Origin of the sequence: Rhodopila sp. (assembly GCF_965277825.1) — a bacterium.
GTDB lineage: Bacteria > Pseudomonadota > Alphaproteobacteria > Acetobacterales > Acetobacteraceae > Rhodopila.
Genome location: NZ_OZ255846.1, coordinates 1355530 through 1413200 on the forward strand (window position 1 = coordinate 1355530; position 57671 = coordinate 1413200).

At 65.8% G+C, this 57671-nt stretch carries 47 protein-coding genes and 1 tRNA gene (2 of these 48 only partly in view); 36 read left to right on the plus strand and 12 right to left on the minus strand.

Annotation, left to right across the window (positions count from 1 at the left end; translation table 11 throughout):
- From ACQY4T_RS06910 to ACQY4T_RS06920, 3 genes are all read right to left on the minus strand, one after another.
- Positions 1-1346 carry the 5' portion of a hypothetical protein gene (locus tag ACQY4T_RS06910; RefSeq protein WP_428539249.1) on the minus strand. Its footprint begins 622 nt before the window's first position, so only the first 1346 of its 1968 coding nucleotides appear in the window; its start codon is at positions 1344-1346; its stop codon lies beyond the left edge, outside the window.
- A gap of 112 nt (positions 1347-1458) precedes the next feature.
- Complete coding sequence (locus tag ACQY4T_RS06915) at positions 1459-2748, minus strand: adenylosuccinate synthase (RefSeq protein ID WP_428539252.1); 1290 nt, start codon at positions 2746-2748, stop codon at positions 1459-1461.
- A gap of 5 nt (positions 2749-2753) precedes the next feature.
- Complete coding sequence (locus tag ACQY4T_RS06920; protein WP_428539255.1) at positions 2754-3908, minus strand: ATP phosphoribosyltransferase regulatory subunit; 1155 nt, start codon at positions 3906-3908, stop codon at positions 2754-2756.
- A gap of 195 nt (positions 3909-4103) precedes the next feature.
- Here ACQY4T_RS06920 and ACQY4T_RS06925 point away from each other — a divergent pair, with 195 nt between their 5' ends.
- The 11 genes from ACQY4T_RS06925 to ACQY4T_RS06975 all read left to right on the plus strand — a co-directional run bounded on the left by ACQY4T_RS06925 (position 4104) and on the right by ACQY4T_RS06975 (position 16062).
- Positions 4104-4415 carry a helix-turn-helix domain-containing protein gene (locus tag ACQY4T_RS06925; protein WP_428539258.1) on the plus strand — a complete coding sequence of 104 codons (312 nt, stop codon included), beginning with the start codon at positions 4104-4106 and terminating at the stop codon, positions 4413-4415.
- 456 nt (positions 4416-4871) lie between these two features.
- The gene (tnpA, locus tag ACQY4T_RS06930; RefSeq protein WP_428531908.1) at positions 4872-5267 is read left to right on the plus strand and encodes an IS66-like element accessory protein TnpA; all 396 of its coding nucleotides are present in this window, start codon (positions 4872-4874) and stop codon (positions 5265-5267) included.
- On the plus strand, positions 5264-5611 hold the full coding sequence (tnpB, locus tag ACQY4T_RS06935; protein ID WP_428531905.1) for an IS66 family insertion sequence element accessory protein TnpB: 348 nt from the start codon (positions 5264-5266) through the stop codon (positions 5609-5611). The genes tnpA and tnpB overlap by 4 nt, the downstream gene beginning before the upstream one ends.
- Before the next feature lie 71 nt (positions 5612-5682).
- Positions 5683-7335: an IS66 family transposase gene (gene tnpC, locus ACQY4T_RS06940; RefSeq protein ID WP_428542708.1), complete on the plus strand. Its 1653-nt coding sequence runs from the start codon at positions 5683-5685 to the stop codon at positions 7333-7335.
- Positions 7287-7586: a hypothetical protein gene (locus ACQY4T_RS06945; protein ID WP_428531902.1), complete on the plus strand. Its 300-nt coding sequence runs from the start codon at positions 7287-7289 to the stop codon at positions 7584-7586. Before tnpC ends, ACQY4T_RS06945 begins: the two co-directional genes overlap by 49 nt.
- A gap of 62 nt (positions 7587-7648) precedes the next feature.
- Positions 7649-9136 carry an MBOAT family O-acyltransferase gene (locus tag ACQY4T_RS06950; RefSeq protein WP_428539261.1) on the plus strand — a complete coding sequence of 496 codons (1488 nt, stop codon included), beginning with the start codon at positions 7649-7651 and terminating at the stop codon, positions 9134-9136.
- On the plus strand, positions 9136-10098 hold the full coding sequence (locus ACQY4T_RS06955) for a hypothetical protein (RefSeq protein WP_428539264.1): 963 nt from the start codon (positions 9136-9138) through the stop codon (positions 10096-10098). The genes ACQY4T_RS06950 and ACQY4T_RS06955 overlap by 1 nt, the downstream gene beginning before the upstream one ends.
- Before the next feature lie 807 nt (positions 10099-10905).
- Complete coding sequence (htpG, locus tag ACQY4T_RS06960; protein WP_428539267.1) at positions 10906-12726, plus strand: molecular chaperone HtpG; 1821 nt, start codon at positions 10906-10908, stop codon at positions 12724-12726.
- Positions 12727-12826: 100 nt separating this feature from the next.
- On the plus strand, positions 12827-14206 hold the full coding sequence (locus tag ACQY4T_RS06965) for a leucyl aminopeptidase family protein (RefSeq protein WP_428539270.1): 1380 nt from the start codon (positions 12827-12829) through the stop codon (positions 14204-14206).
- A 141-nt stretch (positions 14207-14347) separates the two neighbouring features.
- Positions 14348-14725 (plus strand): MarR family transcriptional regulator, encoded by a 378-nt coding sequence (locus ACQY4T_RS06970; RefSeq protein ID WP_428539273.1) that lies wholly within the window; start codon positions 14348-14350, stop codon positions 14723-14725.
- Between the two features lie 167 nt (positions 14726-14892).
- The gene (locus ACQY4T_RS06975) at positions 14893-16062 is read left to right on the plus strand and encodes a M20 family metallopeptidase (RefSeq protein ID WP_428539276.1); all 1170 of its coding nucleotides are present in this window, start codon (positions 14893-14895) and stop codon (positions 16060-16062) included.
- 203 nt (positions 16063-16265) lie between these two features.
- Here the strand turns inward: ACQY4T_RS06975 and ACQY4T_RS06980 are convergent.
- Positions 16266-17335, minus strand: a protein-coding gene (locus ACQY4T_RS06980) for an IS630 family transposase (protein ID WP_428531896.1) whose coding sequence is annotated in 2 segments (ribosomal slippage) — positions 16266-16846 and positions 16846-17335 — 1071 coding nt in all. Because the reading frame shifts where the segments join, the coding sequence is not laid out codon by codon here.
- A 213-nt stretch (positions 17336-17548) separates the two neighbouring features.
- On the opposite strand from ACQY4T_RS06980, the gene ACQY4T_RS06985 reads away from it, so the two are divergent.
- Positions 17549-19678, plus strand: coding sequence for a DUF6600 domain-containing protein (locus ACQY4T_RS06985; RefSeq protein WP_428539279.1), 2130 nt, complete (start codon positions 17549-17551; stop codon positions 19676-19678).
- Positions 19679-19756: 78 nt separating this feature from the next.
- Here ACQY4T_RS06985 and ACQY4T_RS06990 read toward each other — a convergent pair whose 3' ends face one another.
- Positions 19757-20908, minus strand: a complete 1152-nt coding sequence (locus ACQY4T_RS06990) for an Mrp/NBP35 family ATP-binding protein (protein ID WP_428539282.1) — start codon at positions 20906-20908, stop codon at positions 19757-19759.
- A gap of 170 nt (positions 20909-21078) precedes the next feature.
- Between ACQY4T_RS06990 and hflK the strand changes: the two genes are divergently transcribed.
- The 4 genes from hflK (at position 21079) to tam (ending at position 25956) form a co-directional block, all read left to right on the plus strand.
- On the plus strand, positions 21079-22428 hold the full coding sequence (gene hflK / locus ACQY4T_RS06995; RefSeq protein ID WP_428539285.1) for an FtsH protease activity modulator HflK: 1350 nt from the start codon (positions 21079-21081) through the stop codon (positions 22426-22428).
- Positions 22425-23303 carry a protease modulator HflC gene (gene hflC, locus ACQY4T_RS07000; RefSeq protein ID WP_428539288.1) on the plus strand — a complete coding sequence of 293 codons (879 nt, stop codon included), beginning with the start codon at positions 22425-22427 and terminating at the stop codon, positions 23301-23303. Before hflK ends, hflC begins: the two co-directional genes overlap by 4 nt.
- Before the next feature lie 338 nt (positions 23304-23641).
- Entirely contained in the window at positions 23642-25180 is a 1539-nt protein-coding gene (locus tag ACQY4T_RS07005; RefSeq protein WP_428539291.1) for a DegQ family serine endoprotease, read from the plus strand.
- Between the two features lie 5 nt (positions 25181-25185).
- Positions 25186-25956 carry a trans-aconitate 2-methyltransferase gene (gene tam / locus ACQY4T_RS07010; RefSeq protein ID WP_428539294.1) on the plus strand — a complete coding sequence of 257 codons (771 nt, stop codon included), beginning with the start codon at positions 25186-25188 and terminating at the stop codon, positions 25954-25956.
- Between the two features lie 204 nt (positions 25957-26160).
- Here tam and serB read toward each other — a convergent pair whose 3' ends face one another.
- Positions 26161-27054, minus strand: coding sequence for a phosphoserine phosphatase SerB (gene serB / locus ACQY4T_RS07015; RefSeq protein WP_428539297.1), 894 nt, complete (start codon positions 27052-27054; stop codon positions 26161-26163).
- Between the two features lie 59 nt (positions 27055-27113).
- Here serB and miaA point away from each other — a divergent pair, with 59 nt between their 5' ends.
- From miaA to ACQY4T_RS07040, 5 genes are all read left to right on the plus strand, one after another.
- The gene (gene miaA, locus ACQY4T_RS07020) at positions 27114-28073 is read left to right on the plus strand and encodes a tRNA (adenosine(37)-N6)-dimethylallyltransferase MiaA (protein ID WP_428539300.1); all 960 of its coding nucleotides are present in this window, start codon (positions 27114-27116) and stop codon (positions 28071-28073) included.
- A gap of 55 nt (positions 28074-28128) precedes the next feature.
- The gene (locus tag ACQY4T_RS07025; protein WP_428539303.1) at positions 28129-29907 is read left to right on the plus strand and encodes an acetolactate synthase 3 large subunit; all 1779 of its coding nucleotides are present in this window, start codon (positions 28129-28131) and stop codon (positions 29905-29907) included.
- Between the two features lie 86 nt (positions 29908-29993).
- Complete coding sequence (gene ilvN / locus ACQY4T_RS07030; RefSeq protein ID WP_428539306.1) at positions 29994-30512, plus strand: acetolactate synthase small subunit; 519 nt, start codon at positions 29994-29996, stop codon at positions 30510-30512.
- A gap of 61 nt (positions 30513-30573) precedes the next feature.
- Positions 30574-31803, plus strand: a complete 1230-nt coding sequence (locus tag ACQY4T_RS07035) for an AAA family ATPase (RefSeq protein WP_428539309.1) — start codon at positions 30574-30576, stop codon at positions 31801-31803.
- A 2-nt stretch (positions 31804-31805) separates the two neighbouring features.
- The gene (locus ACQY4T_RS07040; RefSeq protein ID WP_428539312.1) at positions 31806-32477 is read left to right on the plus strand and encodes a hypothetical protein; all 672 of its coding nucleotides are present in this window, start codon (positions 31806-31808) and stop codon (positions 32475-32477) included.
- A gap of 166 nt (positions 32478-32643) precedes the next feature.
- On the opposite strand, the gene ACQY4T_RS07045 is transcribed toward ACQY4T_RS07040, so the two are convergent.
- Positions 32644-34128: a hypothetical protein gene (locus tag ACQY4T_RS07045; protein WP_428539315.1), complete on the minus strand. Its 1485-nt coding sequence runs from the start codon at positions 34126-34128 to the stop codon at positions 32644-32646.
- A 233-nt stretch (positions 34129-34361) separates the two neighbouring features.
- Between ACQY4T_RS07045 and ACQY4T_RS07050 the strand changes: the two genes are divergently transcribed.
- Positions 34362-34598: a FitA-like ribbon-helix-helix domain-containing protein gene (locus tag ACQY4T_RS07050; RefSeq protein WP_428539318.1), complete on the plus strand. Its 237-nt coding sequence runs from the start codon at positions 34362-34364 to the stop codon at positions 34596-34598.
- Positions 34585-34968 (plus strand): type II toxin-antitoxin system VapC family toxin, encoded by a 384-nt coding sequence (locus tag ACQY4T_RS07055; RefSeq protein ID WP_428539321.1) that lies wholly within the window; start codon positions 34585-34587, stop codon positions 34966-34968. The genes ACQY4T_RS07050 and ACQY4T_RS07055 overlap by 14 nt, the downstream gene beginning before the upstream one ends.
- An 85-nt stretch (positions 34969-35053) precedes the next feature.
- Here ACQY4T_RS07055 and rutA read toward each other — a convergent pair whose 3' ends face one another.
- Positions 35054-36115, minus strand: coding sequence for a pyrimidine utilization protein A (gene rutA, locus ACQY4T_RS07060; RefSeq protein WP_428539324.1), 1062 nt, complete (start codon positions 36113-36115; stop codon positions 35054-35056).
- Between the two features lie 223 nt (positions 36116-36338).
- Between rutA and ACQY4T_RS07065 the strand changes: the two genes are divergently transcribed.
- Together ACQY4T_RS07065 and ACQY4T_RS07070 are read left to right on the plus strand one after the other, a co-directional pair.
- Positions 36339-38048: a GMC family oxidoreductase gene (locus ACQY4T_RS07065; protein WP_428539327.1), complete on the plus strand. Its 1710-nt coding sequence runs from the start codon at positions 36339-36341 to the stop codon at positions 38046-38048.
- A gap of 78 nt (positions 38049-38126) precedes the next feature.
- Positions 38127-38202: transfer RNA gene (locus ACQY4T_RS07070), tRNA-Lys, on the plus strand.
- A gap of 44 nt (positions 38203-38246) precedes the next feature.
- Here ACQY4T_RS07070 and ACQY4T_RS07075 read toward each other — a convergent pair.
- Positions 38247-38993, minus strand: coding sequence for a sulfite exporter TauE/SafE family protein (locus ACQY4T_RS07075; protein ID WP_428539330.1), 747 nt, complete (start codon positions 38991-38993; stop codon positions 38247-38249).
- Between the two features lie 5 nt (positions 38994-38998).
- Positions 38999-41038 (minus strand): NAD(+) synthase, encoded by a 2040-nt coding sequence (locus ACQY4T_RS07080; RefSeq protein WP_428539333.1) that lies wholly within the window; start codon positions 41036-41038, stop codon positions 38999-39001.
- A 257-nt stretch (positions 41039-41295) separates the two neighbouring features.
- Between ACQY4T_RS07080 and ACQY4T_RS07085 the strand changes: the two genes are divergently transcribed.
- From ACQY4T_RS07085 to ACQY4T_RS07115, 7 genes are all read left to right on the plus strand, one after another.
- Positions 41296-42996, plus strand: coding sequence for a hypothetical protein (locus ACQY4T_RS07085; protein WP_428539336.1), 1701 nt, complete (start codon positions 41296-41298; stop codon positions 42994-42996).
- Positions 42997-43122: 126 nt separating this feature from the next.
- The gene (gene hrpB / locus ACQY4T_RS07090; RefSeq protein WP_428539339.1) at positions 43123-45555 is read left to right on the plus strand and encodes an ATP-dependent helicase HrpB; all 2433 of its coding nucleotides are present in this window, start codon (positions 43123-43125) and stop codon (positions 45553-45555) included.
- A 95-nt stretch (positions 45556-45650) separates the two neighbouring features.
- Positions 45651-46766 carry a trypsin-like peptidase domain-containing protein gene (locus tag ACQY4T_RS07095; RefSeq protein ID WP_428539342.1) on the plus strand — a complete coding sequence of 372 codons (1116 nt, stop codon included), beginning with the start codon at positions 45651-45653 and terminating at the stop codon, positions 46764-46766.
- 76 nt (positions 46767-46842) lie between these two features.
- Positions 46843-47526: a response regulator transcription factor gene (locus tag ACQY4T_RS07100; RefSeq protein ID WP_428539345.1), complete on the plus strand. Its 684-nt coding sequence runs from the start codon at positions 46843-46845 to the stop codon at positions 47524-47526.
- A 23-nt stretch (positions 47527-47549) separates the two neighbouring features.
- Positions 47550-47690: a hypothetical protein gene (locus ACQY4T_RS07105; protein WP_428539348.1), complete on the plus strand. Its 141-nt coding sequence runs from the start codon at positions 47550-47552 to the stop codon at positions 47688-47690.
- Complete coding sequence (locus ACQY4T_RS07110) at positions 47690-49099, plus strand: sensor histidine kinase (protein ID WP_428539351.1); 1410 nt, start codon at positions 47690-47692, stop codon at positions 49097-49099. The genes ACQY4T_RS07105 and ACQY4T_RS07110 overlap by 1 nt, the downstream gene beginning before the upstream one ends.
- A gap of 344 nt (positions 49100-49443) precedes the next feature.
- A complete protein-coding gene (locus ACQY4T_RS07115) occupies positions 49444-51609 on the plus strand; it encodes a malate synthase G (RefSeq protein ID WP_428539354.1) in 2166 nt (721 codons plus the stop codon).
- Positions 51610-51686: 77 nt separating this feature from the next.
- On the opposite strand, the gene ACQY4T_RS07120 is transcribed toward ACQY4T_RS07115, so the two are convergent.
- Entirely contained in the window at positions 51687-52247 is a 561-nt protein-coding gene (locus ACQY4T_RS07120) for a DUF4142 domain-containing protein (protein ID WP_428539357.1), read from the minus strand.
- A 562-nt stretch (positions 52248-52809) separates the two neighbouring features.
- Here ACQY4T_RS07120 and ACQY4T_RS07125 point away from each other — a divergent pair.
- The 3 genes from ACQY4T_RS07125 to ACQY4T_RS07135 are packed head-to-tail and all read left to right on the plus strand — an operon-like array spanning position 52810 to position 55927.
- Positions 52810-53466 (plus strand): 3-oxoacid CoA-transferase subunit A, encoded by a 657-nt coding sequence (locus ACQY4T_RS07125; protein ID WP_428539360.1) that lies wholly within the window; start codon positions 52810-52812, stop codon positions 53464-53466.
- Between the two features lie 11 nt (positions 53467-53477).
- Positions 53478-54125: a 3-oxoacid CoA-transferase subunit B gene (locus tag ACQY4T_RS07130; protein WP_428539363.1), complete on the plus strand. Its 648-nt coding sequence runs from the start codon at positions 53478-53480 to the stop codon at positions 54123-54125.
- Positions 54122-55927, plus strand: a complete 1806-nt coding sequence (locus ACQY4T_RS07135; RefSeq protein WP_428539366.1) for an alpha/beta hydrolase domain-containing protein — start codon at positions 54122-54124, stop codon at positions 55925-55927. Before ACQY4T_RS07130 ends, ACQY4T_RS07135 begins: the two co-directional genes overlap by 4 nt.
- Before the next feature lie 106 nt (positions 55928-56033).
- Here the strand turns inward: ACQY4T_RS07135 and ACQY4T_RS07140 are convergent, their stop codons facing one another.
- Positions 56034-57233: a mandelate racemase/muconate lactonizing enzyme family protein gene (locus ACQY4T_RS07140; RefSeq protein ID WP_428539369.1), complete on the minus strand. Its 1200-nt coding sequence runs from the start codon at positions 57231-57233 to the stop codon at positions 56034-56036.
- Between the two features lie 115 nt (positions 57234-57348).
- Here ACQY4T_RS07140 and ACQY4T_RS07145 point away from each other — a divergent pair, with 115 nt between their 5' ends.
- Positions 57349-57671, plus strand: the start of a protein-coding gene (locus tag ACQY4T_RS07145; protein WP_428539372.1) for an RluA family pseudouridine synthase. 361 nt of this gene lie beyond the right edge of the window; 323 of the gene's 684 nt are visible here — the first part of the coding sequence; it begins with the start codon at positions 57349-57351; the stop codon falls past the right edge of the window.

Consider the following 57671-nt stretch of genomic DNA (forward strand, 5'->3'; position numbering starts at 1 on the left):
AACAGGCGCAGCAATCCGGCCGCGCCGCCGGCGTGCAAAATCTGCCGCTGCGACGCTAGGTCGGGCGGGTCGGGACGGCCGGATCGGGCATCGTCCTGGCTCCAGGATGCGAACACGTCGGCGGTAATCAACTCCTCGACCGCGGCCAGCAGATCCGCCTTCGATGCGATCCCATCGGCCAGCATGGCCGGCAATGCATCGGGCCACATCGCGATACCGCGCCAGCACAGCGGCATGCGGAAATTGAGCGCGTCGATGGTGTGCAACACCAGGAACGAGTCGCTGCAGGGCCCAGATTTTGTTTCAGCGACGCGGCCGCGAACCAGCTCCTCGATCTGGGTCGCCGAACCGGCATCGCCCAGGCCGCGGCGCAGCCACTGGGTGACCAACCCGTTGCGCAGGAACTGAATGGCCTTCTTCTCGTCGCGGAACAGCCCGTAAGCCAGCGTGTGGGCGTCGTAGACCGCGATGTCCTGCAGCATCAGCGAATTCTGGCTGCGCCGAGCCGGACGCGCGGCGACCCTCCGGCCACGCGTGGTCGCCAGATCCATCAACTGGTTCGGCAGGGGCCGGTGCTCCGGATCCTCGGCGAGCATCAGGCGCAGCAGATCGGGAAGCATTCCGGACAGCGAGAAATCCCGGGTGAGGGCGGCGAAGCTGCCCAGATCCAGCTTCCAGCGAACCCGCGTTGCGTCGTCCATGTTCGCCATCGGGATTTTGCCTCCCGACAAGGTCAGCAACAGCACACCCAGGGCGTAGACATCATCCCCGATTGAACCGTCGCCACGGCAGGCCGGGGGGCACATCGCGCTGTATGGCGATTCGAACACCGCCGGCTGATGCATGGCCGGGGGCGCCCCCCACGCCGCGCCCAAGGTCACCGGCTGGCCGGGCGCGGCCTGGAACACGTTGTTCGGGCGAATCGCCCGATGCGTCAGCCTGCGGGTGTGCAGGATATCCAGCACTCCGGCGATCGGCCGCAGCACCAGGTCGATCAGTGCCTTTTCGGGCCAGGTATTCAAGGCCGCCGACACCGGCGCCCCGGGCGGAGGGGTGCAGATGATGAAGTAGCCTTCGCCCTTACCGCCGAGGTTCGGCGCGACACCATGGCCGAGCGGGGCCATCAGGTAGTCGATCGGCTGGTCCAGAGCTTTAAGATGGCGGGCACGCGGTGAGGCATCCCGGGAAACCGCCAAAGCGACCCGCCGAGCGTCGCCTGCCGAACGGTCGCGGGCCAGATAGGCCGTCAGGCCGCCGCCGGCATCCGGCAGAACCTGGGAGGTATCGACGGCGAAGCGTCCGCCGATCAAAGTATTGGGAACTGCGACGAGAGAACCATCAGCCATGCGGACGAACCATTTTGGTCGGGCCGCCGCAGCTTAGCGGGCGAAAGGTTGACCAACCGTTAACGCCGCATGCCCACCAGGTCGGGTTGCGGATGGACAGCGCGGGGCGATGCTATCCCTCGAACGGGTCCTTCACCATGATCGTATCGTCACGCTCCGGACTGGTGGACAGCAAGGTGACGGGGGCTTCGACCAGTTCCTCGATCCGACGCACGTATTTGACCGCCTGGGCCGGCAGGTCGGCCCAGGATCGCGCGCCGCGGGAGGAGCCGGACCACCCCGCCATGGTCTCGTATTCCGGAACCGCCGCCGCCTGGGCGCCGGGCGCGGCCGGCAGGCGGCGTGAATACTGGCCGTTGACCCGGTAGCCGGTGCAGATCTTCAACTCCTCCAGCCCGTCGAGCACATCCAGCTTGGTCAGCGCGAGGCCCTGGATGCCGCCGACCTTGATCGCCTGGCGCACCAGCGCCGCATCGAACCAGCCGCAGCGCCGGCGCCGGCCGGTCACCACGCCGAATTCTTGGCCGCGGTCACCCAGCAGTTGGCCGATATCGTCGCGCAACTCGGTCGGGAATGGCCCCGAACCAACCCGGGTCGAATACGCCTTGGCGATCCCCAGCACGAAGCCCACAGACCCGGGACCGACGCCGCTGCCGGATGCCGCCGTCGCGGCGACGGTGTTTGACGAGGTGACGAACGGGTAGGTGCCGTGATCGACATCCAGCATGACCGCCTGGGCGCCCTCGAACAGGATGCGCTTGCCGCCGCGGCGCAGCTCGTCTAGCCGCTCCCACACCGGTTCGGCGAACGGCAGGATTTGTGGCGCTAGCTTCAGCAGCGCGTCCATCAGTGTGTCCTTGGCGAACGGCGCGACACCCAGGCCTTGCAGCAGGGCGTTGTAGTGCAACAGCAGCTCGTCCAGCTTGGCCGACAGCGTATCGGGTTCGGCCAGGTCGGCGATCCGGATGGCGCGGCGGGCGACCTTGTCCTCGTAGGCCGGGCCGATGCCGCGTCCGGTGGTGCCGATCTTGCGGCCGCCGCGAGCTTCCTCACGCGCCTTGTCGATCGCGGGATGCAGCGGCAGGATCAGCACCGCGTTCTCGGCGATGCGCAGCGTGTCCGGCGTGACGGTCAGGCCTTGTGCCCGCACCCGGGCGATCTCGCCCAGCAGGGCGTCGGGGTCGACCACGACGCCATTGCCGATGATGCCCAGCTTGCCGCGCACCAGCCCCGACGGCAGGAGCGACAGCTTGTAGGTCTCATTGCCGACGACCAGCGTATGTCCGGCGTTGTGGCCGCCCTGGAACCGCACCACCACGTCGGCTCGGCTGGCCAGCCAGTCGACCACCTTTCCCTTGCCCTCGTCGCCCCATTGGGCGCCGATCACGGCGACATTGGCCATTGTGCTCAGCCCTTGGAGTGCAGCAGCGCGGCCATTCCGGCTCGCAGGATGTGGGAGCAACCCAGCCGGGTCGCCTCGGCGGTATCATCGGCAACCGGCGCCAGCGACGCAACGGTGGCGAACCCATCGCCGCGCAGAGCGGCCAGGACCCGGCGATCGGCTCCGAATGGCACGAACACCCGAGGCCGCGCCTGACGCGAGGGGGCCACACGCAGGATCGCATCGGGATACAGCGTTAGGCCGGTGGCCGGTTCGGCGTCACCGCAGACATAGCGTCCGCCGCGGCCGAGCTCTTCATGGCGTCCCGGGGCGTAGACCGTCACCGACACGCCGGTCTCGTAGCGGAAGCCGCGAAACTCCACCGGATCGACCGTCAGGCGGAGCGTCGGCGCGCCCGCCCGGATCGCCGCGACCGTTTCCGCCGCCCGCTCCGCCAGGTTTCCCGCGAGGTTCGCCAGTTTGGCGTCGGCCAGCGCGGCCAGCGCGCGGTCGGCCGGTCCGGCCGCCAGCAGCAGATCGGTCAGCACCGGGGCGAGCCGGCCGCCGTGGCGCGTCACCGCCGCGGCGTCCTTGCGGTCCAGTGCCTTGGACAGGGCCACGCGGTCGGCGCCGGCCAGCCCGGCATCGTCCAGTAACGAGGGCACCAGCATCGGCAAAGTCAGGTCGAAGCTGACCCGGGTCAGCCCCACCGCCGCCAGCGCCTCTGCAGCGACCAGCACCGTTTCGGCGTCGGCCTGCGGGCTGTCGTGCCCAATGAGTTCCACCCCGGCCTGCGCCATCTGCCGCTCCGGTGCAAGCTGATAGCCGCGCACCCGCAGGCATTGCCCGGCGTAGGACAGCCTTAGCGGCCGCGGCGCGGCGGCGAGCCTGGTGGTGGCGATGCGTCCGACCTGCGGCGTGGTATCCGCCCGCAGCCCCATCATGCGATGGCTGTCGGGGTCCATCAGCCGAAACGTCTGATCCGCCACCGCGACGCCCGACCCGGCGAACAGGCTGTCTTCGAACTCCAGCAGCGGCGGCTTGACCCGCTGATAGCCGTGCGCGGCGAACACCGTCATCAACGCCTCGACCGCCGAGGCCTCGGTTTCGGCATCGGGCGGCAGCAGATCGCGCAGGCCAGCCGGCAGCAGCGCCGGGTTGGGAGGAAGAGCGTCGCTCATGTCCGGGATCAGCTAGCAGCAAACGGCGGAACGGGGAACCGCGGCCAACGCTGTCAGATCGTTATTAACCTTTCGTTTTCGATTCCGCGGTAGAACACGCTCTCGGTTAACCCAGCGTAGCGACAGCGGGCCTTGAAACGCCCAGCAAGGCCGGGACTTAACCAGCGAAATGCGACACGGACGAGAGTAGGCAAAATGACTGTGATCACCAAGCCATACCTTGGTCGTGCCGGACAGGTCCGGGCCAAGGGAAACGACATAGACGCTCCGAACCGCGATATCGGTCACGAGGAACGCCGCAAGATCGGGCGATACATCTCCGACCTCCGGGAAGCCAAGGGGATGACGCAGTTGGAATTGGGGGACCAATTGGGCGTGCGTAACACTTACATTTCGGCCATCGAACTCGGACGGACAAGCATTAGTCCGGAACGATATGGCCAGTTGGCAGACGCGCTGGGAGTAAAGCAGCAAGGAGTTCGGCGAGCGCGTGCTTCGTCACTATAACCCGTGGCTCTACGCAATGCTCTATGACTCAGAGATCGTAAAGGACACGCTTTCCAGCCTCCCGGAGAGACTACAAGACCTCAGAAAAAAAGCTGAAGGAGCTGGAAGCTAAACCTGAAGAGCTGAAGGACTTATGTACAAGAACAACACTGTTCGGGCAACCGTTTAACGAGAGGCCTGGTAGCCCGCCCATCGTAAAGCGGTTTCATGCTAAAATAGGTGCCGGTTTGTCATTGCTGACAGCGATAGCGACGTGGCAATCATCTGCAAGAGACCGTGGTTGGGAAGAGTGCCGGCCTCTCTACACAACCGGCACTGACAAAGGATGGACGCTGGTTCTTCAGGACGTTGGTTTCCCGGTTAGTATCCCTCCGCTGGCGGCCGCCTGGCTCTGAGGGTCTTGCCTCCTTAAGTCGCTGGTTAACTGTGTGGTAAAGGTGGGCGATGGATGGGGTGGTGGAGATCATCACGGGGCGGGAACGCCGGCGTCGATGGGGCATCGAGGAGAAGCTTCGGATCCTGGCCGAGACGACTGAGCCCGACGCGGTGGTGCGGGCGGTGGCGGCGCGGAACGGTATTTGTGAGAGTCTCCTTTACGCGTGGCGCCGACAGCAGCGCGACGGGACCTTACGCGAGAGCGGGACACCGGCGTTCGTTCCGGTAAGGGTATTCGGGACACCGATGAACCCGATGTCGTCGACGAGCCAACCGGAACGTACATCGTCGTCCACTCGTTCGCAGACACGGTCAGACCTGATCGAAATTGAAATGGGCGACGGACGACAGGTGCGTGTTGGTCGTGACGTGAACCTCGCTGCCTTGCGTCGTGTGTTGACGGCGCTGCGATCTTGATTCCCGTTCCAACAGCTGGCCGGGTCTGGATAGCGACCGGTCACACGGACATGCGCCGTGGCATGCGGGGATTGGCCTTACAGATTCAAGAGGGTCTCAGACGTGATCCGCACGGCGGAGATCTTTTCATTTTTCGGGGACGCCGTGGGGACCTTGCCAAGATTCTCTGGCATGACGGTGTTGGACTTTCGCTTTATGCCAAACGTCTCGATCGTGGAAGGTTCGTCTGGCCTTCTGCCTCGGATGGCGCGGTAGCAATTTCACCCGCTCAGATGGCCTATATGCTTGAAGGGATTGATTGGAGAAATCCTCAACTCACATGGCGGCCGACGAGCGCTGGCTGAAACGAAAAAATATCCGCTCTCATGCATTTTGGGGTATCGCAAATCGAGCGGCTTATGATTCTCTCAGCTCCATGGATGAAGTTCGCGACGGTCTTCCGGACGACATTGACGCGCTGAAAGCGGTGTTGATCATTGAGCGCGCGAAGGCCCTGGAAGTCGCCGCAGAACTGGCCATCGCGCGTGCCAAAGCCTCACAGGACATGGCGCTGATCGCCCATCAGAAATTGCGGATCGCCAGGCTGGAACGCCAACTGTATGGGCAACGTTCCGAACGCTCGGTGCGGTTGATCGACCAATTGGCGCTCGTGTTCGAAGAGCTGCAAGCCGAAGCCACGGAAGACGAACTCGCCGCGGAAGCCGCGATCGCCAGAACGACCAGCGTGACCGGGTTCACGCGTCAGCGCCCTGAGCGCAACACATTCCCCGAACACCTGCCGCGCGAGCGGGTGGTGATGGATCCGCCAAGGACGTGCGACTGTTGTGGTGGCAACCGTCTGCGCAAACTCGGCGAGGACGTGACGTGCACGCTGGAATCTCAGCCGCGTCGATGGAAGGTGATTGAGACGGTGCGCGAGAAATTCACCTGCCGTGACTGTGAGAAGATCACGCAGGCGCCGGCGCCGTTCCATGTCGTGCCCAGGGGGTGGGCCGGCCCAAGCCTTCTCGCGATGATCATGTTCGAGAAGTTCGGGCAACACCAGCCACTGAACCGCCAGGCCGAACGTTACGCCCTGGAAGGCGTGCCGATCGCGCTGTCGACGATGGCCGACGCCGTAGGATCCGTCTGCCGCGTGCTCGATCCCCTCTGGCGCCTGATCGAGGCTCATGTCATGGCGGCTGAGCGTCTGCACACGGACGATACGACGGTTCCGGTTCTGGCCTCCGGAAAAACCGATATCGCGCGTTGCTGGATTTATCTTCGCGATGACAAACCTTTTGGCGGAACGGGGCCGCCAGCGGCGATATTGCATTACTCGCGCGATCGGAAAGGCGAGCACCCCCAGGCACATGTGGCCGGGTACGCCGGCATCCTCCAGGCGGACGCCTATGACGGATATAGAAAGCTTTATGAGCCAGGGCGAACGGCCGGGCCCATCGTGGAGGCGGCGTGTTGGGTGCATGCCCGGCGCCCATTCTTTGCCATGGCTGATATCGAGGAGAACGCCCGGCGCAAGGCGGCCGGCAAGAAGGAGATCCCGCTGTCACCAATCGCGATCGAGGTTGTGCGCCGTATCGACGCGCTCTTCGAGATCGAGCGATCGATCAACGGGACAAGCGCGAACGAACGACTGGCGGTTCGCCGGGACAAAAGCCGGCCTCTGGTCGAGGAACTGGAGCTTTACCTGTGCGCGCAACTGGATCGGCTGTCCCGCGGGCATGATCTTGCCAAGGCGATCAATTACATTCTCAAACGACCCGCTGCCTTCAGGCTGTTCCTCGAAGATGGCCGCGTGTGCCTTTCGAATAATGCCGCCGAGCGCGGGCTGCGTGGTGTGGCTCTCGGAAGACGCGCGTGGCTATTCTGTGGGTCCGATCGCGGCGGGCAGCGTGCGGCGATGATGTACAGTCTCATCGTCACAGCAAAAATGAATGGCGTTGATCCACAGGCGTGGCTCGCGGACGTGCTCTCACGCATCGCGGCCCATCCCGTGCATCGACTGGATGAACTGTTGCCGTGGAACTGGCCGTCCCGATTATCTCTCGATCCAGCTCTGGCGGCCTGATCGTGCACGTCAACAAGGTTCATTCCGTCAAAACGATCAACCGCGTCGCGAAGGAACTCGGCGAGAGCGTGGACTGGCTCCATGATGTCGCCGACGAGATGGACACCGAAGACGGCGTCATCTGGGTCTACGGGGACACTGACGATGGGGTAATGGCATTCACGGACTTCGGGATCGAAACCCTCACTGACCTCGTCGAAATGCACAAGCAAGATCCCACAATCCTGCAGCGTCGGAACAATCAGAAATAGACGTCCTGCGGCCCACGCCGAATGGTTACCCCGGTTAGCTCGAATCTGAGCGACCTCGCACCATGATGTTCCACACCACCCCATTCATTCTTGGTTTCCTGCCGGTCTGCGTGACGGGTTTCTTCGCTCTGGGCCGTCTCCGCGGCACGGGCTGGGCGCTCTACTGGCTGGTAGCGTGCAGCCTCTTCTTCTACGCCTGGTGGAACCCCGAACACCTGGTGCTGCTGGCCGGGTCGGTGGCGCTGAATTATTCCATTGCGTGGAAGTTGCGGCACGGCACCGCGCCGCGCGCCTGGCTGACCGCCGGCATCGCGCTGAACCTGGCGTTGCTTGGGTGGTTCAAATACGCCGACTTCCTGCTGCATATCGTTGCTCCGGACGCCCCGGCGCTTCACATCACCCTGCCGCTGGCGATCAGCTTCTTCACCTTCCAGCAGATCATGTTCCTGGTGGATACCGCCGGGCCTAGTCTAGCCGCCCTAGCCAGCCGACCGCCTCGGGATCGAGCCGACAGTCTACCGGGCCTGCTGCACTACAGCGCCTTCGTCACTTTCTTCCCGCATCTGATCGCCGGCCCCATCGTCCGGCCATCGGAGATCATTCCGCAACTTGGCGCCCCCGGCCTGGGGCGTCCCCGCATCGACAACATCGCCGACGGCCTGCTGATCTTCCTGTTGGGGCTGGGCAAGAAACTGGTGCTGGCCGACATGTTCGGCGGTTTCGCCGATATCGGATTCAACGCCGCGGCGCATGGCGCGACGCTGACATTCTTCGAGGCGTGGTACGCCACCCTGTCCTACGCGCTGCAGATCTACTTCGATTTCTCGGGTTACTCCGATATGGCCATCGGCTTGGCCCGGATGCTAAACATCCGCTTCCCGCTGAACTTCGACAGTCCTTACCAGGCCAGCAACATCGCCGATTTCTGGCGCCGCTGGCACATCACCCTGGGCGGCTTCCTGCGCGATTACCTGTATATCCCGCTCGGCGGCAGCCGCGCCGGAGCGTTGCGCCGCTGCGGCAACCTGATGACCACCATGCTGCTCTGCGGCCTGTGGCACGGAGCGGCGTGGAATTTCGTCATCTGGGGCGGGCTGCACGGGATCTACCTTGTCGCCCACGCCCAGTACCGCCGGATGTTCCGCCCGCTGCCCGCCATGCTCGGCCAGGCTGTTACGCTGTTCGTGGTGATCCTCGCGTGGGTGCCGTTTCGCGCCGGGTCCCTGCACGACACCTGGGTGGTGCTGCGCGGCATGGCGGGCCTCGACGGCGTTACCCTGCCCCGGATGATCGTCTCGGCGCTGCCGCCGCTGGCGAAATTGGCTGATCCGGTCAGCGTGATGCCATTCCTCGGCGACGCCCGCACCCTGAGTTTCCCGGAACTCTCCGCCTGCCTGCTGCTGGGCTGGTTGATCGTGCTGGCGCTGCCGAACCTGCACCGCATGACCGGCCGCGCCCGCCATTGGTGCCTGACCAGCAGCTTCGCCTTGTCGGTGCAGGCGCTGTTTTTCGCGCCCCATGTCGCCCCGTTCCTGTATTTCCAATTCTGATGGGGCGCCTGCTGCTCGCCTGCGCCGCCTCGCTGGCGCTTTATTTCAGCGCCTTCACCTGGCTGCTAGACCGGCCGCTTACGCTGGGCGCGCTGCGCGCCCGCATCGAGGCCAACATCGCCCTGGGCGAGGCCGTCCAGCAACCCAAACTGGTCATCCTGGCCGGATCGAACGGGCCATATTCCCACCGTTGCGAGACCATCGGACCGATCATCGGACGCCCTTGCATCAACGCCGGTGTCGCGGTCGGCGTCGGGCTGGATTATCTCTTCACCCGGTGGGAGAAGCTGCTGCACCCCGGCGACATGGTCTACCTGCCGCTCGAGGAGGCGCAGTACGTTCGCCCGCGCGCCGCCACCGATCTGGGTCCGGACGCCAGCATCATGCTGCGTCACGACCGCGCCACGTTGGCGACATTGCCGCCGCGCCGGCAGATCGCCGCGCTGTTTACCGGCGACCTGCGCGGGGTGATCATGAGCCTGATCGAAGCCGCGCTCACCGAAGACGGCTTCCATGACCCGCGTGTCGCGGCCGAGGGCGGCACCAACGCCTGGGGTGATCACGTCGGCCATACCGTCGCGCTGGCCGCGCTGAACCGGACCGCGCTGGCGGCGATCACCCCGGTTCACCCGACCGCCGCCGAGATCCGCGCCGGCTACGGCAGCGAACTGGTCGCCGGCTTCCTCGACTGGGCCGACCGCAACGGCGTGCGCGCGATCGGCGGCCTGCCCACTGGCTTCGCCGACTCGCCGATCGCGGACGACAGCCTGGCGGCGATCCGCGCGATCTACCGCGACCACGGCGCCAGTTTCGTGGAACTGCCGAACCATAGCCGCTACCCGCGGTCGGCGTTTTTCGACACCCAGGACCACCTCAACGAGGCGGCCCAGATCCGCCATTCGTTCGCCATCGCCAAAGCCCTGTCGCGCCTGACCGAGCAGCAACAGGCGCGCTCGCGGTAGCCGACTCGGCTTAGAAGACTCGCATTTTAACCGATCGGCACCATGAATCTTGCTCCATAAACGTCTAATTATGGGACAAGCTCTCGAAGCGGACGACCAGCCTCCCGCCGTCACCCAGCCAGTTATACAGCCAACGCCAGCCAAAGGCTGATTCACAAGGATTATGGAACACAGCACATGCCGGTCCGGTATGAATTCAACATCTTCGAGCGGCGCGCCAGGGAACTGATCGCCGCCGACGGGCCAAGTGACGCAGTGGCCATTTATCTGTTCATGGCGGATGGTGATCCATCGTTGGACGCTGGGTATCGCCGAACGCATCGGCCACTGCTACGAACTGTGGGGCGAACTCCACGCGGCTCGGTGGTGGTTTGGACGCGCAGTGGAAGAGAATCCCGGAATTGCCCGTTACGCGGAAGCACGACTACGCTTCGAGCACCCTTCGATCGCCGACCTCTTCTCGAGAGAAGACTTGGAGCAAGCAAATCGAAGCTGACCGAAGTGATCAGATATCGCTCAAAGAACCCGATCGGACGATGCTCAGGGTGACAGCGCCGCGTGCCGATCCGGACTAAGACATGATCGCGGCGCCGGCGGAACGTTCAAGGCGCGTAAATCATGCAAACAAGCAAAGAGCTGGACCATTTTTCGGCATGCACAGTCATGCTGAAAGTGGCCCAGCCTGCTACCTGCCGGGACCGCCGCCGAACCTTCGGCAGACACCCGCCGGCGAACCGGACTAAGATGCGCCGACGCATTGAAACCGTTGGACAGCGACCGCATATCGCGCCCGCAAGGAGGATACGCATGGACGACACCGTTGTAGAGCAACACGCATTTGGCGCCGAGGTCGGGCGACTGCTCGACCTGGTGGTGCATTCGCTCTATTCCGAGCGCGAAATATTTTTGCGGGAGCTGGTGGCCAACGCGGCCGACGCGGTGGACCGCCGGCGTTTCGAGGCGCTGACCGACCCAAACCTGGCACCGCCGCCCGATGCCAAGATCCGCGTGGTGCCCGACAAGCAGGGCAGCACGCTGCTGATCTCGGACGACGGCATCGGCATGACCCGCCAGGAGATGATCGACAACCTGGGCACTATCGCTCGTTCCGGCACCCGCGCGTTCGCGCAGAACCTGGCGGCGACCGAACCGGAAGATCGTCCCAACCTGATCGGCCAGTTCGGTGTCGGCTTCTATTCCGCCTTCATGGTGGCCGACCGCGTCGAGGTCACCTCGCGCAAGGCCGGCAGCGAGGACGCCTTCACCTGGGCATCCGAGGGCGCCGGCCAGTTCACCCTGACCCCGGCCAGCCGCGAGCAGCCCGGGACCGATATCGTGCTGCACCTGAAGTCCGACGCGTCGGAGTATCTTGAACCGGTGCGGCTGGAGACGGTGATCCGCAAATGGGCCGATCACATCACCCTGCCGATCACCGTGGCGCAGGACGGCAAGGACCAGCCGGCCAACGAGGGCACCGCGCTGTGGCGCAAGGCCAAGTCCGAAACGACCGAGCAGTCCTATAAGGAATTCTACCGCCACCTCGGGCATTTCTTCGACGACCCCTGGGCCACGCTGCATTGGCGGGCGGAAGGCACGTTGGAGTATTTCTGCCTGCTGTTCATCCCCGGCGCCAAACCGTTCGATCCGGTGGACAACGACCGAGACGCGCATGTGCGGCTGCACGTCCGGCGCATGTTCATCACCGACAAGGCCGAACTGCTGCCGCATTGGCTGCGCTTCGTCAGCGGCGTGGTCGATACCGAGGACCTGCCGCTGAACGTTTCGCGGGAGATGCTGCAGACCACGCCGGTGCTGGCGCGCATCCGCAAGGCGCTGATCGGCCGGGTGGTGGCGGAACTGAAGACCCGCACCAAGGACGCCGACGATTACAACAAGTTTTGGGAGAATTTCGGCCCGATCCTGAAGGAAGGTGTCTGGGAGGACGCCGAACACCGGCCCGAGATCGCACCGCTGCTGCGCTTCAAGTCCTCGACCCAGGACGGCTGGACTTCGCTGCCGGACTATATATCGCGCATGCAGGACGGCCAGGACACGATCTACTACCTGTCCGGCGAACATGCCGACGCGCTGAAGACCTCGCCACAACTCGAGGGCGTCCGCGCCAAGGGCATCGAAGTGCTGCTGATGGCTGATTCGATCGACTCGTTCTGGCCCGAACGGCTCGACAGCTTCGAGGGCAAGAAGCTGCGCAGCGTCACCCAGGCCGCGGAGGACCTGGGCAAGGGCGACGACCAGCCGGACATTTCGCCGCTGCTGGCGGCGATCAAGTCGGCGCTCGACAGCAAGGTATCCGATGTCCGTTCCACCGCCCGCCTGACCGACAGCGCCGTCGTGCTGGCATCCGACGGCCGCGGCCCGGACCTGGCGATGCAGCGGCTGATGCGGCGGGCCGGACGCGCGATGATGCCGTCGAAGCCGGTGCTGGAGATCAATCCCCGGCACAAGCTGATCGAGGCGTTGTCGGCGAGGCTGGACAATACCGCGCTGATCGCCGAGGCATCGGAGACGCTGCTGGATCTGGCGCAGGTGCAAGAAGGCGATCTTCCGGCCGACGCCAGCGCATTCGCCAGGCGGGTCACCACGCTGCTGGCCGGCAGCCTGGGGTAGTTCACGATCGCCGCGCGACGTAATCCTCGTTACAGGTCGACCGGTCGGGTGACAGCACCGGCCGGTTACCTATCTGACCTGATATCGAGGAGCATCGTCCATGCTTGACCAGAAGCTTGATTTCGTCATCGATACACCTGATGGCGCGCGGCCGGTTCATGTCGTGCGGCCCGACGGGCTCGCCGGGTTTCTCGAAACGCTACCGCCGGCGCAGGCCGGATTCCTGCGCGAAAGCGGGTTCGCCGCCAAGCCGGACGAACTCCGGTTGTTGCCTGGTCACGATGGCGTGGCCGGTGCGGCACTTGGGATCGGCAACGATGCGTCATTATTGGTCTATGGCGGCCTGTCGATGCAGTTGCCGGAAACCATTGCCTGGCGCCTGGAACCAGGTGATTACGATCAGGCGACGGCGATCCTTGGCTATTGTCTGGGCGCGTATAGTTACAGCGGCTTTCGCTCGCCGCGGCGCAAGCCGGCATCGCTGTTTGTTCCGCGTGGGCACGAAACGAGTCTGTCGCAGGCATCCGCGACCTGGATGGTCCGCGACCTGATCAACACGCCGGCCAATGTTCTGGGGCCGGTCGAACTGGCCGAATTTACCGTATCGATGGCGGAACGCCACGGTGCCGAGTGCGAGCTGTCGGCCGGCGTCGCCCTGGAGCAGGCCTATCCGACAATCGCCGCCGTCGGGCGCGGATCGGAGCGACCGCCTCGAGTGGTCAGCTTCCGCTGGCGCGGCAGCGCCGCCGGAGACAACGCGCCATTGCTGTCGCTCTGTGGCAAGGGTGTTTGTTTCGACACCGGCGGCTACGACCTGAAGCCGTCGGCCGGCATGTTGCGGATGAAGAAGGACATGGGGGGCGCCGCGACCGTTCTGGGCCTGGCGCGCCTGATCATGGAGGCGGATCTGCCGCTTCGGCTGGCGGTGCGGATCGGCTGCGTGGAAAATTCCGTCTCCGGAACAGCGATGCGGCCATCCGACGTGGTGCGGACGCGGTCCGGGCTGACGGTCGAGATCGGCAACACCGATGCCGAGGGCCGGCTGGTGCTGTGCGACCTGCTGGATGAAGCATCCGACGAGAACCCATCCCTGCTGGTGGATTGCGCAACCTTGACCGGCGCTGCGCGCACCGCCCTGGGTCCCGACCTGCCGGCAATGTTCAGCAACGACGACGCAACCGCAGAGGCGCTGTCGCGACTGGCCGGAGCGGTGCACGATCCGCTCTGGCGACTGCCGTTATGGCCGGGATACGATGATTGGCTGAAGAGCTCCGTTGCCGATGTGAACAATGTGTCATCGAAGCCGATGGCTGGATCCATAGTCGCGGCACTATATCTGCAACGCTTCGTGAAACCTGGGGTGCCGTGGCTGCATCTCGATCTCTACGCATGGAACGATCAATCACGACCCGGACGTCCGGAAGGCGGCGAGGCAATGGGGATGCGAGCCTTGTTTGCTTTGGCCAAGCAAAAAGGTTGACTGCACCCGGCACGAGACATTGTTTTCACACCGTTGTGATTTGGTGCTGAGATCGCAAACTGTAATAAGGTTGACACCGAACCATTTGTCAGCGTAACGAGTGATATTCGGTTTGCTCCCCGCCCCAGAAAGGATACTGACGTGGCATCTCCTCCCAACCCGGTTTCGGATGCGCAAGTGGGCCTGCTGCGCGATACGGTGGTCGCACTGGTGCGTCGCGACGGCGCCGATTTGTCGGCTCGCCAACTGGGTGTGTTCCTGACCTGCTATCTGAACGAAGGCGGCCACACGGTTCGCGGCCTTGCCTCGGCGCTCAAGGTGTCGAAGCCGGCGATCACGCGCGCCCTTGATCGCCTGGGCGAACTGGACTTTGCCCGCCGCAAGGTGGATCCGCTGGATCGCCGCAGCGTGCTGGTGCAGCGCACGACCAAGGGGTCTGCCTTTCTGCGTGATCTGCGCAACATCATGGCGCACGCATCGGGGGACGCCAAAAAGTCGTCAAGAAAGGTCGCGGCCTGACTGTCTGATCCGGGCTCGACCCAACGACATCCGATCGCAGGCCGGAACGTCCTTTCAAAGTCACTGTCTGAGACCGGCCATGTTGGACTGGTCCTCTCCGGACTCCCCTTGTGCCGGTCGATCACATAAGAGACGCTGTCGCTTTACCGCGATGGAGGTCAGGGGCGATGTCCGAGTCCGAAATCACCGCCTGGCTCAGCACTCAGCAAGATGCCATGGTCGCGCTGCTCGGCAACATGGTCGCGATCGACAGCGGCAGCTATAATAAAGCAGGCATCGACGCGGTCGGGGCGGTGATCTGCCGGTTTCTCGAAAACCATGGACTGAAGGTCGAAACCCTGACGCAAAGCCGCCACGGCGACTGCTTGCGCGCCACGCTGCCGGGCCACGCCGGCGAAGGCAATGCCGGGCGCAATATCGTGCTGATGGGCCATCGCGACACGGTGTTTCCCGACGGCGAAACGACCCGCCGACCGTTCACCATCCGCGACGGCGTGGCCTATGGTCCGGGCGTCGCCGACATGAAGGCCGGGCTGACGATGAACTGCTTCATCCTCGCCGCCTTTGCCCGCTTCGGCGGCGCCCCCGCCCCGCTGGTCGGCCTGTTCACCGGCGACGAGGAGATCGGATCCCCGGAAGGCCGCCCGGTCATCGAGGCCGAAGCCCGCCGCGCCAGGGTGGTTTTCAACAGCGAACCAGGCCGCGTTTCGGGCAATGTCGTCACCGGCCGCAAGGGCGGCGTGTTCATGGCATTCCGCATCAGCGGCAAGGCGGCGCACTCGGGCGGCAACTTCGCCGCCGGGATCAGTGCGATCGAGGAACTGGCCCACAAGATCCAGGCGATCCACGCACTGACCGACGCGGATCGCGGCATCACCCTGAATGTCGGCCTGGTCAGCGGTGGCCAGAGCGTCAACACCGTCGCCCCCTGGGCCGAGGGGCAGATCGACCTGCGCTACGTCGACCCGACCGACAAGGACGACATCATGGCGCGCATCGGGGCAATCATTGACCGCAGCTTCGTTCCCGGCACCCGAACCAAATTAACGGTGCGGGGTGAATTCCTGCCGCTGACCCAAAGTGCATCCGCCGGCCGCCTGTTCGAGCTCTACGTCGAAGCGGCCGCGGCGTCGGGCTTCCGCACCGACGGCGAGTTCACCGGCGGATGCGCCGATTCGGGCTTCACCGCGGCGGTCGGCGCGCCGACGATCTGTGCCGTTGGCCCGGTCGGCGGCGAGGCCCACAGCCCCGACGAGTTCCTGCGGATCGACAGCCTGGTGCCGCGGGCACAAGCCTGCGCCCGGGCGATTCTGCGGCTGGACCGGGCCGGACTCTGAACTCGGGGCCGCTCGCGGCCAGCGTCCAGGTCTAGCCACCGGGCGTGGGCGTAGCCATCGTCGTCAGGATCGGACGGCTAAAACCGGGGGCCCGGGCGCGAACAATTGTAGCGCGGGCAAGACCCCCATCCAGCCGAATGGTATCGTATGGCACGATATTCCAGGCTGGCCATGGTTACACTCCCGGTGTTATACCAGCCGCCCTAGACACTGACTGTTGCCCACTCCCTGGTGCCAATGGATCGAATTCGATCTGGATCATCGACCAGCCAGTTCCAGGCCTCTGCGCAAGCCTCGAGGATCTCGTCGTAGCTGTCCCATACGCAGGCGGAGAGTTTGTTGGCGCGAAGGTAATCCCAGACATTCTCCATCGGGTTAAGTTCCGGGGCGTAGGGCGGCAGCGGCAACAGCACGATGTTGTCGGGCAGCTTGATGTCGCCGCCGCGCTGATGCCACCCGGCGCCGTCACAGATAATCGCCGCGATCGAGCCGGGCGCGACCTGCGTGCTGATCTCGGCGAGGTGCAGGTTCATGCATTCCATGTTGGCGGCTGGCGCGATGATCGCCGCGCCGACACCGCGTGCCGGACAGATCGCGCCAAAGATGTAGGCGGTGTCGTGGCGGTTGTCGCGCAGCATCGGCGGACGCGAACCGACCGGCGCCCAGACATAACTGAGCGAGCCTTTCTGCCCGACCCTGGCCTCATCCTGGAACCAGATCTCCACCGGCGTGGCCGCGGTGCAGCCGTTCAGGGCTTGCTTCAGGCTGGCACCGAAGTTTTTTTAAAAGCCTCCTGCGCCGCCGCATCCTTCCTGGGATGATACGGCCGCGGCTGCAGCTGGGTGAGCTTCAGTTTGTGCAGCCACTTGCCGATCGTGCGTTCGGGTACGGTGACCGAGAACCGCCTTGTCACCTCGGCGCGCAGATCGACACAGCGCCAGCGGATGACCTTATGGATGTTCGGATCAGGCCCGGCGATCACCAGCTCGCGCAGTTCCGCCATCTGCGCCTCGCTCAGTTTGGCGCGCGCCCCCGGTGGCTTGCGCGACACCAGGCCGTCAAGGCCGGCATGGTTATAACGATGCACCCAGTCGCGCAGGGTCTGACGGTCCATGCCCGCCTGGCGCGCGGCATCAAGCCGCGAGACCCCGTCGTGGATCATCGCGATTGCCAACAGCCGCCGGGCCTGGCCGGCGTCGTCGCTCTTCGCCGCCAGGGCACGCAGTTCCGCCGGCGCGTGGTCGATGCGAGTAATTTTGATCGCTGCGCTCATCGCGTCCTCCAATGCAGCGAATCGATGCTGCAGCGAGAGCGAATCGTACTTTCGCGGTCTTGAGAATCGGGGGGCCGAGAAATCTAGCGAGAGTCGTCTTCAGTGGCGGCTGGTATTATCGCTCGGCCCGTCATCAGCGCCGCAAATCGGACGTCGTTTTGCCATCGTTTCCGGCAAAACTCGGTTCAGTTCAAAGTGATCGGATTCGATACGATGCAACAAAATGGCCGCTTGTTCCGCCTGACCGCGACCACCGCGCTGACCGCGCTGCTGTGGGATGCCACGCTGCCATCGCGCGCGGTGGCCCAGCCGGCACCCCCGGCGCTGCCGGCACCGGGTCAGGGCCGCCCCGATCTCAACCAGGCCGACCCACCCGAACGGGTCGGTCGGATCGCCGTCATGACCGGTCCGGTCTCGTTTCATAACCCCGGCGACACGCAGTGGAGCGCGGCGACCCAGAACTATCCGGTCAGCAGCGGCAATTCGTTCTGGACCGAGGCATCATCCGAGGCGCAACTGGAAGTCTCTGCCAGCCGCATCGCCATGGCCGGGGCGACCGAGTTCGACGTGGCCGCGCTGGACGCCGCCGGGTTGCAAGGCGTCGCCACCCAGGGCGAGGTCTATCTTCACCTGCGCGAACTGGCGCCCAACGAGGTGTGGTCAATCCAGACTCCGCGCGGACAGGTCCGGCTGGGTAGCAACGGACGTTACGACATCATCGTCGGCACTACCGACCAGCCGACGTTGATTACCGTGCTGGATGGGTCCGCCCAGATCGACGGGCCCGGCGTGTCGCTGCAGGTGGCCGCCAACCAGAGCGCCACGATCTCCGGGACGGACAGTTTCCAGGGCAGCGTCGGTCCGGCGCAGCGCGACGCGTTCCTGACCGAACGCCTGAACGCGGAACGACCGCCCCCGGCGCCGGCATCGGCTATCCCGGCCCAGGTCGTTGCGATGCCCGGTGGCAGCGATCTGATCGGCACCGGAAGCTGGAGCCAGGCGCCGGACTACGGTGAGGTCTGGTACCCGCCGGTGTCGGCGAACTGGGTGCCATACCGCGAGGGCCATTGGGCCTATGTCGCACCGTGGGGCTGGACCTGGGTCGACGATGCTTCCTGGGGTTTCGCACCATTCCATTATGGACGCTGGCTGCGGATCGGCGACCGCTGGGCCTGGACACCGGGTGCGGTCGCCATCGCCAGGCCGCCGGTCTATGCGCCGGCGCTGGTAAGCTTCATCGGCATCGGCGCCGGCGTGGCATTGGGCGCGGCACTGGCCTCGGGTTCGATCGGCTGGGTACCGCTGGGCCCGCGGGAGGAATTTCACCCTTGGTATCATGCATCGAACAACTACGTTCGGCAGGTCAATGTATCTCACGTCACCAATCTGACCAACATCCGGAACAACAGCGTTACGATCAATAATTATGTCAACCGAGCGGCGGCGACATCCATCCCGGGCGCTGCGATGACCGCCTCGCGCCCGGTGCAGGCGGTGGCTCGGCCGGTGACAGCGCAACAATTCGCCGCCGCGCGTCCGATCTTCGGGCAGCAACCGCTGCGGCCGATCGCGACGACGGCCGGGGTCACGCCTGTGGTCGCGCGTCAGCTGAATCTGGCCCCGGCCGCGATGGCGCACCCGGCGCCGGGTCCCACTGTTCGCGCCCAAGCCCCCGGCCGCCCCGGCTTCGCCCGGCCGGCCCTGGTGCCCGCCGCCGGCAGACCAGGCGAGCAAGGGCGTCCGACTGGCGTTCGTCCGGAGGACGTCACCGCTCCGGCGCCCGGCCATCCTGCCGGGGTCGCACCGACCGAGCCGCGCCTTGGACAGCCGAACGTGGTCAGGCCTGGCACGATCCCAGGCGCGCTGCGTCCAGTGGGTCCTAATGTGCCGGGGGCGCCGAACGTCGCGCCTCGGACCGAGCCGTACCCCGCGCCGCAGCCACGTCCGGGAACGTCGGCTGCCGCCGTGCCGCGGGTTGTGACCCCAGGACAGCCGCCGCGCCAAGCCGCGCCCGCCGTCGCCCATCCCGAGCCGCCGCGTCCCGCACAGACCGCGCCGCGGCCGGAGCCAGCGCGCCCGGTTCCAGCCGTAGTGCGCCCGGAGCCGCAGCACGTCGCGCCCATTGCGCCTCACGCCGAGCCGCCGCGGCCCGCGCCGCCGGTGCCGCGTGTCGAACTTCCGCGGCCCGCGCCCCCGGTGCCGCGTGTCGAACTTCCGCGGCCCGCGCCCCCGGTGCCGCATGTCGAACCGCCGCGCCCGGCACCGGCCATGGTTCGGCCGGAGCCGCCGCATGCCGCCCCACCCGCGCCACGCCCCCAGCCTCGGCCAGGCCAGCAACCGTAGCGCCTTCAGCCAGCTCAGCCAGTCAAAGCCCGGCCAATCACAGCCCGGCCAGTCAAAGCCCGGCCAGTCAAAGCCCGGTCAGTCGATGACGATCCGGGGCCCGCTGCCGCGCGCGGCCGTGGCGCCAGACAATTTCTGCCAAACCCGTGCGGCCAGGGTGGCGTAAGCCTTGGCCGCCTCGCTTTCAGGTGCCGACGCGGCGATCGGAGTGCCGGCGTCAGAGGCGGTGCGAATGTCCAAGAGCAACGGAATCTCGCCGAGAAATTCCGTACCCAGCCGGGCCGCCTCGACCTTCGCCCCGCCATGCCCGAAGATCTCGGCGCGATGGCCGCAATTCGGGCAGCAGTAAAAGCTCATGTTTTCCACCAGGCCGAGCACCGGCACCTTGGTCTTCTCGAACATGCGCACACCGCGGCGGGCGTCGATCAGGGCGATGTCCTGCGGCGTCGAGACGATCACCGCACCGGTCAGCGCGACCCGCTGGGCCATGGTCAATTGCGCGTCCCCGGTGCCGGGCGGCATGTCCACCACGATGACGTCGAGCGGCCCCCATTCGACCTGCCCCATCATCTGTTCCAGCGCGCCCATTACCATCGGGCCGCGCCAGATCATCGGAGTTTCCTCATCCACCAGGAAGCCGATCGACATGCAGGACAATCCCCACGCCTGCAGCGGGATCATCTTGTCGCCGCGCACCTGCGGCTTGCGGTTGAGCCCGACCATGCGCGGCAGGCTGGGGCCGTAGATATCGGCGTCCAGCAGGCCGACCTTGTGGCCCTGCCGTGCCAACGACACCGCCAGATTGACCGCGACGGTGGATTTGCCGACGCCACCCTTGCCCGATGCGACGGCGACGATCGCCTTCACCTCCGGCAGCAGCAGCGCCGGCTTGCCGCCGGGCGCCCGGTGCGCATGCCCCGGTCCCGCCCCAGGGGCCGCTCCAGAGGCAGTTGGGCGGCCCGCCGCGGCGGCAGTTGGCGGCTTGTGCGCGGTCAGGATCGCGGTGGCATTGGTCACACCTGGCTGGCGCAGCAGCAGCGCTTCGGCCTCTCGCCGCACCGGCTCCATTGCCGCGGCATGGGCGCGATCGGTCAGCAACGTCGTCTGCACCAGACCGCCGCGAACCTCGATCGCCTCAACCAGGCCGGCGGTGACGATGTCCTGCCCCGAGGCTGGGTCCTTGATCGCCCGCAGCGCGGTGCGCAGAGCCTCCACGGAAGTCTCGGCCATGGACTTGTGAACCCTCATCTTGCAAACCTGGGACGGCCGGCGGATAAGCACCGCGCCGCATGCGCCTGTCCACAACGATATGGCGCAGCATACCGTTTCCGCCAACGGCTCGCGCACTAGGCAATTCCATTGGGCGATTCCATTGGGCGATTCGACAGGAGCCACTCCGGATGTCTTGGAAAAACGGCGGTCCCGGTCCATGGGGCAATCCGCCCGGCTCGTCTGGTCCCGGCTCGTCGGGCGGAGACGGCGACAAGAAACCGACGCAAGGCCCTTGGGGAAGTAAAGGCGGGAATGACGGCGGCGATCGCGCCGACCCGGATCGCGGACCGGGCCGTGGCGCTGAGGGCAAGTCATCAGGGCCGCCGCCACGCGGCCCGCGCCCCGGCGGCCCGTTCGGCAGCGGGGGAGGTCCGTTCGGCGGCGGCGCCCCCGACCTCGACCGCATCATCGCCCAGGTGCAGGGCTTCATCCGCGCCCTGATGGGCGGCGGGTCCGGCGGACGGTCCAGCGGCGGCCCGTTCGGCAGCTTCGGCAACGGCCGCGGCGTGGTGTTTCTGCTGCTGCTCGTGGTCGTTGTCTGGTTCGCCAGCGGATTTTACCGCGTGCAGCCCGACGAACAGGGGGTCGTAATGCGGTTCGGCGCCTACGCGTATTGGACACCGCCCGGCCTGCACTGGCATCTGCCCTGGCCGGTCGAGTCGGTCGAGCTTCCCACCGTCACCCGGATCAACCGCACCGAAATTGGCTACCGTTCGACCCCCAGCGGCAACATCGAGGCCGGCCAGGAGGCCCCCAGCCGCCAAGTCCTGGCCGAAAGCCTCATGCTGACTGGCGATGAGAACATCATCGACATCGACGTCGCGGTGTTCTGGCGGATCAGCGACGCGGCGGCCTTCCTGTTCAATACCGCCAACCCGGAAACCCTGGTGCGCGCCGTGGCCGAAAGCTCGATGCGGGAGGTGATCGGCCGCTCGCCGATCCAGCCCGTGCTGGGTCCGTTGCGCGGCCAGATCGAGGCTGACGTGTTGAAGCAGACCCAGGAAATCCTCGACCGCTACAAGGCCGGGGTGGAAATCACCCAGGTCCAGTTGCAGAAGGTCGATCCGCCGGCGGCGGTCATCGAAAGTTTCCGCGATGTCCAGCGCGCCAACACCGACGCCGAGAGGATGCGCAACGAGGCTGAATCCTACCGCAACGACATCGTGCCCCGCGCGCGTGGCGAGGCGGCCCGCATCGTCGCCGAAGGCCAGGGCGCCAAGGCCGCCTCGGTGGCTCAGGCGAACGGTCAGGCGCAGCAGTTCGACAGCGTGCTGAAAGCTTACGAAAAGGCCAAGGACGTTACCGTACGCCGGATGTATCTGGACACCATGGAGGACGTGCTGGCGCACGCCCAACCGCTGGTCGTTGACGACAAGCTGAAGGGGCTGGTGCCGTTCCTGCCGCTAAACGTGCCACCGCCGACACCGGCGAAACCCGCCGCCCCGGCCTCGTCCGCCTCGGTGGGACCGGGCCGATGAACCGCATCGGCATCGCCGCCATCGCGTTGCTGGTTGTGCTGGGCGTCATCCTCAGCGGCAGCCTGTTCATCGTCACCCAGACCGAGCAGGCATTGGTGCTGCAATTCGGCAAGGTGGTGCGCCCGATCGAGGACCCCGGCCTGCATGCCAAATGGCCGATCGCGCAGAACGTCATCAGCTTCGATAACCGCCTGCTGTCGGTGGAACTGCCGGGCGAGGAAGTCATTCTCGGCGACCAGCGCCGTCTGATCATCGACACCTTCACCGTGTTTCGCATTACCAATCCGCTGCGCTTCTACCAGGCCATCGGGCCGATCGCGGACAATATCCGCGGCCGGTTGAATTCGGTGGTCACCGGGAGCCTGCGGCGGGTGCTGGGCAACAACAAGCTGCTCGATGTGCTGTCGGCGGACCGCGAGCACATCATGTCGACCATCCGCGGCCAGGTGAACACCGAGATGGCGAACTTTGGCGTCACCATCGTCGACGTCCGTATCCGGCGCGCTGACCTGCCGAAGGAAAACACCGATGCGATCCTGTCGCGGATGCAATCCGAACGCCAGCGCGTCGCCGCCCAGGCCAGAGCCGAGGGCGCCGAGGCCTCGCAAAAGATCAAGGCCGACGCCGAACGCGAGCGCACTGTCTTGGTGGCTGACGCCAAGGCTACCGCCGACAACCTGCGCGGTGAAGGCGAGGGCCAGGCGACCGCGGTCTATGCCAAGGCGTTCGGCCAGGACCCGGCGTTCTTCTCGTTCTGGCGCACCTTGCAGGGCTATCACGATATTTTCGAAAGCGGCAAGGCTCGGCTGGTGATCAGCCCGGACAACGATTATCTGCGCCTGCTGCAGGCGCCCCCGGCTAGTCCGTCGCCATAGTGCAGATCCCGTCCGGAGTTGCTTCCCTGACCGGGTGACAATGCGCGAAAATAATATCCTGGAGCTTTTCCGATGAGCCGCGGAAACGGAAAAAGCGCTAGCCGAACGCCTCACGATGCGGATTGGGCGGAACTCCGCGTGTGTTTCGCTGGATAAGTTGCTAGTGTCCTGCCCTGAAGTCCGCCGCCGCACGTGGTGAACTCGGACAATAAGCAGGCCACTGAGAACAAGCGCTGGTGGCGGGAGGTTGGCTTAGCCTGCTATGGCGAACCTTGCCCTCAGGATACTAGTATCTGAATTCCGGATCATATGCGGCTAATTCGCCAGGGAAACCTATCATGCGCCTACTCCGCTCCACCGTTGCCCGCGCCGTCCTGCTGGGTGCATCCTTCGCGCTGGCGACCCCGGCCCTGTCGCCGGAACAATCGGCACTTGCGCGCCCCGCGCCTGACAGTTTCGCCGATCTGGCGGCGAAACTGCTGCCCGCCGTGGTCAACGTGTCCTCCAGCCAGACGATCACCGCGAAGAACGGCGGCCCCGGTGCCGGTCCGGAGATGCCGATGTTCCCGCCGGGTTCGCCGTTCGAGCAGTTCTTCAAGGACTTCCTCAATCGCAATCGTCCAGGCCAAGGGGGCAATGGCGGCGACAATCCGCCGCCGCCACGCCGGGCGCAGAGCCTCGGTTCGGGATTCATCGTCGATTCGTCGGGCTACGTGGTGACCAATAACCACGTGATCGAGGGCGCCGACGAGGTGTCAGTCACGCTGCAGGACAATACCACCTTGAAGGCCGATATTGTCGGACGCGACGAAAGCGGCGATATCGCGTTGCTGAAGGTGAAGTCCGACAAGCCGCTGCCGACGGTCGATTTCGGTGACTCCAGCCAGTCCCGCGTCGGCGACTGGGTGCTGGCGATCGGCAACCCGTTCGGCCTGGGTGGCACCGTCACCGCGGGCATCGTCTCGGCTCGCGGGCGTGATATCCATCAGGGCCAATACGACGACTTCATCCAGACCGACGCCGCGATCAACCGCGGCAACTCGGGCGGCCCGCTGTTCAACATGAATGGCCAGGTGATCGGCATCAACACGGCGATCTTCTCACCGTCCGGCGGTTCGATCGGGATCGGCTTCTCGATCCCGTCCAACATGGCGAAGAACACCGTCGCCCAGTTGAAGCAGTATGGTCATGCGCGGCGCGGCTGGCTAGGCGTGAAGATCCAGCAAGTGACCCCCGATATCGCCGAGAGCCTTGGACTGAAGGACGCCTCCGGCGCCATGGTGGCCGGCATCACCGACGGCGGCCCGGCCGAAAAGGCGAAGATCCACAGTGGCGACGTCATCCTGAAATTCGACGGCCAGGACGTGAAGGAGATGCACAACCTGCCGCGCATCGTGGCCGACGCCGTGGTCGGCAAGGACGTGCCGGTGGTGTTGTGGCGCGACGGCAAGGAAATGACGGTACAGACGGTCCTGGCGGAGCGCCCGGCCGACGACCAGCTTGCCTCGGCTGATGCGACCAAGCCGGCCGACGCCACCAAGCCGACGGCGATTTCAGGGCTGGGGCTCAAGATCGCGCCGGTCAGTCAGGATCTGAAGGACAAGTTCCAACTGCAGGACACTCAAAAGGGCGTGGTCATAACCGACGTTTCGCCCAACACGCCGGCGGCCGAACGTGGACTGAAGCCGGGCGATGTCATCATGGAGGTGCAGCAGGGCGAGGTCACCTCACCCGACGATGTCCGCAAGCAGGTGGACGCGGCCCGCAAGGCCGACCGCAAGTTCGTGCTGATGCTGATCCAGCGCGAGGGCGGCGTGCAGTATGTGCCGCTGTCGCTTTCCAAGGCCCCGGCCGGCAAGGACAAGCAGCCCGGATAGAGGCGATGTCCTGGTCGGCCTCGCAGTACGCCAGCTTCGAACAGGAGCGCACCCGCCCGGTGCGCGATCTGGTCGGCGCCATCCCGGCAGCCCAGATGCGCCATGCGGTCGATCTCGGATGCGGGCCGGGAAACTCCACCGAGGTCCTGGCCGCACGGTTTCCGGCCGCCGAGATCCTGGGTTTGGACAGTTCCCCCGACATGATCGAGGCCGCCAGGCAACGGCTGCCGAAACTGCGGTTCGACTTGGCCGATATCGCTGCCTGGGATGCGCCCGACCGGTTCGACGTGATCCTGGCCAATGCGTCGCTGCAGTGGCTGCCGAACCACGCGGCGCTGATGCCCCGGCTGGTCGCAAAGCTGGCAACCGGTGGAAGTCTGGCGGTTCAGATTCCGGACAACCTGGATGAGCCGGCGCACCGGCTGATGCGCGAGGTGGCGGCGGACGGCCGCTGGTCGGGCAAGTTGTCCGGCGCCGCCGACAGCCGGGCACCGCGTTTGCCGGCCGAACGCTACTACGCTCTGCTGCGGCCGCACGCGGCGCGGGTCGATGTGTGGCGCACCACCTATCACCACGTGCTGGCGGGCGGAACCGACGCGGTGATCGAATGGTTCAAGGGCAGCGGATTGCGGCCCTTCCTGGCACCGCTCGATGAAGCCGAGACCACGGGGTTTCTGTCGGCTTACAAGGCAGCGCTCATTGGTGCCTACCCGACCTTGCCGGACGGGTCCGTGCTGCTGCCGTTTCCCCGAATGTTCTTTATTGCGACACGGTAACAGGCCGCGTCACCCCGGTTTGTCGATCGCCGCTGACCGCTCGAGCAGCGCGGCGAGGCCTGACAGGATACGAAGCGATGCGCCGATCTTCAAACGGGGCGTCAGCCCGCAAAGCCTGGGTTTCAGAACTGTGCTGAGCACTTCGGAGCGAAGCGCTGACGGGCATCGGGACCGGAGCCCAACCGTCTCCGCGCCGGCGCCGGTTTACGGGCGCCGATCGCATCGCGAAACCACGAACGCCGAGGCCGGGTAACCTTGGGCGAATAGCAACGCGCGCAAATCGGCGTGCTCAACCCTGGTTCGGGCCTGGTTCGCCACCACCGGCTTGGCATGAAACGCCACGCCGAGCCCGGCGGCGGCGATCATATCGAGGTCGTTCGCCCCATCGCCGACGGCCAGCGTGGCATGCAGCCGGACCCCGCGCTGGCCGGCAAGATCGTGCAACGCCGCCAGCTTGCTGTCGCGGTCGAGGATCGGCTCCGCCACCTGCCCGGTCAGGCTCGCGCCATCGTCCAGCAGCCGGTTCGACCGATGCACATCGAAGCCAAGCTTGGCTGCTACCCGGGCGGTAAAGAAGCTGAACCCGCCGGACACCAGCGCGGTCAGCGCGCCGTGGGCCCGCATCGTCGCCACCAGCTCAGCCGCCCCAGGCGTCAGCCGGATCTGCTGCCAGGTGGTCTCCAGCGCCGCCAGATCCAGACCCTTGAGCATCGCCACGCGCTCACGCAGCGCGGCCTTGAAATCGAGCTCCCCGTTCATCGCCCGCCGCGTGATCGCCGCGATCCGCTCGCCGATCCCGGCGTGGCCGGCGAGTTCATCGAGTGTTTCGCCGGTTATGATTGTGCTATCCATATCGGCGATCAAAAGCGCCTTCCGCCGGCCGCGACTTTTGGTCACGATCGCATCGATTGGCTTGTCCCCGACCGCCTGATGCAGCGCGAGCGCATCCAGCGGCACCGACAGCGGAATGTCCGCTGCTTCGCCGGCCGACAGCACGACCGGGGGGGCGCCGCGAACCGCGTTGCGGATTTGGTTTAGCAAAGCCGGTGTCAGGCTGGTCGCCTCGCGCTGCGCCACCACGGTGAGTATATCGGTCATGTCGGCCGGACCCTGGCAGCGCGCCCGGCGCCGTGCAAGCGAACGACAAAGGACGCTCGATGACCAACCTGCCGCCCGCGCTGATCGTTGCCGGCCCGACCGCCAGCGGGAAATCCGCCCTGGCGCTGGCCATCGCCGACCGCCTGGGCGGCACCATCATCAATACCGACTCGATGCAGGTGTATCGCGAGCTCCGCGTGCTGACCGCGCGCCCGACCCCGGAACAGGAGGCGCGGGTTCCGCATCGGCTATACGGTGTCCGCCCGTCGGCCGAGGCCGGCAGCGTCGCCTGGTGGCGGACCCAGGCACTGTCCGCGATGGACGAGGCGCACGCCGCCGGCCGGTTGCCGATCCTGACCGGCGGTTCGGGGATGTATTTCGCCGCGCTGACCGATGGGCTGGCCGACATTCCCGACCCCGGGCCAGCGGCCCGAGCCGAGGCTCGTCGGCTGCTCAACGAACAAGGCGCCGCCGCGCTGCACGCCGGCCTGGCCAACGTGGATCCGGCCACCGCCGCTCGGCTGAACCCCGAGGACAGCCAGCGGATCGCACGCGCCTGGGAGGTCTGGCGCGGTACTGGCCGCGGCCTCGCGGCTTGGCAGGCCCATCGCGGGCCGGCCGCACCGTGGCGCTTCAAAGCCATCCTGCTGGATCCGCCGCGCGATGCACTGCGCGCGGCGATCGCCGACCGCTTCGAGGCGATGCTGAATGACGGCGCGCTGCGCGAGGTGCGGGCGTTGCTGGCGCTACAGCTCGATCCCCAGCTGCCGGCGATGCGCGCCCACGGCGTGCCGGAACTGGCGGCCCATCTGCATGGCGAGCTGTCGCTACAGCAGGCCGGACGCCGCACCGAATTGGTCACCGGTCAATACACCAGGCGGCAGGCGACATGGTTCCGGCATCATCCGCTCGCCGCCGCGACCCACGTTAGCACAATAAATGCTAGATTTTCAGATTTTACGCAATTATCGGAAAGTGCGCAAGCCGATTTGTTCACGTTTATTCAACTCCTGGCTTGACCCGCGCATCCAGGAGGCTTATCCGTCCGGGTGTTCAACAACAGGAGCCGAACGAATGTCGGCGGAATTGGCCCGGTCAGGAGCAGAAATCCTTCTACGCGCGCTCAAGGATCAGGGCGTAGAGGTTATTTTCGGCTATCCTGGTGGTGCCGTGCTGCCGATCTATGATGCTCTGTTCCAGCAGAACGCGATCCGCCATGTACTGGTGCGCCAGGAAGGCGGCGCGGTGCATGCCGCCGAGGGCTATGCCCGCTCCACCGGGCGCGTCGGGGTCGTGCTGGTCACCTCCGGTCCGGGTGCCACCAATGCGGTGACCGGCCTGGTCGATGCGCTGATGGACAGCATTCCGGTCGTCTGCCTGACCGGACAGGTGGCGACGCATTTGATCGGCAACGACGCCTTCCAGGAGGCGGATACCACCGGCATCACCCGCCCGGCCACCAAGCACAACTACCTGGTGAAGCGGGCCGAGGACCTCGCCCGCGTCGTGCATGAGGCGTTCTATGTCGCCCGCAGCGGCCGGCCCGGCCCGGTGGTGGTCGACCTGCCGAAGGACATCGTGATCAATCCGGCACCCTATGCCGAACCGGCGGCGCAGCATCCCAGCTACCGGCCACGCACCGAACCCGATCTTGGCCAGATCGCCAAGGCGGTGGCGCTGATGAAGCAGGCCAAGCGGCCGATGATCTATGCCGGCGGTGGCGTGATCAATGCCGGTCCGGCGGCGTCGGAGGCGCTAACCCGGCTGACCCGTATCACCGGCTTTCCGATCACCAATACGCTGATGGGCCTGGGTTGCTACCCGGCCAGCGACCCGCAGTTCCTCGGCATGTTGGGCATGCACGGCACCTATGAGGCGAACTTGGCGATGCACGGCTGCGACATGCTGCTGGCGGTCGGCGCGCGGTTCGACGACCGGGTGACCGGGCGGCTCAACGCGTTTAGCCAGGGCTCGCGCAAGATCCACATCGACATCGATGGTTCGTCGATCAACAAGAACGTGCCGGTCGAGGTGCCGATCATGGCCGATGCCGGCCAGGCACTCAGTGCGCTGCTGGCTGCCTGGCAGGCCAGCGATGACTCGGTGGACAAGCCCGCGCTGGCATCATGGTGGCGCCAGATCGATGGCTGGAAAGCCAAGGATAGCCTGAAATTCACCCAGGAGACCAAACCCGGCAGCATCATCAAACCGCAACATGCGATCCGGCGGCTGTATGAACTCACCCGCGCCCGCAACAAGGAGGTGTTCATCAGCACCGAGGTCGGGCAGCATCAGATGTGGGCCGCGCAGCATTTTCAATTCGAGAAGCCGAACCGCTGGATGACCTCGGGCGGCCTTGGCACCATGGGATATGGGCTGCCGGCGGCGATGGGGGTGCAGATCGCCCATCCGGAGGCCTGCGTGATCGACATCGCCGGTGAGGCATCGATTCTGATGAACATCCAGGAAATGGGCACCCTGGCGCAGTATCGCCTGCCGGTTAAGGTGTTCATCCTGAACAATCAGTATATGGGCATGGTGCGGCAATGGCAGGAATTGCTGCATGGCAGCCGCTATTCGGAGACCTACTCGGCGGCGCTGCCTGATTTCGTCAAGCTGGCGGAGTCGTTTCATGCCACCGGCATGCGGGCGAAATCGGTCGATGAGCTGGATGGCGTGATCAATGCGATGCTGGATTGCCCGACCGCGGTGATCGCTGACATCGCGGTCGATCAGACCGAGAACTGCTTCCCGATGATCCCCAGCGGTGCGGCGCACAATGAAATGCTGCTGGGTCCGGAGCACGAAGCCTCCGGCGCCGGCATCACCGACGCGGGCATGGCGCTGGTCTGATCGCGCTGCCGCCTGCATCCGGGGTCGCGGCCAGGCCTGGCCTCGCGCGCCCGGGTTTTTTGTTACCTTCTCATTTGGTTTCGACGATGCCCAGCCCTTCTGACACGACGCAGCGGAGCGCGACCATATCGGTCCTTGTGGATAACGAGTCCGGTGTGCTGGCGCGCGTCATCGGGCTGTTTTCCGGCCGCGGCTACAACATCGACAGCCTGACGGTGGCCCCGGTCGATGCCGCCGGGCTGCGCAGCCGCATCAATATCGTTACGTCCGGAACCAGCATGGTGATCGAGCAGATCAAGGCCCAACTCGACCGCCTGGTTCCGGTGCACCGGGTCGCAGACCTGACGATGGACGGCCCGCACGTCGCCCGCGAACTAGCGCTGGTCAAGGTGATCGGCGCCGGTGAGCAGCGCGTGGAGGCGCTGCGCATCGCCGATACGTTCCGCGCCCGCGTGGTGGACACCACACTCGGAAGTTTTGTATTCGAACTGACAGGGGCGGTCGAAAAGATCGACGCGTTTATCGAGTTGATGCGCGATCTCGGGTTGGCGGAGGTGTCCCGCAGCGGGATTGCCGCGCTGGCGCGTGGATCTCGGGTAATTTGATGTTGACGCTGCGTCAATGCCGCGTGGTTCCTATAATCACCCGAAAATCCAAGGGGTTGCGGTGGCACTGATCGAAGGCTTCCGGGTGCAGAACTTCCGTTCGTTGCGCGATATCACGCTGGGAAAGCTGTCCGGCAGTGCCGAGGCAAAAGTGCTGACACCGCTGACGGTGGTGATTGGGAAAAACGGTGCCGGCAAGAGCACCTTGTTTGATGCGTTCGGGTTTCTTGCCGACTCCCTAACGAGCGGCGTGGAGGCAGCCTGTGATAGAGAGCAGCGGGGCGGCTTCGAACGTCTGCGGTCCAGCGGCATTCAAGAACCGATCCGATTCGAGATCTATTATCGTGAGGCGTTGAATCAGCGCCCAATCACCTATGAACTGACGATTGATCTCGACGAATCTGGTCGCCCGTTCGTCTTGTCGGAGGTTCTGTTGCAGCGGCGGCATCGGGCGCCGTATGGCCGCCCGTTCCCATTTCTACGTTTATCGCGTGGAACCGGCCAGGTATGGGCGGGCGAGGACGCGCTTGAGATCGAGGGTGAGGAGTCCAACGAACGCATGCCGGTTGGGCTGACCGACATGCGTCAACTCGGCATCGCTACGCTGGGAACGCTTCGCGATCATCCTCGCATCAGCCGTTTCCGCGACTTTCTTAAAGGCTGGTATCTATCATACTTTGATCCCCACGCCGCTCGAGGTTTGCCGGTCGCCGGGCCGCAGGCGCACCTGAACTTGCACGGCGATAACCTCGGCAACGTCGTTCAGTTCATGCAGCGAGAATACAAGGACCGGTTTGATTCGATTCTGCGGCGTATTGCGGACCGGATACCGGGCGTAACGACTATCGATACCAAGGTCACAGACGACAAGCGGGTTCTTTTGCGTTTCAGCGACGCAGGATTTCAAGACCCGTTCTTCGCGCAGCAGATGTCTGACGGAACGCTGAAGGTGTTTACCTACTTGCTCCTGCTGGAAGACCCCGATCCGCCACCTTTCATTTGTATCGAGGAGCCTGAGAACGGCCTCTACCATAAGCTCTTGGATACACTCGCACGTGAGTTTCGGGCGCATGCCACGGGAAGGCGAAATGCGCCACAGCTATTCGTGACTACCCACCAACCCTATTTCGTCGATGCCCTTGCTCCTGAAGAGGTTTGGATACTCGAGAAGGGGCTCGACGGGTTCTCAACCATCCGCCGGGTCTCCGACCTTCAGGTTGTAGAGAATCTGGTTGCTGAGGGCCTGCCGCTGGGCGGTCTTTGGTATAGCGACTACCTCGATTCGAGGTAGTCATGCACATTGAGATCCTGACAGAGGACAGTTCCGGCCAGCGCCTAGTCGAACATCTCATGCCAAAGCTGATTGGACGGTTTGGCGAGCCACATTCATGGCGCTCTCACGCTTATCGCGGCATTGGTCGCATACCGAAGGGCTTATCGAGATCGGCCGATCCGCTGAGGCGCATGTTGCTGGATCAGATGCCTCGCCTGCTCCGCGGTTACGTCAAGACCCCGGGTGTAGATGCGGTGGTCGTGGTGTTGGATACTGATGTTCGCGACTGCAGGACGTTTCTGGCGGAGTTGCAATCACTTTCGGCATCGTGCGATGCGTCGCACTTGGCGTTGTTCCGCCTCGCGATCGAAGAGACCGAGGCTTGGTATCTTGGGGATCGTGCTGCGCTGCAGCGTGCCTATCCAAAGGCAAGGATGCGCACTCTGGACCATTATGTGCAGGACTCCATTTGCGGCACCTGGGAACTTGTCGCGGAAGCAATCCACCAGGGCGGCGCGCGCGCCGTCCGACAGGCTGGCTGGCCATTGCCGGGTCAGATCAAGCATGAATGGGCGGACCGGATCGGGCCGCTCCTGGACCCGGAGACCAACCGCTCGCCTAGCTTCGCCAGGTTTCGCGATGGATTACGGCGGCTAACGGGCGCACCATCGCCGAATAGCAGACTTGCCTAATGAATTGGATGAATACCAACGCAGTCGGCCGTTGCCTCATGCGCGATCTCGGTCTCACCGAAGTCTCCCGCAGCGGCATCTCTGCCTTGGCCCGCGGCAGCAAAGTCACCTGAAACCCCGGCGGCCATGGCGCCCGCGCGCCCGTGCTCAGCCCGCGCGCCGGTGCTCATCCCGTGCCGCGCGTCGGCACCACCGCGATGTCCACCGACGGGCGCAGCTTGGCGCACACTTGCAAAACCTCGTGAATATTGCTGGTCAGAAACTTATCGAACGGCGTGTTGTCCTGCACGGCGTTCTGGTCGATCGCAGGAAAAGTCTGCTGCTTCAGGATGTAGTCGAACCGCGCCGCCCATTTGCGGGCGCCCAGCCTGGCCGTGGTCGAGCAGTTGTCGACCATGTAGGAGACACCCTTGTAGTCCATGTAGGGGTTGAGCGAGTCCACCGCCTCGATGATCGATTCGTTGGCGATCTCCGAATACGGATGCCCCCGATCCTGCAGCAAGTCGACCTGCGCCATCATGCAGGCGAGGTAGACGCCGGCGGTCTCGGCATTGATCGGCGCGTAGTTGCGGCCCGTGTTGGCCCGCACCTTCTCGCCCACCGTCCACATATCTGTGCTGTCGATCTTGCCCATCGGATAGGTGGCGTGCCGGCGGGTGGCGTTGATCACGCTGCGCACCTCGTTGCCGGAGGCCACGTCGTCGTAGATCTCCTCGAGGATCTCGCGGCAGGGATGATAGGCGGCGTTGTAGGCAGCACGGAACGCCGCCTTCTCGTTGTCGTCGAGTTGCTCGTAGACCGCTTTCAGGCCGGAGCGGGAAATCGTCTTGCTGATCGGGCCGGTGATCGACTCCGAGGTGTTGAGGTACGCGTCATCCTTCGCCATGCCCTGGCCGGTGTAGCGGGCGTACAGGCTCTCCGCCAGGCCGTGCACGGCGCCCAGCAGGATGCCGCGCTCCCCGAAGATATCCGACTTATACTCTGATTCCAGCGTGGTCTCGAAGGTGTAGGGCGAGCCCAGCGCGACCGACCAGCCAAGCGCGTAATCGGTGGCCTTGCCGTTGACGTCCTGGTGCACCGCGAAACTGGCGTTGATGCCGGCGCCGTTGACCTCACGTCCCTGCTCATACAACCGCCGCACCGAAGGGCCCATGCCCTTGGGGCAGACGGCAACGACGTTGATGTTCTTCGGGAAGTCATCGCCTTGGGCCTGCAAATGGGACAGCAGGAAGCCATGGCTCAGCCCCAGCGTCGCGCCGGGGCGAAAGGCGCCCAGGATCTTCTTGTAGTTCTCGGCGAAAGCCGCATCGGAAATCAGCAGCAGCGCCATGTCGCTTTCGCGAATGACCTCGTACATCTCCCCCAGCGTGCCATTTGCCTTGGTGAAGCCGACCTGCTCGGCCTCCCGCATCGAGGACGAGCCTTCGCGCAGGCCCACTTTGACGCGGATGCCGCAGCCTTCCAGCGACTCACGCAGGTTCTGCGCCTGGGCCGGTCCTTGCGAGGACCAGCCGATGACGCCGATCTGCTTGATGCCGTCGAACGCCTTCGACAGCAATGGGAACAGGTGGCGGCCGCCGGCGACGATGGTTTCCTCGCGGTCGGCCATCTTGACCACACGGGTTTCGAATACCTTGGAGGTAAAACTCATCGGCCGGATCCTTAAGCTCAGGCATGGGTTACATCTTTGGCTGCGCTCAGTGCAGGGGCGGCGGAGTGCAGTCAAGCGCAAAAGGCGCCGACCTGTCCTGACATTCGCCTGACGGCACATCGACATTGCGCCAACGATCGGGCGGCTAAGTCGAACAAACCCGGTGGCGGTCGCTTGAATACTGGCTTGCCAGTGTGCTATCCGGGCATCCATCCTGGAGCCAGTTCAGAACCATGCCGTTGAATCTGTCGATCAAGAATGTCCCTGATCGCGCTGTGCAAGGCCTGCGCGAGCGCGCCGAACGACATCATCGGTCGCTGCAAGGCGAATTGCTTGCGATCGTCGAGGCTGCCGTTCAAGAGGACCGCCCGGCGACACCGGCGGAAATCCTCGCCGAGGTACTCCGGCTTGGGCTGCGCACGCCCAGCGAGGCAACCGCCCTTATCCGAGCGGATCGTGACCGAAGTTAAGGTGGTGGATGCCTCTGCCTTGGCGGCTTTGCTGTTCGCTGAGCCTGAAGCAGAGGCGGTGGCGGATCAGCTTGGGGACAGCCGCCTGGTGGCCCCCGCCCTACTCGGCTTCGAATTGGCCAATGTGTGCCTGACCAAGACCCGCCGCCATCCAGAGCGGCAGCCGGCGCTGACCGCAGCCTTTGCACTTCGTCATCAATTCAGCATCGAGGAAGTGGTGGTGGATCACGACGCGACCCTGGCGCTGGCCGGACGGACTGGGCTGACCGCCCATGATGCCAGTTACCTTTGGGTGGCGCGGCAGCTTGGAGCTGAACTGGTGACGCTTGATCGGCGGCTGGCGACGGCGGACGCCGCATCTCGCGGGTGATCGCCGCTGCGTTGCGCTGGCGCGGAAACTGCGTGCCGCACGGCTGATCGGTCTGGAAAATTGGCGACCCCAGGGGCCACCCAGATCACTTTCGACTAGCCATCAGCGGCTGGATGCGCTGGCCGAAATTCTCCATCCCCAGGATGAAGTCGTCGAACGTCAACATCACCCCGGCGAGGCCCTCGACGGTTGCCAGTTCATCGAGCATGCGGGCGACGGTGGCATAGGACCCGACCACGGTCCCCATGTTGAAGTTCACCGCCGAGACCGGGTTGATCATGCTTTGCGCGGTGCTGCCGGCATCGGCCTTGTCGTCGTTGCCGGCCTGGGCGCCGAGCCAGCTCAGGGCATCGAGGTCCTTGCCGGCTTTGTAGCACTCCCATTTGGCCTGCGCGGCGGCATCGGTTTCGTCGGCGATCACCATGAACAGGGCATGGGCGCCGACATTCCGCCCGGTCTTTGCCACCGCCTTCAGCAGCCGGCCGATCGTGGCGCTGCATTTCGTCGGCGTATTGACGCCCTCGCCGAGGCAGAAGTTGAAGTCGGCGTGTTCCGCCGCGAACGCCATGCCGACGTCGCTCTGCCCGGCGGAGACGATCTTCGGAATTACCGACGGGCGTGGGCTGAGCTTGCAGTCGGTCATCCTGAAATAGGCGCCCTTGTGGTCGGACGTTCCGGTTTCCCACAACTGCCGCATCACCGTCACGTATTCGGCGCTATACTCGTAGCGACGCTCGTAGTGCTGCTGTCCCGGCCATAGGCCCATCTGGGTGTATTCGCCCTCGGCCCAGCCGGAGACGATGTTGATCCCGAACCGGCCCGGCGCGATGCTGTCGATGGTGGCGGCCATGCGCGCCGCGATCGCCGGCGGCAGGGTCAGCACGGCGGAGGACGCGTAAAGCTGGATGCGCTGCGTCACCGCGGCGATCCCCGCCATCAAGGTGAAGCTTTCCAAGGCATGGTCCCAGAACTCGCTCTCGCCGCCGAAGCCGCGCAGCTTCACCATCGACAACGCAAATTCAAATCCATACCGTTCGGCCAACAATGTGACGTCGCGGTTGAGCGCGAAGCTGGTGTTGTACCGCGGCGAGGTCTTGGAGATCAGCCAGCCGTTGTTGGCGATGGGGATGAAGACGCCGAGGTCCATGTGTCGTGCTCCCGTTGTCGATCAGCTTTCTGCAGGTGCATGCAACGTGCCATTGGGCAACGTGCCATGGGGCAACGTGCCGCCGCATGGCACGTTGGGCGACGATGCGCCATGGACCCTCGTGGCGTCGGCAATCGGCCACATCGCCGCGGCCAGGTCTTGTCGATCCGCTTCACCGGGTTGATCCTTCGGCACAACAGTCAGGAGGAACGAGGTGCCATCGATGACGTTCGACGTGATTATCGTCGGCGGCGGTTCCGCCGGGTCGGTGCTGGCCAACCGGCTCTCGGCGCGCAGCCAGAACAAGGTGCTGCTGCTGGAAGCCGGCCAGGATACGCCGCATGGCAAAGTGCCGGCCGCGGTGCTGGATTCCTATCCCGGAACCGCCTACCTCAACCCGAACTACACTTGGAACAAGCTGAAGGTCACCACCGAGGTGATCTCGCACAACAACCCCGACGAGCAGGCGCCCCCGCTGCGAACGTACGAACAGGCGCGCATCCTGGGCGGCGGTTCTTCAATCAACGGCCAGTTGGCCAATCGTGGCGCCCCGACCGATTACGATGACTGGGCGGCAAGCGGGGCGGCCGGCTGGGACTGGAACGGCGTGCTGCCGTATTTCAAGAAGGTGGAGCGTGACATGGACTTCGACGGTCCATGGCACGGGCGCGAAGGGCGCATCCCGGTGCGGCGCATCTTCCCCGACCTCTGGCCAGAACACGCCAAGGCGGTCGGCCGCGCGTTCGAGCAGTCGGGCTGGAAATTCATCCAGGACCAGAACGCGGCGTGGGAGGATGGTTATTTCCCGATATCCATCTCCAACGCCTATGAACGCCGGGTCTCGGCCGCGATCGGCTACCTCGATCCCGGCACGCGATTGCGCGAGAACCTGACGATCCGCACCGATAGCCAGGCGTCCGAACTGATTTTCGATGGCCAGCGCTGCGTCGGGGTCAAGGCGGTGGTCGCCGGCAAGGCCGAGGAATTCCGCGGCCAAGAGGTCATCCTGTCCTGCGGTGCGATCCATTCGCCGGCGCATCTGATGCGCGCCGGCATCGGGCCGGCCGCGCATCTGCGCGAACACGGCATCGAGGTCCGGTCCGCGCTGCCCGGCGTCGGACAGCGGTTGCAGGACCACCCCGCCGTCGCGGTCGCCGCCTTCATGAAGCCGCATGCCCGCATCGTCAACGACTATTCGAGGCGCCACATCTACACCGGGCTGCGCTACTCCTCCAACCTGGCGGGCATTCCGCCCGGCGACATGTTCACCGTGGTGACCAGCAAGACCTCCTGGCACGCGGTCGGCGAACAGATCGGGTCGTTCATCATAACGGTCTACAAGACCTACTCGGAGACCGGGTCGGTCCGCCTCCGATCGTCGAATTGGTCCGATGAGCCGCAGGTGGATTTCAATCTGCTGTCAGACCAGCGCGACCTGGAGCGAATGATGGATGGTGTGCGCCGGTTCGCCGCGATGCACCTCACGCCGATGATGCAGACCGTGATCGAGGACCCGTTCCCCGCCAGCTACAGCGACAAGGTGCGCCAGGTGGGATTGCACAGCCGTAAGAACAAGCTGATCACCGACGTGCTGGCCAAGGCGCTGGATGGGCCGGCCAGCTTGCGCAAATACCTGATCAAGAACCTGGTGATGGAGGGCGTCACCCTGCAGGACGTGCTGACCGACGACGACAAGCTGGAGGCGTTCGTCCGCAAGGCCGCGGTGGGCGTGTGGCACGCGTCCTGTACCTGTCGGATGGGCGCCGATGGCGACCCGATGGCGGTGACCGATCCGGCGGGGCGGGTGCGGGGGGTGGACGGGCTGCGTGTGGTCGACGCCTCGGTGTTTCCCGCGGTGCCCTGCGCGAACACCAATTTCCCGGTGCTGATGACAGCCGAGAAGATGGCCGACGCAATCCTGGCCGGGGCCTGAGGTCGGCGCCCCGGGGGTCGGCGGGGGCGGGGGTTGCATTGCGGGGCAGGCTTGCTAGAAACCGGCCCTCGCGAGTGCGGGCGCATAGCTCAGTTGGTAGAGCAGCTGACTCTTAATCAGCGGGTCGTAGGTTCGAACCCTACTGCGCTCACCAGTCGCCCCGTTAGGCGATATCGACAGCGCGATCACGCCACTCCTTCAATACCTCCGCGCGAAGAACACCACGGTGACCGTGGCACTCAGCGCCACCACGAACCAGCGCAGCACCGTCGGCGGCAGATGCCGAGCGAACCGGGCGCCGTAGTAACCGCCGGCAATGGCCGACACCATCATCGCCGCCATCTCCGGCCAGCGCACCGCGCCGGCGGCCGCGAAGCACAGCACCGCCGACCCGTTGGCGGCGCTGACCAGCAAGGTCCGAGGCGCTGCCATCGCCGCCAACGGCGTGCTGTCGATCAGCATCCAGACCGCCATCATCATCAGCCCGATTGCGCCGCCGAAGTAGCCGCCATAGACCGACAGCACGAACTGGATGGTCAGGAACGCCGGGCGTCCGATGCGCACGTAGCGCCGCAACCGATCACCCAGATGCCGGCCGCCCAGAAACGTCAGCGTCGCCAGCAGCAACAGCCACGGGATGACCAGATCGAACATGCCGCCGGGCGTCACCAGCAACAGGATAGCCCCCAGCATCCCGCCCGCGACACTGATCGCCAGCAACAGCTTCAGGCTGATCCCGGCGATGCCGCGCAAATCGTCGCGGTAGGCCCAGGCGCTCGCCATCGTGCCCGGAAACAGCGCAACCGTGCTGGTTGCATTGGCAGCGATCGGCGGCAGCCCGACCAGCACCATCACCGGGAACGACACGAACGACCCGCCGCCGGCGACCGCATTCATCGTTCCGGCCAGCAGGCCTGCCAGGACCAGGAGAAAGAAGTGCTGCACGACACTTACGGCAACAGCGGCACGTTCTGTTCCAGTTCGGCCAGCCACGCCGCCGCGTTGCCATCCGACGGCGCCCGCCAATCGCCGCGCGGCGACAGCGACCCGCCGGCGGAGACCTTCGGTCCGTTCGGCATCGCGCTGCGCTTGAACTGGCTGAAGCCGAAGAACCGGGTCAGAAACACCCCCATCCAGTGCCGGATCTGTTTCAAGTCGTAGCCCACCCGCAGGTCGGCGCGAAAATGCGCCGGCCATTCCCCGCGCGCCGGGTCTTCCCATGCATGCAACGCCAGGAAGGCGATCTTCGACGGCACGAAGCCGTAGCGCAGGATGTGGAACAGGGTGAAATCCTGCAGCGCATACGGCCCGATCTTGGCTTCCGTGCTCTGCGGTGTCTCGCCCTCCACCGTCGGCACCAGTTCGGGCGAAATCTCCGTCGCCAGGATCGCGTCCAGCGTGCCCAGCACGTCGTCGGCAAAGCGCTTGGTGCCGATGATCCAACGGATCAGATGCTGGATCAGCGTTTTCGGCACCCCGCCATTGACGTTGTAGTGGGCCATCTGGTCGCCGACACCATAGGTGCACCAGCCCAGAGCCAGTTCCGAGAGGTCGCCGGTGCCGATCACCATGCCGCCAAGATGGTTCGCAATGCGGAACAGGTAGTCGGTGCGCAACCCCGCCTGCACGTTCTCGAAGGTGATGTCGTAAACCGATTTGCCGCTGGCATAGGGGTGCCCGATATCAGACAACATCTGTTTCGCTGCAGGTTTGATATCGAGTTCGCTCGCGGTCACGCCCAGCGACTTCATCAACGCCCAGGCATTGCTCTTGGTGTGATCAGACGTCGCGAACCCCGGCAAGGTGTAGCCCAGGATGCCGTCGCGCGGCAGTCCCAGCAGGTCGAATGCCTGCGCACAGACCAGCAGCGCCTGGGTCGAGTCCAGGCCGCCCGAAATCCCAATCACCACCTTTTTCAGCCCGGTCGCCCGCAGCCGCTGCGCCAGCCCGGAAACCTGGATGTTGTACGCCTCGTAACAATCCTGCTCCAGCCTCGCCACGTCCGCCGGCACAAACGGAAAGCGCTCGACCGTGCGGCGGAAACCGACGTCGCCGCCGGGCGCCCCAACGGCAAAACCGATGCGGCGAAACGCCCGAGCATGGCGACGGCGGTTGGTATCGAACGACCCCATCTGCAAACGCTCCTGGGCCAGCATGCCCAGATCGATATCGGCGATCGCCGCCTGATCCGCCACCGGAAACCGTTCGGTCTCGGCCAAAGTATTGCCGTTCTCGAACACCGAGGCCTGCCCGTCCCACGCCAGGTCGGTGGTCGATTCCCCGGCCCCCGCCGCGGCATAAAGATAGGCCGACAGACAGCGGGCGGACTGCGACCGGCACAGCAGCCGGCGAGTCTCGGCCTTGCCGATGGTGATGTTGCTGGCCGACAAATTCGCCAGCACCGTCGCCCCCGCCACCGCCGCCTCCCCGCTCGGCGGATTGGGCACCCAGACGTCCTCGCAGATCTCGGCATGCACCACCAGGCCGCGCAGGTCGGAGGCCTCCCACAACAGATCGGTGCCGAACGGCGCGGTCCGGCCGCCGAGGGTGATCGAACCGCCGTCAGAACCATCACCGCTGACGAAGTGCCTGGGTTCATAGAACTCGCGATAGTTCGGCAGGTGGATCTTCGGCACCACCCCCAGCAGTTCGCCGCGATGGATCGCCAGGGCGCAGTTGTACAGACTGCCCAGGTGCCGCAACGGCGCCCCCACCAGCAGCAGCGGCATCAGCTCGATCGACCCGGCGATCAGCGTCTCGATCGCAGTCTCGACCGCATGCAGCAGCGTGGTCTGCTGCAACAGGTCGCTGATCGCGTAGCCGGAAATGCCCAGTTCCGGAAACACCGCCACGGCAACCGACTGACGGTCGCAATCGGCCGCCATGCGCAGGATCGACTGCGCATTGGTCGCCGGATCGGCCAGCGCGGTTCGGGTGGTGCAAGCGGCGACACGGGCGAAGCCGTGGCGATACAGCGAACGAAAACTCATCCCCGGGCCCAAGCAATGTCTTGCATAATATGGCCCCGAACGATCCCCGGCGCCATCCGGTGTCGAAGCCGATCTTCCAACCCCGAGCGGCGAGCCCAGGCCCTCCGATCGGCGCCATTCCGTTGCAGAACGATTGCCAACACCGCTGGCGGGAATGACTAAAAACTTAGTCTTTTTGTCATCAAATCGCCGCCGACCGAATTTCGGCCTGATCGTAGGTTGCCCGCTCTTGCGTGCACCCACGGTCTGAGGACTCGATGCCCAAAGCTACCTGCCTGAAGTATGCCCTGCCGTGCGCCGCCGCTATTGGGGGCGCCTTCAACATCCAACCCGCGGTAGCCCAGACCGACTCCCAGATCCAGGCGATTCAGCAGCAGATCAAGGGGCTGCAATCGCAGTTGAACCAGCTCAAGTCCAACCTGTCGACGCGAGACCGCGAGTTGCGCGCCGCGCAGCAACAGGCCAGGGCAGCACAGCGGCAGGCCGCCGCGGCCTCGGCCCAGGCCGCCCAGGTCGCCGCCACCCGGCCCCCGGTCGCTGCCGCTCAATCTCCACTCGCCGCCGCTCCGTCCCCGGTCGCCGCCGCTCCGCCGGAACCGCCGTTGCCGCAGGGCGCATTCCGGGTCGGCGGGTTGACCGTCACGCTGGGCGGGTTCGCCGCCGCCGAAGGCCTCTACCGCTCGCGCAACCAATCCTCCAGCGTCGCCACCAATTTCGGCAGCATCCCGCTGCCCAATACGCCGGCCTACCATACCCCGGAGTATCGCGAGACGGCACAGCAGAGCCGCCTGTCGATACTGACCGAAGGCCAGTTGGATGAGGCACAGAAACTCACCGCCTATGCCGAGACCGACTTCCTCAGCGCCGGCACATCCTCGAACTCCAACGAAAGCAGCAGCTACACCCTGCGCCTGCGCCAGTTCTTCGGCGCCTACGACAACACCGATTGGGGCCTGCATGTGCTGGGCGGGCAGGCCTGGAGTCTGGCGACGATGTACAAGACCGGCCTGGTGCCGCGCCAGGAACAGGTCCCCTTGACCATCGACGCGCAGTACGTCGTCGGCTTCAACTGGGCCCGCCAGGCTGAAATCCGCGTCGCCAAGGATTTCGACAACCACAAGATCTGGCTCGGCCTGTCACTGGAGTCGCCGCAGACCACGTTCGGCAGCTCCGCCGGTCCGAACTGCCTCACCGGCGCTGGCGCCACCACCGCGGTCGGCGGAGGCACGCTGGAAGACACCCAATGCGGCGGATCCAACGTCAATTCCATCCAGGCCTACAGCGCCAACTACGCCCCCGACGTGATCATCAAGGCCGCCGCCGATCCAGGCTGGGGCCACTACGAAGTGTATGGACTGCTGCGCTTCCTCGACGGCCGCGTCTCGTTCGCCAGCACCGGGTCGGGCAAGGGATACGAAACCACCGGCGAGGGCATCGGCGGCGGCATGATCCTGCCGCTGATACCGAAGATGCTCGACTTCCAGGTCAGCGGCCTGATCGGCCAGGGCATCGGCCGCTACGGTTCGGCGCAGATCGCCGACGCCACCTTCTCCCCCACCGGCAAGATCGAGCCGCTGTCGGAGTACTCGATCATGGGCGGCTTCGTCGGCCATCCGATCCCGGCGGTAGACATCTATGCCTATGGTGGTGCCGAGGGCGCCAATCGCAAATCGTTCTCGGGCACCGCCGGCTACGGCAATCCAGCCGCCAACCTGTCCGGCTGCGAGCTGGAACTCGGTTCCTGCAGCGCGGTCACCTCCAACGTCGTCGAAGGAACGCTCGGCGCCTGGTGGCGGGTCATCAAGTCGCGCTACGGCACGATGCAGCTCGGCGCCCAGTATGAATATGTGAACCGCAACACCTTCTCGGGTACCGGCGCCACCAGGGGCAGCACAGTCTCGCCGTCCGCTGACGAAAACATCGTCCTGTTCAGCCTGCGCTACTATCCGTTCCAGTAGCTTAAGGGGCGATCGCTATTGGTGATATCACCAAACGCGTGAATCGCCCTCTTCGAACCATGATCGCGGCGAGCCTCGCTGCCCGGGTCATGACGAGACGCCGGTGGCGGTCTATGACCCGTCGTCGTGCGCCACCTCGATCTGCCTGTCACCGACGCTCTCCCCCGCCTTGACGCCGCGCTGAGTACCGGGCGGAACGTCCTGCTGGTGGCTCCGCCCGGCGCCGGAAAGACCACCCTCGTCCCGCTCGCCTTGCTCGACGCGCCATGGCGCGGGGATCGCCGCATCCTGATGCTGGAGCCGCGCCGCCTCGCCACCCAGGCCGCCGCCAGCCGCATGGCGTTCCTGCTGGACCAGCCCCTCGGCCGGACCATCGGCTACCGCACCCGCCTCGACGGCGCCGGGTCGGCCGAAACCCGCGTCGAGGTTATCACTGAGGGCCTGCTGCTGCGCCGCCTGCAATCCGATCCCGGACTGGATGGCGTCGCCGCGGTGATCCTGGACGAGATCCACGAACGCTCGCTCGATTCCGACCTCGGCCTGGCCCTTTGCCTCGATCTGCAGCGCGTGCTGCGCCCGGACCTGCGGCTGCTGGCGATGTCGGCCACCCCCGACGGCGGCCGCCTGTCCGCACTGATGGCGGCCGAGGTGATCGAAAGCAGCGGCCGGATGTTCCCGGTGACGGTCAAGCATCAGCCGCGCGATATCGCCCATATCCGCGAACTGCCCGACGCCGTCGCCCGAGCGATCCGCGCCGCGCTGGCCGAACATCCGGGCGACATCCTCGCCTTCCTGCCCGGCATGGCCGAAATCCGCCGCACCCAGACAGCGCTCGACGGCATCATCGCCGAGGTCCTCCCGCTGCACGGCGACCTGCCGCCCAGGGACCAGGACCGCGCGCTACGCCAGGGCGAGACCCGCCGCGTCGTGCTGGCGACCTCGATCGCGGAAACCTCGCTCACCGTCCCCGGCGTTCGCATCGTGGTTGACGGCGGCTGGCGGCGCAGCCCTCGGCTCGACCCGGCCACCGGCCTGACCCGTCTGGCCACCGTCCGCGTCTCCCGCGCCGCCGCCGACCAGCGCGCTGGACGCGCCGGGCGCGAGGCGCCGGGCATCGCCATCCGCGTGTGGTCCCCCGCCCTGCACCGAGGCCTGCCTGCCTTCGATCGCCCCGAGATCCTGGAAGCCGAACTCTCCGCCCTGATGCTGGAATGCGCCGGCTGGGGCACCCCCCCGGCCGAGCTTCCGTTCCAGGACCAGCCGCCGGCCGGAGCGCTGGCCGCCGCCGCCGCGCTGCTCAGGGACCTCGGCGCGCTCGACGACCAGGACCGCATCACCGCCGACGGCCGCGACATACTGCGGATCGGTGCCCATCCACGACTGGCCGCCATGATGCTGGCCGCCGACGGCGCGGAACAGGCTGCCCTGGCCGCCGACCTCGCCGCATTGCTGGAAGAACGCGACCCGCTGCGCGCCCAGGACTCCTCCGCCGACATCGCTAGCCGCCTCGCCGCCATCGCCCACGGCGACCCGGCCGCTGACCGCGGCGCGTTGCACCGCATCCGCCAGACCGCCCGCCAGTATCGCCGCCGCACCGGCCTCTCCGCCGACGCGCCAGCCGCCGGCCAGCCCGGGCCGCTGCTCGCCGCCGGGTTCCCGGATCGCATCGCGCAGCGCCGCGGCGAACCCGGGTCGTTCCGCCTCTCCGGCGGCGGCAGCGCGCGACTGCCGATCACCGACCCGCTGGCCAAGGTTGGTCTTCTGGTCGCCGCGTCGCTGGAACTGAAGACCGCGTCCCGCATCCGGCTGGCGGCCGCGCTCGACCCCGACGCACTGCCCACCGCGCTCGCCGCGCGGGTAACCGAGCAGGTCGAATCCAGCTTCGATCCGGTGGCAGGAACGGTTCTGGGCCGCCGCCGCCGCCGCCTCGGCGCGCTGATCCTGTCGGACCGGATGGAACCGGGCGACCCGGCGCGGATCGCGGCTACCCTCGCCGCCGTCACCGCCGAGCGCGACCTGCGCCCGCTGCCATGGACTGACGCCAGCCGTCAGCTCCAGGCCCGGGTCGCCCTGATGCGGCACATCGAACCCGACGCCGGCTGGCCGGACATTGCCGATCCGGCCCTGAAAGCCACCGCCCAAGACTGGCTGCTGCCCTATTTGTCAAATATCATCCGCCTGTCGGACCTGGAAAAGCTCGACCTGCACGCCACTCTGAACGCCCGATTGCCCCGCCACCTTTCGGCACGCCTGGAGCGCGAATTGCCAACTCAACTGGCGCTCCCGGCCGGCCGCGCCGCGATCGACTATTCCGAGTCACCGCCGCTGGCCTCGGCCAAGGCGCAGGCATTCTACGGCCTGGCAACGGCCCCGGTGCTGGCCGGCGGCCGAGTCCCGCTGCGCCTGGCGCTGCTGTCCCCCGCCGGACGCCCGATCGCGGTCACCGCCGACCTCGGCACATTCTGGAAGGGCGCCTGGGCGGACGCTCGGCGCGACATGCGCGGACGCTATCCCAAGCATCACTGGCCACAGGACGGCGCCGAACCAACTGAAAACTGATCCAACAACCCGGCGCACGGATTCTTGTGACAACCTCGGCGGCATGCCATGTGGTTGCTGACACCAGCCGATTTCCCGGAGTGCCACCTCTGACCATGCCAGCCGTTTCTCATCTCCTCCGGCCGATCCCGACGCGCTGGCACCCGATGCACTGGCAGCGGTTGTCGCAAGGCGTTCTGCTCGGTCTGGCACTGTTGTCGGCCGGCTGCACACCGCAATCCGCCGTTGCCCGGGCCACGCCGGACAGCTTCTCCCCCTTGGTCAAGAAGGTGCTGCCGGCGGTGGTCAACATCGCCGTCACCGAAACCGTCTCCGGCGGAGACATGCTCAGCCAACTGCCGCCGGAACTGCGCGACACCCCGCTGGGGCGCGAGTTCCGTCGCCGCTTCGGCAACCGTCGTGAGCAGGTGGCCGGGGCCGGATCGGGCTTCATCATCGATCCCGCCGGCATCATCGTCACCAACAACCACGTGGTCGATCATGCCGACAAGATCGTCGTCTCACTGACCGATGGCCGCCGGTTGCCGGCCACCGTGCTTGGCCGTGACGAACTGACCGATGTCGCCGTGATCAAGGTAAAAAGCGCCGAACCGCTGCCCGCTGTCACCTGGGGCGACTCCCGCCGAGCCGAGGTCGGCGACTGGATCATGGCCGCCGGCAACCCGTTCGGCCTTGGCGGATCGGTGTCCGTCGGCATCATCTCGGCTGAGGGCCGCGACCTCGGTTCCGGACCGTTCGACAATTTCCTGCAGTTGGACGCCCCGATCAATCCCGGCAATTCGGGTGGCCCGGTGTTCAATATGGCAGGCCAGGTGATCGGCGTCAGTTCGGTGATCGTCTCACCCACCGGCGCCTCGGTCGGCATCGGCTTCGCCATTCCCAGCCAGGCGGTCAGCCGCACCGTGACCCAGCTTCTGACGACCGGCTCGATCGCCCGTGGCTGGCTTGGCGTGTCGGTGGAAGACCGCGACGACGGCGTGACCATCGCCGGCCTCGACCGCAGCGGACCCGCCGCCAAGGCCGGAATCCGCGCCGGCGATATCGTTCTCGCGGTCAATGGCGATAAGATCGACAGCTCCCGCGGGTTGATCCGCGCCGTCGCGGTGGTGCCCCCGGGCAACAGCGTGCGGCTGACGATCCGGCGTCAGGGACACGAAATGCAGGTTCCGGTCAGCGTCGGGCGCCGGCCGGCGGAACAACAGGCAGGTTAGTTGGCGATGGCAAACGGCACCCGCCCGTCGCTTGGCCCGTCGCCTGCATCGGATCGTGGCAGCAAAGGAGAGCAACATGCGCATCCTGGTGGTCGAGGATGATAAGGACGTCGCGGGCTTCGTGGTGCGAGGTCTGCGCGAGGCCGGCCACGTGGTGGAGCACGCCGATAACGGCCGTGACGGGCTGTTCATGGCCGCCAGCGAAAGCTTCGATGCCGTGGTGCTCGACCGCATGCTGCCCGGCGGCATCGATGGCCTGAAAATCCTGGAAACCCTGCGCGGCCAGAAGAACGCCGTGCCGGTGCTGATCCTGTCCGCCATGGCCGAGGTCGATGACCGGGTCAAAGGCCTCAAGGCCGGCAGCGACGACTACCTGACCAAGCCGTTCGCGTTCGCCGAGCTGCTGGCCAGGGTGGAAGCGCTGAACCGCCGCGGCAAGGGTGAGGGGCCGGTCACCAAGCTGGTGGTCGAGGACCTGGAGCTTGACCTGCTGTCGCGTCAGGTCAAGCGATCGGGGCAGAAGATCGACCTGCAACCGCGCGAGTTCCGTCTGCTGGAATACCTGATGCGCCATGCCGGCCAGGTCGTCACCCGCACCATGCTGCTGGAGGGCGTCTGGGATTACCATTTTGATCCCCAGACCAACGTGATCGATGTGCATGTCTCGCGCCTGCGCCAGAAGGTCGACAAGCCATTCCCGACCGGGCTGATCCATACCGTGCGCAATGCCGGCTACATGTTGCGGGCCGAACAGCCGTAGCATCCGGGCTCGCCCGTCCGACAATGCCGACGACGGCCGACCGGTTCGGCCACCGCAACTCGGCCAAGACGCAACAGAGCATGCCGGTGCCGCAAGCGCTCACGCCCGTGCTGATGACAAAACCCGCCGTCACTGTGCTTGATGGCAAGCGATTGGTCGGCTGATGCTGGACGGAGAATTGTATCGTTCGGCCGGCTTCCGATTCGGCGCGATCTACGCTCTGCTGCTGGCGCTCAGTGCCACCGCGCTGGCGATCTTTTTGTGGTGGGCCACCGCCGGGCTGCTCGATCGCCAGACCGAGGCCGCGATCAACGCCGACGCGCAGGGCCTGGCCGAACACTGGGCCGAGGGCGGCCTTCCCGCCCTGGTCGTCACCATAGAGGACCGTCTGGCGCAGAACATCGACGACGACGCCATCTACCTGCTGGTCGACCCGAACATGAAGCGGATCGCCGGCAATTTGGCCAGTTGGCCGCCGTCGGTGACCGAAACCGGAACCTGGTACGGTCTGCCGGTGATGCGGGCCGGGATGAAGTCGCTGGCCGACGTGCAGCGCTACGAACTTCCCGGCGGCTTTCACCTGTTGATCGGGCGCGACGTCCAGGTGCGCGCGCAGTTGCGCACCCTGCTGACCGACGCGCTGCTCTGGGCGGTGGTCGTCGTGCTGCTGATGGCCACCGCGGGCGCGCTGGTGGTGCGCAGCCTGTTCCGCCGCACCCTGGCCAACGTCTCGGCCACCGCCGTCGCGATCGCCGGCGGCGACTTCGCACAAAGGGTCAAGCTGACCGGCCGCGGCGACGAGTTCGACCAGGTCGCTGAGGTCATCAACGACATGCTGGACCGGATCGGCCGGCTGATGGACGGCGTCAAGCAGGTCTCCAACGCCATCGCCCACGATCTGCGCACCCCGATCACCCGCGCCCGCACCCGCCTCGAGGACGCCGCGCTGCACGCCGAAACACCGGCCGACCTGCGCGCCGCGATAGAGCGCGCCACGCAGGACCTCGACGGCATCGTCGCGGTGTTCCAGGCCCTGCTGCGGATCGCCGAGATCGAGGCCGGGTCCCGCCGGTCGTCGTTCGCGCGTCTCGACCTTGCCCCGCTGCTCGCCGAGGTGGTCGAACTGTACGGCGCGGTCGCCGAGGAACGCGGCATCGTCCTGACACTGCAGGCGCCTGACGCGGTGCCCGCCTATGGCGACAAGGAGATGATCCAGCAGGCGATCGCCAACCTGGTCGACAATGCGGTCAAGTTCTCGCCCGAGGGCAAGTCGGTCGAGCTGACGGCGGCGATCGCGTCGGTGGTCCTGATCACCGTCGGCGACCATGGTCCGGGCATCGACCTCGACGAGCGACAGCAGGCCACAGACCGCTTCTACCGTGGCGAATCCGCCCGCAGCACTCCGGGTTCGGGGCTTGGACTGTCGCTGGTCCTTGCCGTGGCCCACCTGCACGGCGGCGAATTGCGGCTGGAAGACAACCGCCCCGGACTGCGCGCCGTACTGACTTTGCCGCTGCCCGAGGACGAGGACAACCCCGCCAGAAGCCGACGGCCGCTCGACACCCGGGATTGATCTGAGCCTGAATGCGAGTCTCTGTGCGGGTTCAGCCGCCTGCCCGCGCCAAAAATCCCGACCCCGGCGGCGAAGACAGACAAAGCGGTACAAAAAAGCGGCGCCCGAAGGCGCCGCTCAAGTTTGGGGGGGAAACGTCACGCGAATGAGGCCAAGCCTTCATTCGCAATCGGCAGATTGGGCGGGGAACCGCCATGTCAAGCTCACCCCCGGCAAGCAGATCGCGCGGCTGGCTCCGGCGGGGCTGATAGGGATGTCCGGTCGCGGCTGCGGGGTGGCCGGGGCAACGATTCGGTCGTATATCGCCTTGCTTCGCAATTTTTCGCCCACCAGGAGGCATCTTTATGAACTATGTCGAGTCGGCCGGCCTCCGCATCGCGAAGCCACTATACGATTTTGTCACCACGGAGGCCTTGCCGGGCACCTCGATCACCGCCGATGCGTTCTGGCGCGGCTACGCCGCCCTGCTGGCCGACCTGGGGCCGCGTTGCCGGCAACTGCTGGATCAGCGCGACAGCATGCAGCGCCAGATCGACGCGTGGCATCTCGCCAACAAGGCGAAGCCGGCCAACACCGACGCGTATCTGAGCTTCCTTCGCGACATCGGCTATCTGGTCCGCGACCCATCCGCGGTCGCGGTCAGCACCTCCGGCGTAGACCCCGAAATCGCCACCCTGGCCGGTCCGCAGCTTGTCGTGCCAGTGACCAATGCCAGGTATGCGCTGAACGCGGCGAACGCCCGCTGGGGCAGCCTGTATGACGCGCTCTACGGCACCGACGCCATCCCGGAGGACGCCGGCGCGACCCGTGGCCCCGGCTACAACAAGGTCCGCGGCGATCGCGTCGTGGCCAAGGCGCGCGCCATACTCGACAGCGCAGCGCCGCTCGCCGCCGGCAGCCACGCCGATGCGGCATCATACACCGTGCGCGACGGCGCCTTGTCCGTCGGCTTGCGCGGGGGCGCCACCACCGGGCTGAAAAAGCCCGCCCAGTTCGCCGGCTACCGCGGCGAGGCATCCGCACCGTCCAGCGTGCTGCTGAAGCACAACGGCCTGCATCTCGACATCGTTATCGACCGCGGCAACCCGATCGGCAAGGACGACCCGGCCGGCGTGGCCGACGTGGTCATCGAGGCGGCGCTGACCACGATCCAGGATTGCGAGGACTCGATCTCCGCCGTCGATGCCGAGGACAAGGTGCTGGCCTACCGCAACTGGCTCGGCCTGATGAACGGCACGCTGACCGACAGCTTCGAGAAGGCCGGCCGGATGATGACCCGCAAGCTCAACCCCGACCGCCAATATACCAAGCCGACCGGCGGCAGCCTTTGGCTGGCCGGGCGCAGCCTGATGCTGATCCGCAATGTCGGCCACCACATGTACACCGATGCGGTGCTCGATCCGGCCGGCGCCGAGACCCCGGAAGGCTTTCTCGACGCGGCAGTCACCGCGTTGATCGCGATGCACGATCTGAACACCAAGGGCCCGATCAGGAACAGCCGGGCCGGGTCGGTCTATATCGTCAAGCCGAAGATGCACGGCCCGGAAGAAGTCGCGCTCACCGCCGACCTGTTCAGCCGCGTCGAACAGATCCTCGGAATGGCGCCGAACACCCTGAAAATGGGCATCATGGATGAGGAACGGCGCACCTCGGCCAATCTGACGGCCTGCATCGCCGCCGCGGCGCAACGCGTGGCGTTCATCAACACCGGTTTCCTCGACCGCACCGGCGATGAGATCCACACCTCGATCGAGGCCGGCCCGATGATCCGCAAGAACGACATGAAGGGCACCGCCTGGATCAAGGCGTATGAGGACCTGAACGTTGACATCGGGCTTGCATGCGGCCTGCGCGGCAAGGCGCAGATCGGCAAGGGGATGTGGGCCGCGCCGGACCGCATGGCCGACATGCTGGCGGAAAAGGCGGCTCACCCGATGGCCGGGGCCAATACCGCCTGGGTTCCCTCACCCACCGCCGCCACGCTGCACGCGCTGCACTACCACCAGGTGGATGTCGCCGCTCGGCAGACCGAGCTCGCCAATCGGCCGCGCGCGACGCTGACCAACCTGCTGACTATCCCGCTGGCCGAAGGCCAGAACTGGTCGGCCGACGATCTGCGCCATGAACTCGACAACAACTGCCAGGGGATCCTCGGCTACGTGGTGCGCTGGATCGACCAGGGCATCGGCTGTTCCAAGGTGCCGGACGTCCACGATGTCGGACTGATGGAGGACCGAGCGACGCTGCGCATTTCCTCCCAGCACATCGCCAATTGGCTGCACCATGGCGTGGTGACGAAAGCCCAGGTGAGCGAAGCCCTGCGGCGCATGGCCCTAGTGGTCGACCGCCAGAACGCCAACGACCCGAACTACCGGCCGATGGCGCCGGGCTTCGACGGCGTGGCCTTCAACGCGGCCCGCGATTTGATCTTCGACGGCCGGACCCAGCCCAACGGCTACACCGAGTTCATCCTGCACCGCCGCCGGCGCGAGGCAAAAGCCGCCGCCTGACCCCGGCTGTGCGGGGCAAGGCGGTTTGCTAACCGCCCCAACCCGCACTTCGTCGCGACCAGCCCTTGGGGCCGAGATCAGGCCCTGGGGTCGAGCCGCTTCGCCAGCGCCAGATGATGCTCGAGCGTCGGCAACGTCTCTTCGGCAAATGCCTTCACATCCGGGTCAGTGCCGTTCTGCGCTTCATCCTTGAACGCCTGCACGACCTGATCATGGTCCTGCACCTGCCCATCCATGTACATCTTGTTGAACGCGCGTCCGTGGGTGCCTTTCAGCTTGTCGTATGAGTCGTCATGCATCGTGTCCATGGTCGTCGGCGCGGTGAATTGTTTGCGGGTCGCCAGCGCAGCCAGCTTCTCGTTGACCGCGGTATGGTCTTTCACCATCTGAGATGCGAAATTGCGAATCGCCGGCGTCGTCGCCCTGGTCTTCGCCAACTCGCCAAATTTCACCTCCTCGGCCCCCGCCGTCGCGGCGGTGTTGATGAAAGTGGTGTCCGAGGTAGATAGCGTCGGATTGGTCTGCGCCTGCGCCGCCGACTTCACATCGGTCGCGGCTTTTTCAGTCTGCTGGCAGCCGACGAGTGCCAGCAATGACACCGCGGCCAACAAGGCGATCCGTGATTTGATTACAATCATTACGACTCCATACATAAAACATCCCGTCCCAGCGCATGACTACCGGCGCTTGAGAACTAGCACCGGAAAGCTTCAACCTGAGACCATGTCCCGCCCAGAAGTTCGCCCGCACTTTGCGGCGGACGTATGGGACCAGCAGGCCACTGAAAACAAGAAGCCAGTGTCGCGAGGCTGATGTTCGCCCCCTATGGAGAACGTCGGACTCGGGTCACTAGACTGTCGGTGGCTCTGTCGGGCCGGGCGGCCCCGGATCAGCCGGTACCGGTACCTCTTGTCCCGGAACGTCGTCTCCCGGGCCGGGAAGTTCGGGGGGCAGCGGCTGCGGCTCGATCGCCATGGCATTTCTCCAAAACCGACATGGGAACGCCCGACCGGTCGCGATCTGCGCGGACCGACCTGGTCGCGCCGTGAACGCCACCCAGCGGCTGGGGTTTCCAGCCGATCGCGCCCCGGTCTGAAACCCAGGGAAACCCGCGCTTCGGTGGCCTCCCACGCCGCTCGCGTTGCCAGCGCGTCGCATAAGCGCTCAGAATGGCAAGACCGCAGCACCAAGAGCCCAACGATGATCGATAAGTTCGTGGCCGACGTGGCGGCCGCCCTGGCCGGCATACAGGATGGCGCCGTCGTCCTGTTGCCCGGCTTCGGCAACGGCATGCCCGAAGCACTCGCCGCCGGCCTGGTAACCCAAGGCGCCAGAGACCTCACCTTGGTGGTGAACTCCGGCGGCCGCGACACCGGCCCGACCGCCGATCTGCTGGCCTCGGGCCACGTCGGCAAACCGATCTGCAGCTTCGTGCGCCCCGATAGCGTCGCCGGGCGCCTGTTCGCCGCCGGCAAGCTGGACCTCGAGATCGTCCCGCAAGGCACCCTGGCCGAACGCATCCGCGCCGCCGGCGCCGGCATCCCGGCATTCTACACCCCGACCGGCGCCGACACCCTGTTGGCCGAGGGCCGCGAAACCCGCGTCATCGACGGCCGCAACTGCCTGCTGGAATACCCGCTGCCCGGCGACGTCGCCCTGGTGGACGCCTGGGAAGCCGACCGCTGGGGCAACCTGACGCACCGCGAAAGCGCCCGCAACTTCAACCCCGTGATGGCGAGCGCCGCCCGGGTGACCATCGTCCAAACCCGCCACGTCGTCCCGCTCGGTGCCATTCCGCCCGCCCACGTTCACACCCCCGGCGTCTTCGTCCACCGCGTCGTGCACGTCCCCGGTTGAAGGGAACCGCCATGATCTTCCGACCGCTCGACCGCGCCGGCATCGCCGCACGCATCGCCCAGGACATCCCCGAGGGCTGGTTCGTCAATCTCGGCATCGGCATTCCCACCGGGGTGTCCGACCACGTGCCGATCGACCGCGAGGTGATCTTTCATTCCGAAAACGGTGTGATCGGCGCCGGTCCGGCCCCCGCCGCCGACGCCATCAACCCCTACCTGGTCAACGCCGGCACTCAGCACATCACCCTGCGCACAGGCGGGTCATTCGTCCACCACGCCGACAGCTTCGCCATCGCCCGAGGCGGCCACCTCGACCTCTGCGTGCTGGGTGCGTTCGAGGTCGCGGAAAACGGCGACATCGCCAACTGGGCCCGCGCGCCCGACCAACCGGTCAAGCAGATCGGCGGCGCCATGGACCTCGCGATCGGTGCCAAACGCCTCTGGGTGGCGATGGAGCACATCACCAAGGGCCATGGCGGGTCGCGCATCCGCCGCGCCTGCTCCTACCCGCTGACCGCCAAGGCCGTCGTGAAGCGCGTCTATACCGACCTCGCGGTGCTCGAAGTCACCCCAGCCGGTTTCCGCGTGCTGGACATGGTTGCCGGCATGACCCGGGATGGATTGCAGGAACGCAGCGAAGCGGAGTTGCACTGGACATGATCACCGGCATCCAGATCAAGCACCGAGCACCCTTCGTCGGCGGCGCCAGGTTTGGCGACAGCGGCGCGTATGAACGCATCGACGGCGTCGCCATCGGCGCCCTGGACCCGGACCATCCCGGCAATCGGGGTATCGCCCTGCTCGACCAGGCATCACGCGATGGCTCCGGCCAGGTCGCCTACCGCAGCGACTTCGTGCTGCTGCGCCCGGTCGATCCGTCGAGCGGCAACGGACGCCTGCTGTATGAGGTCAACAACCGCGGCCGCATCATGCTGTTCGCCAACCTGTGCGCCGGCGCCCCCGGCAACCAGCCGGCAACGCCCGAGGACCTCGGCAACGCGCTGCCGCTGCGCAAGGGGTTCGCCGTGCTGTGGACCGGCTGGGACCCGGGCGCTCCGAAGCCCACCGGCCTGTCGCTCGACCTTCCGGTCATCGAGGGCATGACAAAGTCCATCCGCGAGGAATTCGTCTCCGGCACCCGCCTCGGCGTGCACGAAACCTTCAGGTTGGCCTACCAGGCGATCGGACCCGCCAGCGTCACGGTGCGCCGCACCCAGAACGCCCCGCGCGTCGCCGTGGCAGCGGAAACCATCGACGGCCGTTCCGTGCGCCCGATCACGGCGATCGAACCCGGGTCGATCTACGAAGTCCGCTACCTCGCGACCAACCCCCGTGTGCTCGGGATCGGCTACGCGGCAACCCGCGACATCGTCAGCCACATCCGCCACCACGGCGACGATCTGATCGGCCGCCCGGTCGAACATACCCTGGCCTTTGGCATCTCCCAAGCCGGTCGTTACTTGCGCGATCATATCGCGCAAGGCTTCAACCGCGATGAACAGGGCCGCCGCGTGTTCGACGGCGTGTTCACCCACGTCGCCGGCATCGGGCGGGTGTTCCACAACATCCCGTTCGGCCAGCCGTTCCGCACCCGCACCTGGCACGAGGATCATGACTTCCCCGAACTGGAGTTCCCGCACTCCTCGGCCGCGATGGATGATCCCGTCACCGGGGCCAGCGGCGGATTGATGCGCGATGACGCCACAGATCCCAAGCTGATCGAAACCAACACCTCGACCGAATACTGGCAGAAAGGTGCATCGTTGCTGCACACCGATCCGCTGGGCACGCGCGATCTCGCGCTGCCGGCCAACGTGCGGACCTACCTGATCGCCGGCGCGCAGCACGGCGGAAAGGCCGGAATGCCGCGCGACAGCGGACCCTGCCTGCAGCCACGCAACTGGCAGGACCCGATGCCGGCGATCCGAGCCCTGCTGCTGGCGCTGGATGAATGGGTGTCGACCGGACGCCCCCCGCCCGACAGCCGGGTGCCTCGGATCGCCGACGCAACACTGGTGCCGGCCCTGCACGTTGCCTTCCCGGCAATCCCCGGGCTGGTCCGACCGCACGCGGCAAACGACGCCGCGCCACTGCCCGACTGGGTCGATCCGTCGCCCGCGGGCCGAGCATGGGTCTGCCTGGTGCCGCAGGTGGATAACGACGGCAACGAACGCGCCGGAATCAGGCTGCCGGATCTCGCCGTGCCGCGCGGGACATTCACCGGCTGGAACCTGTACAAATCACCCTACCCGGACGGCGAACTCGCCGACCGCGACGGCAGCTTCCTGGCATTCGCCTCGACCGAGGCCGAACGCGGCCGCGACCCGAGACCGTCCCTGGCAGCCCGCTATCGCGGCACCGCCTACGCCGATGCGGTGCGCGCGGTGACTGAAACCCTCCTGCACGACCGCCTGGTGCTGCCCGAGGACGCCGCCCGCTTCATGGATCAGCATGCGGGCTGAAGCGTGATCGCGATGGGCAGAACGTTCAAGGCGCGTGAATCATGTGGCAAATCAGAGAAGCAGGCCATCTTCGCCATCTGTAGTCATGCTCAAATGGCCTGACGCCTCAATACCCGGTGCGCGTCGCCGCCACCGCATAATGTTTGCGGGGAAACTCCTCGGTACGGGACCGCAACCCCTTGCCCATCCGTGTCCCCATGTCGCGATACGGCCGCGCACGAAGCCGACCGACGTCCAGATCGATGCCAATACCCGGTGAGCTCGGCAGCTCGACGAAACCCTGGTCCACCGTCAATGGCGTCACCGCGATTTCATCGCACGCCGGCTTCAGGTTGACGAAGCACTCCGCGATCCAGAAATTCGGTATCATCGCCGAAAGCTGCGCCGTCGCCGCCAGCCCGATCAGCGTCGAGTTGTAGTTGTGCGGCGCCACCGCCACCGCATGCGGCTGCGCCATCGCCGCGATGTCCAGCATCGCCGAAATACCGCCGCAGTTACAGATGTCGGGATTGATGATGTCGGCCGCGCGCGCCGCCAGCGCCTGAGCAAACCCTTCCTTCGAGTAGATCGCCTCCCCGGTGACGATCGGCATCGGCAACGCTCGGCGAACCTCGGCCACCAGTTCGATGTTGTCGCACAAACACGGTTCCTCGTACCAGCCGATGTCGTATTCGGCGATCCGCCGGCCGACCCGGATCGCGTGCATCGGTGCCAGCCGACGATGCACCTCGACCAGCAAGGTGAAGTCGGGACCCAACGCCTGGCGCATCTCGCGGACGTAGCGCACGACATGATCCTCATCCTCGCGATGGATGAAACTGCGCCACGGTCCGGGGAACGGATCCCATTTCAGCGCGGTGTAGCCGGCCTGCTTGACCGCCAGCGCCCGCTCGACGTTTTGCTCGATACTGTCGCTGCCGCTGGACCAGCCGTTGGCATAGACTTTCACCCGCTCGCGCGAGGCACCGCCCAGAATGTTGTATAGCGGCTGCCCGGCCTGCTTGGCGACGATGTCCCACATCGCTATTTCGATCGCGCTCCACGCCGACATCAGGTCCAGCGAGGTGCGCCGCATGGCAAAATCCTCGAACACCACCTGGGCGGTGTGGCGGATGGCGAACGCCTCCCGCCCGATCATGTATTTGGCCAGATCGCGCAGCAGGTGCTCGATCACCGGTTCCTTGCCTGGGGTCACGTAAGCCTCGCCCCAGCCATGCACGCCGCTTTCGGTTTCAAGGCGGCAGAACAGCAGGTTCTTCGCCGTACCGGGGTCGAACAGGAAGGTCTCGATGCGGGCAATTTTCATGGTTCGGTTGCCTCTGGCGTAAGTTGCCACCGAGACTACGCCGGCCACCGGATGTGCGACAAACCGGCCCCCGACAAACGGTGACATCCCCGGCAATCGTCAACAGGCGTTCGTTATGTTCCCGGACAACTCCAGCATCGACAATCCCAATATCGACAGTCCCAGCATCCTGTTCCAGGACCAGCGTTTCGTCGTGCTGGACAAACCGGCGGGGTTGCCGGTGCATGGCGGCCCATCCGGCGGCCGCAGCGTCGAACACTGGTTCCCTCTCCTGTCGCGCCGCAAGGATGGACCGTGGCTGGCACATCGCCTCGATGCCGACACCTCGGGCTGTTTGCTGATCGCGCTGCGCCGAGCCCCGCTGCTCGCCGCGCAGGCGGCGTTTGCATCCGGTTCGGTGCGCAAGACTTACTGGGCGGTGGTGCAAGGCCACACGGG

Bases quoted from the DNA above. Each gene is read 5' to 3' on its own strand.
- ACQY4T_RS06915 (WP_428539252.1), bottom strand. From the start codon at position 2,748: ATGGCCAATGTCGCCGTGATCGGCGCCCAATGGGGCGACGAGGGCAAG.
- ACQY4T_RS06920 (WP_428539255.1), bottom strand. From the start codon at position 3,908: ATGAGCGACGCTCTTCCTCCCAACCCGGCGCTGCTGCCGGCTGGCCTG.
- ACQY4T_RS06925 (WP_428539258.1), top strand. From the start codon at position 4,104: ATGACTGTGATCACCAAGCCATACCTTGGTCGTGCCGGACAGGTCCGG.
- tnpC (WP_428542708.1), top strand. From the start codon at position 5,683: ATGGATGAAGTTCGCGACGGTCTTCCGGACGACATTGACGCGCTGAAA.
- ACQY4T_RS06950 (WP_428539261.1), top strand. From the start codon at position 7,649: ATGATGTTCCACACCACCCCATTCATTCTTGGTTTCCTGCCGGTCTGC.
- ACQY4T_RS06955 (WP_428539264.1), top strand. From the start codon at position 9,136: ATGGGGCGCCTGCTGCTCGCCTGCGCCGCCTCGCTGGCGCTTTATTTC.
- htpG (WP_428539267.1), top strand. From the start codon at position 10,906: ATGGACGACACCGTTGTAGAGCAACACGCATTTGGCGCCGAGGTCGGG.
- ACQY4T_RS06965 (WP_428539270.1), top strand. From the start codon at position 12,827: ATGCTTGACCAGAAGCTTGATTTCGTCATCGATACACCTGATGGCGCG.
- ACQY4T_RS06975 (WP_428539276.1), top strand. From the start codon at position 14,893: ATGTCCGAGTCCGAAATCACCGCCTGGCTCAGCACTCAGCAAGATGCC.
- ACQY4T_RS06985 (WP_428539279.1), top strand. From the start codon at position 17,549: ATGCAACAAAATGGCCGCTTGTTCCGCCTGACCGCGACCACCGCGCTG.
- ACQY4T_RS06990 (WP_428539282.1), bottom strand. From the start codon at position 20,908: ATGGCCGAGACTTCCGTGGAGGCTCTGCGCACCGCGCTGCGGGCGATC.
- hflK (WP_428539285.1), top strand. From the start codon at position 21,079: ATGTCTTGGAAAAACGGCGGTCCCGGTCCATGGGGCAATCCGCCCGGC.
- hflC (WP_428539288.1), top strand. From the start codon at position 22,425: ATGAACCGCATCGGCATCGCCGCCATCGCGTTGCTGGTTGTGCTGGGC.
- ACQY4T_RS07005 (WP_428539291.1), top strand. From the start codon at position 23,642: ATGCGCCTACTCCGCTCCACCGTTGCCCGCGCCGTCCTGCTGGGTGCA.
- tam (WP_428539294.1), top strand. From the start codon at position 25,186: ATGTCCTGGTCGGCCTCGCAGTACGCCAGCTTCGAACAGGAGCGCACC.
- serB (WP_428539297.1), bottom strand. From the start codon at position 27,054: ATGACCGATATACTCACCGTGGTGGCGCAGCGCGAGGCGACCAGCCTG.
- miaA (WP_428539300.1), top strand. From the start codon at position 27,114: ATGACCAACCTGCCGCCCGCGCTGATCGTTGCCGGCCCGACCGCCAGC.
- ACQY4T_RS07025 (WP_428539303.1), top strand. From the start codon at position 28,129: ATGTCGGCGGAATTGGCCCGGTCAGGAGCAGAAATCCTTCTACGCGCG.
- ilvN (WP_428539306.1), top strand. From the start codon at position 29,994: ATGCCCAGCCCTTCTGACACGACGCAGCGGAGCGCGACCATATCGGTC.
- ACQY4T_RS07040 (WP_428539312.1), top strand. From the start codon at position 31,806: ATGCACATTGAGATCCTGACAGAGGACAGTTCCGGCCAGCGCCTAGTC.
- ACQY4T_RS07045 (WP_428539315.1), bottom strand. From the start codon at position 34,128: ATGAGTTTTACCTCCAAGGTATTCGAAACCCGTGTGGTCAAGATGGCC.
- ACQY4T_RS07050 (WP_428539318.1), top strand. From the start codon at position 34,362: ATGCCGTTGAATCTGTCGATCAAGAATGTCCCTGATCGCGCTGTGCAA.
- rutA (WP_428539324.1), bottom strand. From the start codon at position 36,115: ATGGACCTCGGCGTCTTCATCCCCATCGCCAACAACGGCTGGCTGATC.
- ACQY4T_RS07065 (WP_428539327.1), top strand. From the start codon at position 36,339: ATGACGTTCGACGTGATTATCGTCGGCGGCGGTTCCGCCGGGTCGGTG.
- ACQY4T_RS07080 (WP_428539333.1), bottom strand. From the start codon at position 41,038: ATGAGTTTTCGTTCGCTGTATCGCCACGGCTTCGCCCGTGTCGCCGCT.
- ACQY4T_RS07085 (WP_428539336.1), top strand. From the start codon at position 41,296: ATGCCCAAAGCTACCTGCCTGAAGTATGCCCTGCCGTGCGCCGCCGCT.
- ACQY4T_RS07095 (WP_428539342.1), top strand. From the start codon at position 45,651: ATGCCAGCCGTTTCTCATCTCCTCCGGCCGATCCCGACGCGCTGGCAC.
- ACQY4T_RS07100 (WP_428539345.1), top strand. From the start codon at position 46,843: ATGCGCATCCTGGTGGTCGAGGATGATAAGGACGTCGCGGGCTTCGTG.
- ACQY4T_RS07105 (WP_428539348.1), top strand. From the start codon at position 47,550: ATGCCGACGACGGCCGACCGGTTCGGCCACCGCAACTCGGCCAAGACG.
- ACQY4T_RS07110 (WP_428539351.1), top strand. From the start codon at position 47,690: ATGCTGGACGGAGAATTGTATCGTTCGGCCGGCTTCCGATTCGGCGCG.
- ACQY4T_RS07115 (WP_428539354.1), top strand. From the start codon at position 49,444: ATGAACTATGTCGAGTCGGCCGGCCTCCGCATCGCGAAGCCACTATAC.
- ACQY4T_RS07120 (WP_428539357.1), bottom strand. From the start codon at position 52,247: ATGATTGTAATCAAATCACGGATCGCCTTGTTGGCCGCGGTGTCATTG.
- ACQY4T_RS07125 (WP_428539360.1), top strand. From the start codon at position 52,810: ATGATCGATAAGTTCGTGGCCGACGTGGCGGCCGCCCTGGCCGGCATA.
- ACQY4T_RS07130 (WP_428539363.1), top strand. From the start codon at position 53,478: ATGATCTTCCGACCGCTCGACCGCGCCGGCATCGCCGCACGCATCGCC.
- ACQY4T_RS07135 (WP_428539366.1), top strand. From the start codon at position 54,122: ATGATCACCGGCATCCAGATCAAGCACCGAGCACCCTTCGTCGGCGGC.
- ACQY4T_RS07140 (WP_428539369.1), bottom strand. From the start codon at position 57,233: ATGAAAATTGCCCGCATCGAGACCTTCCTGTTCGACCCCGGTACGGCG.